Source organism: Priestia sp. LL-8 (assembly GCF_036227845.1).
Classification (GTDB): Bacteria; Bacillota; Bacilli; order Bacillales; family Bacillaceae_H; genus Priestia; species Priestia zanthoxyli.
In genome coordinates this window covers 2,494,769-2,550,860 of record NZ_JAZAQH010000001.1, presented here as the reverse complement: position 1 = coordinate 2,550,860, position 56,092 = coordinate 2,494,769, and the positions used below count along the sequence as shown (strand labels likewise).

Sequence of the window (56,092 nt, the reverse complement as noted above, 5' to 3'; positions counted from 1 at the left end):
AAATTTTATTTTTTTAATTAATTCGCTGAAATAGCAAAAATAGAAAAATACTTAGCAAAAAAATCTCAATATACAACAATTATTTGATATGATAAAACAGAACCGTGGCTTTTAAAAATTCGCATGTGCGGCCTTACATCCTTTTAGTAAAGAACTGTTTACATAAGGTGCTGTAAGGATGTATATTTATACACGGTTCGCGGAACCGCATATGCTCGATGGATGAAAGTCAACTGTGCGAAAGGAGCAAGAAAGTGAAAAGGTTAGGTCTAGCAACTCAGATTCTAATTGGACTGATTTTAGGCGTAGCTGTAGGTGCTATCTTTTACGGAAGCGATACAGCCATTTCTATTTTACAGCCGGTTGGAGACATATTTATTCATTTAATTAAGATGATTGTCGTACCGATCGTGATTTCAGCATTAATCGTAGCGGTCGCAGGAGTAGGCGATATCAAAAAATTAGGTAAGCTTGGCGGAAAAACAATTCTTTATTTTGAAATTGTTACAACCATTGCGATTGTAGTGGGGATTATTGCCGCGAACTTATTCCATCCTGGTGCAGGGGTTGATATGGGACATATTGAAAAAAGCGATATTTCTCAATATGAGGCAACGGCAAAAACGTCTGAAAGTACAGGGATTGCTCAGGAGCTTCTTCATATTGTTCCGACAAACGTCTTTCAGTCGGTAGCAGAAGGCGATCTTTTACCAATCATTTTATTTTCCGTACTGTTTGGTGTAGGCGTAGCTTCGATTGGAGAGAGAGGAAAACCTGTTTTAGCCTTTTTTGAAGGCGTCTTGGATGCAATGTTTTGGGTAACTAATTTGGTGATGAAATTTGCTCCAGTAGGTGTATTTGCACTTATTGGTGTTAATATTATAAAGTTTGGTGTCGGATCACTTATTCCATTAGGAAAATTAGTGTTCGCCGTTTACTTCACCATGATTTTCTTTGTGCTTGTGGTTCTTGGAATTATCGCTAAAATGGCTGGAACAAGCATGTTTACGCTGATAAAAGTGTTAAAAGACGAGCTGCTTCTTGCTTTTACAACGGCAAGTTCAGAAGCCGTTTTACCATCTCTTATCAAAAAGATGGAAGACTTCGGTTGTTCTAAATCGGTTACATCGTTTGTTATTCCAACAGGCTACACGTTTAACTTAGATGGTTCAACCATTTATCAGGCGCTGGCATCGCTGTTTATTGCTCAAATGTACGGCATTGACCTTTCCATTATGGATCAAATTCAGCTCCTTCTTGTGCTAATGTTAACCTCAAAAGGAATGGCTGGTGTACCAGGGGCATCGTTTGTAGTTGTACTTGCTACGCTTGAATCTATGGGCTTCCCTCTTGAAGGCATGGCATTTATTGCAGGAATTGACCGCATTCTTGATATGATGCGTACCACAGTTAACGTAGTAGGAAATGCTCTAGCTGCAATTGTAATGTCCAAGTCTGAAGGCGAGTTTGATAAGCAAAAATCATTAAATTATACAAATGAATTAAAGAAATCAAACATAGCTTAAAACAAAAAAGCCGGGCAGCTGCCCGGCTTTTTTGTTTGGAGCTGCGTGTTATCTTTTTTGAAACATATGGTAAAATAAAAGAAATGAGAGACAAAGGAAGTGTCATAATGACGGAAACTGTTCAGTTAATTAAAAAGCTTGTTTCGATTCCCAGTCCTTCTGGAAATACAGAAAAGGTGATTTCATTTGTCGAAGACTATGTAAAAGAGCTAAATATTCAAACGTATCGCAATCGAAAAGGAGGCTTAGTCGCTACTATTCCCGGTAAAGATACAGATCATCACCGCATGCTGACGGCTCATGTCGATACATTAGGTGCTATGGTAAAAGAAATCAAACCTAGTGGACGTCTGAAAATCGACCTGATTGGAGGGTTTCGCTACAATTCTATTGAAGGAGAATATTGTGAAATTGAAACTTCATCAGGAGAAGTATTTACAGGAACCATCCTTATGCATCAAACATCTGTTCATGTGTATAAAGATGCAGGGAAAGCTGAGCGAAATCAAGAAAATATAGAAATTCGATTGGATGAAAAAGTACATAGCGCAGAAGATATTCGCAGCCTTGGAATTGAAGTCGGCGACTTTGTTTCGTTTGATCCTCGTGTAGAAATAACCAAAAGCGGTTTTATTAAATCTCGTCATCTCGATGATAAAGCAAGCGTAGCTTTATTGCTTCAGCTCATGAAAACAATTCAAGAAGAACAGATCGAACTGCCATACACTACGCATTTTCTCATTTCAAATAATGAAGAAATTGGATACGGAGGGAATTCAAACATTACGCCTCAAACGGTAGAATACTTAGCGGTTGATATGGGTGCTATGGGAGATGGACAATCTACTGATGAATACACCGTGTCTATTTGTGTAAAAGATTCAAGCGGACCGTATCATTACGGTTTGAGAAAGCATTTGGTGGAGCTAGCTAAGCAGCATGATATTCAGTATAAATTAGATATTTATCCGTTTTACGGATCAGATGCTTCTGCTGCTATTCGTGCGGGGCATGACATCGTACACGGCTTAATTGGTCCAGGAATTGATTCTTCTCATGCGTTTGAGAGAACGCATCAAGATTCATTGAACCATACGTATAAGCTTCTTCACCACTATGTGCAGTCAAACATGGTTCTGCTTTAAGAAAGGAATATTTAATTAGTGTATTTTTTATGCAGAACAAAGAGCGGGACGGGACTGTGATGTCTGTACTTTCCTTTCCTAAAAAAGAAGCCGACTGTCCGGCTTCTTTTTTTAATAAATACTATATATTTTTTTACTGGTGAAGCAACAGTTGGTAAAAAAGCACCTTTTTTAAAGAGGTATAATACTACTTCAACCTTTTGTACATTTTGTTCATTTACAGAAGTTAAAATGTTTTTAAATTTTTAAAAGTTTCTTGTGACAAGTTTTGTAGAATGGGTTTTCAAAAGGAAATGCTTTCGTCATAATGTGGATATAGCGATCACTACAATAATCGGAGGCGAATCTTTTCATGTGGGTACTGACGGTGTATGCTGGAAAAGAAATGAAAATGTTTGAATTTGAAACTGAAACGCAGGCGAGAGAAGCTTTTGCAAAAACAAATGGCTGTAAAGTTCTTTCAGAAGTCGTGTATTATAATGATCCTCATTTAACATTAGTAGCTATATAATGAAAAACAAGAGCTGACTTTATGCTCTTGTTTTTTTATAGCTTCTTGTATCTTACGAAAAGAATAGAGTTGAAATAAAAAAAAATGTACGCTATGATATGGTAGTTACTTCTATTATTCTGATAGTTTAAAAGGTTCATATATATCAAACAGCAACAGTAAAGATGCCAAGAAGGCTTAATAGGGAAACTGGTGTAAGACCAGTACTGCCCCCGCAACTGTAAGTGTGGACGAACGAGTATAACCACTGTGAAAAAATCACGGGAAGGTTCTCAAGTAGAATGATACACAAGTCAGGAGACCTGTCTTTATTGTGAAGTTTCTATTTCTCCGGGGAGCGGGAAGGGAAACGTTGGCTTAAAGTGGCATTCGTGTACACTCTTATTCTGACGTTTTACCCGCTCGCATATTAGCGAAGCGGGTTTTTCTCATATCCTAAAACTACATATCGTGCAAAAAAGGTGCGCAATGACCACATTGCGTTAAATGGGAAGTCTGGTGTGAAGCCAGCGCGGTACCCGCCACTGTGAAGAGGAGCTGATTGCATATGCCACTGTATTCGGGAAGGCGCAATCAAGTAATGAATCGAAGTCAGGAAACCAGCCTTTTTCTAATGCGAAGCTTACCCTACGGGATATAGGTGGAAGTGCAAAAACTTAGTTTGAATTTTCTGCGCCTCTATCATTGATAGAGGCGTTTTTTTAGTAAAGGAGAGAATGAGTGTGACGACTTGGAACTTGAATGCAACAAAGCATCACGTATTGATTTGTAATGGAAGCAGCTGTATGAGAAAAGGTGGAGAAGAAGCCACGCAGGCTATTCGAAATAAAGTGACCGAACTGAATCTAGATGAAGCGGTTCATACAACCCGCACGCGCTGTAACGGAAGATGCAAAGATGCTCCTGTAGCTATCGTGTACCCTTCAGGAGATTGGTACAAGCAGGTCACTGAAAACGTAGCTCATCGAATTGTTGAAGAGCATTTAGCAGGGGGCTGCAGTATAAAGGAATCGCTTATTTATGAATATGATCAAAATGGTTTCGTTTCTCCAGAAAACAGTGACTCCATAGAAGGAATTGACAAAGTAAAAAGTAACGCATAAAGGAGGAGCTAGCATGAAAGGTAAACTACTAGTTATTGGATTCGGTCCAGGAAGCTTTGAGCATATCACACAGCGAGCAAGAGAAGCCATTCAAGAAAGTGATATGATCATTGGTTATAAAACCTATGTGGAATTAATTCAAGGACTGTTAACGAATCAACAAATTATTAGTACAGGAATGACCGAAGAAGTAAGCCGTGCACAAGAAGCTGTAAAGCAAGCTGAAGCGGGGAAAACAGTGGCGGTCATTTCAAGCGGAGATGCAGGAGTATACGGAATGGCCGGCCTTGTGTATGAAGTGTTGATCGAAAAAGGATGGAAAAAAGAAACGGGCGTAGAGCTGGAAGTAATTCCTGGCATTTCGGCTATTAATTCATGCGCATCTCTCCTTGGGGCGCCCGTGATGCATGATGCCTGTACGATTAGTTTGAGTGATCATCTTACACCTTGGGAGTTAATTGAAAAAAGAATTGAAGCAGCTGCACAAGCAGATTTTGTAGTAGCCTTTTATAATCCGAAAAGCGGAAGAAGAACAAGACAAATTGTGGAAGCGCAGAGGATTCTATTAAAGTACCGTTCTCCTGATACGCCTGTTGGCCTTGTGAAAAGCGCTTATCGTGACCGTGAAGAAGTCGTAATGACGAACTTAAAAGATATGTTAAACCATGAAATAGGTATGCTGACTACCGTTGTTGTTGGGAATTCATCTACGTTCTTTTATGACGATTTGATGATTACACCGCGAGGGTATCAGCGGAAATATACCCTCAATCAAACGGAACAGCCGCTAAGACCGCATCAGCGACTTCGAAAAGAAGCAGAACCATGGGCTCTTGATCAAGAGGAGACTGTACAGCAAACGGCTTCAGCTATTGAAGCTGTTCAGAATAAAAAAGAAGAAAAAACAGCTTCACGAGCTCTTGCAGAAGAAGCGCTTCAAGCAATTTTAGGTGAAACTACTTCTCCGGTCGTACATCAGCCAATAGAGTCTATTTTTGAAGTGGCGGTTAGTCCAGGGCTTGCGAATAAGAAGTTTACGCCCGTTCAAATGACAACACTAGCAGAAGTTGTTGGTGAAAAAGGTACGATGGAGTATACGCCTGATCATCAAATTAAATTGCAAATTCCAACGGCTCATCCAGATGTGATCATTGAAAAACTTCAAGCAGCTTCCTTTTTATTATCTCCGGTCGGAGACGTGTTTACAATTAAAGCGTGTGATTTTTGTGATGGAGAAAAAAGCGACGCCATCCCACATACGGAAGAATTACAAAAGCGCCTCGGCGGAATGGACATGCCAAAAGAGCTGAAGCTTGGTATTAATGGATGCGGTATGGCCTGTTACGGTGCTGTTCAAGAAGATATCGGCATTGTCTATAGAAAAGGTGCGTTTGACTTATTTTTAGGAGCTAAAACGGTTGGGCGCAACGCGCATTCAGGTCAAATTGTGGCGGAAGGCATAGCGCCTGATGACATTGTTGAAATAGTTGATAACATTGTCCGTGAATATAAAGAAAAAGGTCATCCTAATGAGCGGTTTCACAAATTCTTTAAGCGTGTGAAGAACGTTTATGGATTCGATTATCAGGATATAACACCAAAAATAAAAGTAGAACCAGCTCCTTGTGGAGATTAAGAAATGGGAGGGCATTATATGAAATCAGTTTTATTTGTAGGTCATGGAAGCAGAGATTCTGAAGGGAACGATCAAATTCGCGAGTTTATCTCTACGATGAAGCATGATTGGGACGCATCTATTTTAGTAGAAACGTGTTTTCTAGAATTTGAACGTCCGAATGTAAGTCAAGGAATTGACACGTGTGTGGCAAAAGGAGCACAAGATGTAGTTGTGATTCCAATTATGCTCTTGCCTGCTGGGCACTCTAAAATACATATTCCGGCGGCTATAGATGAAGCTAAGGAAAAATATCCACACGTAAACTTCGTATACGGACGTCCCATTGGCGTTCATGAAGAAGCTCTTGAAATTTTAAAAACGAGATTACAAGAATCAGGAGAAAATTTAGAAACTCCAGCTGAAGACACGGCTGTTATTGTCTTAGGACGAGGAGGAAGCGATCCTGATGCAAACAGTGATCTATATAAAATTACGCGCCTTCTTTGGGAAAAAACAAACTACAAAATCGTCGAAACTTCTTTTATGGGCGTGACCGCTCCATTGATTGATGAAGGGGTGGAACGATGTTTAAAACTGGGCGCTAAAAAAGTGGTTATTCTCCCGTATTTCTTATTTACAGGAGTATTAATTAAGCGTTTGGAAGAAATGGTGAAGCAGTATAAATTGCAGTATGAAGACATTGAGTTTAAGCTAGCCGGCTATTTCGGCTTTCATCCAAAACTACAGACAATTTTAAAAGAACGTGCTGAAGAAGGATTAGAAGGCGAAGTGAAAATGAACTGCGATACATGTCAATATCGCCTCGGCATTATGGAGCATATTGATCACCATCATCATCACGATCATGATCACGATCACGGGCACCATCACCACGATCACCATCATGGTCATCACCACCATGAAGATAAGGTCGGCGAGTTAAAATGATTTTATTGTTAGCGGGAACTAGCGATGCACGTGCATTAGCTGTTCAAGTGAAAAAAGAAGGTTACGACCTTACGGCGACGGTTGTAACCGACAATGCAGCAATCGAATTACAGCGTGCAGAAGTGAAAGTGAAAATTGGACGTCTCACACAAGAAGATATGATTGATTTTGTAAACGAACATCGTGTAAAAGCTATTGTGGATGCAAGTCACCCTTTTGCCGAAGAAGCATCTAAAAACGCTATCGGCGCAGCTGCTGAAACATCGATTCCTTACATACGCTATGAGCGGGCTTCACAGGCTTTCACCTACGACAATATGACGATGGTTTCCACGTACGAAGAAGCAGCTGAAGTAGCGGCTCAGAAAAAAGGAGTTATTATGCTGACAACAGGCAGCAAAACGCTGCAGGTTTTTACAGAAAAGCTCCTTCCTCTTTCAGATGTACGGCTTGTTGCTCGTATGCTTCCAAGGCTGGATAATATGGAAAAGTGTCAGCAGTTAGGATTTCCGCAAAAAAATATTATTGCTATTCAAGGTCCGTTTACAAAAGAGTTTGACCGAGCCCTGTATAAGCAATACGGCGTGACGGTCATGGTCACAAAAGAAAGCGGAAAAGTTGGATCTGTGGATGAAAAAGTAGAAGCAGCCAAAGAGTTAGGCTTAGATATTATTATGATTGGGCGACCAAAAATCGAGTATGGGACCGTGTATTCCACGTTTGAAGAAGTGGTTCATGCTTTAGCAAACCAAACTAGGAGTTGATTGAGATGGATTTTCGTACAGAATTTAAACCGTTAACTGTTCAGCCTCAGCAAATTGAAGGAAAAAGTTTTGAAATGATTACAGAAGAGCTTGGGCCTCACCCGTTTACAGATGAACAGTACCCAATTGTTCAGCGTGTGATTCATGCGTCTGCAGACTTTGAGCTTGGACGCAGCATGCTGTTTCATCCGGATGCGATTCAAGCAGGAATTAAAGCCATTCGCAGCGGCAAGCAAGTGGTTGCGGATGTACAAATGGTGCAAGTAGGAACAAACAAGCAGCGAATTGAAAAACACGGCGGTGAAATCAAAGTTTATATTTCAGATCCGGACGTAATGGAAGAAGCAAAGCGCTTAAATACAACGCGTGCAATTATTTCAATACGAAAAGCAATTAAAGAAGCAGACGGCGGAATTTTTGCAATTGGGAACGCACCGACAGCTTTACTTGAATTAATTCGTTTGATTAAAGAAGGAGAAGCGAAGCCTGGGCTTGTTATTGGTCTGCCGGTAGGATTTGTTTCAGCAGCTGAATCGAAAGAGGAACTTGCAAAACTTGACGTGCCGTTTATTACAAACATCGGGCGAAAAGGCGGCAGTACGGTAACGGTTGCTGCATTAAATGCAATTTCAATTCTTGCAGATCAGGTGTAACGCATGAAGGAAGTACCAAAAGAACCTAAGAAACTCAGAGAAGGCTACACGACGGGCGCTTGTGCAACGGCAGCTACGAGAGCAGCTCTGCTTACGCTAATTTCAGGAGAAGTGCAAGATGAGTCAACGATTTACTTACCTGTCGGCCGCTTTGCTACGTTTCATCTTGAAGAATGCGAGTATCGCACAAGCAGCGCTGTAGCTAGCATCATTAAAGATGCTGGAGATGATCCCGATGCCACGCACGGAGCGCTGATTATTTCTGAAGTTTCGTGGTGTAATGGTGCAGACATTATCATTGATGGAGGAGTGGGAGTAGGGCGTGTGACAAAGCCCGGCCTCCCAGTTCCTGTCGGTGAAGCAGCCATTAACCCTGTGCCAAGAAAGATGCTGAAAGAAACGGCTGAACAGCTTTTAGCTGAATACAACATACAAAAAGGCGTTAAGATTGTCATCTCGGTTCCTGAAGGAGAAGAAATGGCGAAAAAGACATTAAATGCGCGTCTAGGTATTTTAGGAGGCATTTCGATACTGGGGACGCGGGGGATTGTTGTTCCGTTCTCAACAGCTGCTTATAAAGCAAGCATCGTGCAGGCAATCAGCGTGGCTAAAGCGAGTAATTGTGAGCACGTTGTCATTACGACAGGGGGCCGAAGCGAAAAGTATGGAATGAAACAGTTCCCTGAACTTCCGGAAGAAGCGTTTATCGAAATGGGAGATTTTGTTGGATTTACTTTAAAACAATGTAAAAAGCAAGGAATGAAAAAAGTGTCGCTCGTAGGCATGATGGGAAAGTTTTCAAAAGTCGCGCAAGGCGTTATGATGGTTCATTCAAAAAGTGCACCTATTGATTTTAATTTTTTAGCAAAAGCAGCTTCTGAGTCAGGCGCTTCTGCTGAACTGGTAGAGGAAATAAAAGGTGCAAACACAGCTTCTCAAGTGGGAGATTTAATGACGCAAAGCGGTCATCATCAGTTTTTCGAAAAACTGTGCGAGTACTGCTGTTTATCAGCATTAAAGGAAGTAGGGGACGGAATCGATGTCGATACGTCTCTTTACACATTAAAAGGAGATTTTTTAGGACAGGCGGTGCAACATGGCAATTAAAATTATTGGAATAGGTGACGACGGAAAATTAAGTTTGCTTCCTATGTATGAACAGTGGATTTATGAAAGCAATGTGCTAATTGGAGGAAAGCGCCATCTTGACTTTTTTCAAGATTTTGAAGGAGAAAAAGTAGCCATTGAAGGAGGTCTTTCTTCCCTTGTTGAACGTTTAAAAAACGAAGAAGGAAATGCGGTTGTGTTAGCCTCAGGCGATCCGTTATTTTACGGAATCGGAAGCTATCTTTCTACGAGGCTAGACGTTGAAATATATCCTTATTTAAGTTCTATTCAACTTGCATTCTCACGTCTAAAAGAGCGATGGCAAGACGCTTATTTTACAAGCGTACACGGCAGAAGTATAAAAGGGCTGGCTCAGCGCATTGATGGCTATAAAACAGTGGCGATTTTAACCGATGAGCAAAATTCTCCTAGTGCTCTGGCAAACTACTTATTATCATTCGGCATGACAGAATACAAGATGTTTGTGGCAGAGAATCTAGGTGGAGAGGCGGAGCGCTGTCAGCTGCTTTCGCTAGAAGAGGCGGCGAATCAACTCTTTTCTCCGCTTAATGTCGTGATATTAAAGCAGGTAGAAAAAAGCCCAGTTTGGCCTCTTGGAATAGAGGACGATGAATTTATTCAACGCAAGCCGGACAAGGGACTTATTACTAAAAAAGAAGTTCGTACACTTAGTATTAGCGCCCTGCAGCTAAAGAGAGACAGCGTGGTGTGGGATATCGGAACATGTACGGGTTCAGTCGCGATTGAAGCAGCTAAAATTGCGCGTGAAGGACAAATTTTTGCTGTGGAAAAAAATGAAGCAGACTTGGAAAACTGCAGGGAAAATCTAGCGAAATTTCGAGTAGATGCCCATACTGTGCACGGAAAAGCACCGGAAGGGTTAGGTGAGTTTGCTGATCCTGATGCGGTGTTTATTGGAGGGACAGCAGGAGGCATGGAAACCATTTTAGACGTGTGCTGCAGCCGATTAAATTCAGGAGGGCGCATCGTATTAAATGCCGTAACGATTGAAAATTTAGCAGAAGCGATGAAAGCTTTTAAAGAGCGAGGGTTTGAGACTGCTGTTACCCTTGCACAAATTTCAAGAAGCAAGCCAATTTTACACTTAACACGATTTGACGCTTTAAACCCCATTTATATTATTACAGCCAAAAGAGGAGAATGAACATGATTGGAACATTGTACGGACTTGGAGTTGGACCAGGAGATCCAGAGCTGATTACAGTAAAAGCATTTCGTAAATTAAAAGAATCACCCGTTATTGCGTACCCGAAAAAACAAAAAGGAAGCAAAAGCTACGCCCAAAAAATTATTGATGTCTATTTTAGTGCAAATGAAAAAGACATGCTAGGCCTTGTGTTTCCAATGACAAAAGATCCTGCTATTTTGGAAAGAAAATGGACCGAAACGGTAGAGCGAGTATGGGAAAAGCTCAAGGAAGGAAAAGATGTAGCGTTTGTCACAGAGGGAGATCCTATGCTTTATAGTACGTTTATTCACATGATGCGCCTGATGCAGGAACGTCACCCTGAAGCTCCGATTCAAGTCATTCCTGGTATTTCATCCATTAATGGAGCTGCATCTCGTTTAGGTATTCCATTAGCAGACGGTGATGAACATGTGGCCATTGTTCCTGCTCGTGAAGATTATGAAACAATGAAAAAAGTATTGGTGGAAAACGACTGCGTTATTTTTATTAAAGTGGCTAAAGTCATCGATTTTATGGTCGGTCTTTTAAAAGAGCTTGATCTGCTTGAAAAAGCATCGGTGGTAACAAAAGTAACGTCAGATGAAGAAATTATTTGGAAAGCTTCAGAACTAGAAGGAGCCGATTTACAATACTTAACGCTAATGGTGGTGCGAAAATGAAGTTATACATAATCGGAGCTGGACCCGGAGATCCAGATTTAATTACCGTAAAAGGCTTAAAATTACTTCAGCAGGCAGATGTTGTTTTATACGCTGACTCACTAGTAAGTGAAGAGCTAGTTGCTAAGTCTAAACCAGGAGCTGAAGTGTTAAAGACAGCTGGTATGCATTTAGAAGAAATGGTCAGTACGATGCTTGATCGCATGCGTGAAGGAAAAATGGTTGTAAGAGTTCATACCGGAGATCCTGCTATGTACGGAGCCATTATGGAACAAATGGTGCTTTTAAAAAGAGAAGGCGTTGATATTGAAATCGTTCCGGGCGTCAGCTCCGTATTTGCTGCAGCTGCAGCGGCTGAAGCAGAATTAACCATTCCAGATTTGACTCAAACAGTTATTTTAACTCGTGCTGAAGGAAGAACGCCTGTACCTGAGTTTGAAAAATTAACTGATTTAGCAAAACATAAATGTACGATTGCGTTATTTTTAAGCGCGACGCTCACAAAAAAAGTAATGAAAGAATTTATAAACGCCGGTTGGAGTGAAGACACGCCGGTTGTAGTAGTCTATAAAGCAACGTGGCCAGATGAAAAAATTGTTCGCACGACGGTAAAAGACCTGGATGATGCTATGCGAACAAACGGCATTCGCAAGCAGGCGATGATTTTGGCGGGCTGGGCACTTGATTCTCACATTCATGACAAGGATTATCGTTCAAAACTTTACGATAAAACATTTACCCATGGCTTTCGAAGAGGAGTGAAGTCGGAATGATTCAACTCCAAGAAGGAAAAAAAGCTCCCATTACACAGCGCGGGGATTATGCCGTCGTGGCCATCACGAAGCACGGCGTAGAAATTGCAAGAAATCTCGGCCGCATCTTTCAGCAGTCTGACGTGTATTACATGAGCAAGTTTGAAAAAGGAGACGAACAAGAGCAGAACATTCAGCTGTTTTCAGGAAGCGTTCGGATGCTTTTGCCTTCTCTTTTTGAATCGTATAAAGGACTTATTATTATTATTTCACTGGGAGCAGTTGTGCGTATGATTGCCCCTATTTTAAAAGATAAGAAAACGGATCCCGCGGTTGTTGTGATTGATGATAAAGGCGAAAATGTCATCAGCGTGCTTTCAGGTCATATCGGAGGAGCAAATGAGCTTACGCGTGAAGTTGCGGCAGCTCTTGAGGCCCATCCTGTTATTACAACAGCATCTGATGTTCAAAAAACGATTCCCGTTGATTTATTTGGAAAGCGTTTTGGATGGGTATGGGAATCCGCAGAAAAGCTAACGCCTGTCAGCGCTTCTGTGGTAAATGAAGAAGAAATAGCAGTGGTTCAAGAATCAGGTGAAAAGAGCTGGTGGCATTATGATCATCCAGTTCCAGCTAATATTAAAACGTATTCATCAATTCACGCAGCTCTTGAAGCATCGCCACATGCAGCCTTGGTTGTAACGCATCGCAATTTAAAAAAAGAAGAAGAAGCGATCTTAGAAAACGGTGTTCTTTACCGACCAAAAGTATTAGCGATTGGGATGGGATGCAACCGCGGTACAAGTACAGCTGAAATTGAAACCGTTATTGAAAAAACGCTTGCTGAACTTCAGTTTTCAATGAAAAGTGTAAAAGCATTATGTACAATAGAGTTAAAGAAGGATGAAGAAGGGCTGCTAGAAGTGGCGTCTAAGTACGGCTGGGAGTTTGTCTATTATTCGCCCCAAGAGCTAAACAGCATAAGTATAGAACAGCCTTCCGATACAGTCTTTAAATATACAGGTGCATATGGCGTCAGTGAACCTGCTGCTATGCTATACAGCGGCGCTGATACGCTTGAACTTGTCAAGAAAAAGTCAGGGAATGTCACCATTTCTGTGGCACTTATTCCATATGACTAAGGGAGAGAACAACATGTCAAACAGAAGACTCGTCATTGCCGGTACCGGAAGTGGCGTAGGGAAAACAACCCTTACAATCGGGTTGATGGCAGCATTAAGACAAGCTGGTTACAGAGTTCAAGGGTTTAAATGCGGACCCGATTATATTGATCCAACGTATCATACGGCTGTTACAGAACGAACGTCTCGAAATATCGACAGCTGGATGCTTGAGCACGATATGGTTAGAGAAATTGTCGCTCGTGCTAGTGAAGATGCTGATATTTCTATCATGGAAGGAGTTATGGGATTTTTCGATGGGAAAAACCCGTTAACAAACGAAGGCTCAACAGCAGAAATCAGCTTAATCACCAATAGCCCTGTCCTTTTAGTTGTCAATTGTGCTAGTATGGCTAGAAGTGCAGCGGCAATTGTAAAAGGGTTTCAGCAATTTTTACCCGAAGCGAACATCGTCGGTGTGATTGCTAACCGAGTTGGAAGTGAAGGGCACTATAAGCTTGTTAAGGCAGCGATTGAACAGGAATGTCATATCCCTGTAGTAGGCTACTTGAAAAGAAACGATGAGCTCACGATTCCTGAACGTCACCTCGGGCTCATTCCGTCTATTGAACGAGGAGAATTAACACCGTTTTTTGAACAGTTAGGAAAGCTTGTTCATGATACAATTGATATCGAAAAAGTATATGAACTGGCTTTAGCTCCTAAAATAGAAATTAATGATCCTATCTTTACAAAGCCGTCCGTACCTCAAGTGAAAATTGCTGTGGCAAGAGATGCCGCTTTTAACTTTTATTATGAAGAAAATTTCGAATTGTTAAAAGCTTACGGAGCAGAGCTTGTAGAATTTTCGCCTTTAAAAGGAGAAACAGTTCCACAAGATGCTGACGGTCTTTATATAGGAGGCGGATTTCCAGAAGAATTTGCTGAAACGCTGGCTCAGCAAATCGACGTTAAAAACTCTGTTCGAGCAGCCATCCAAAAAGGGATTCCTACACTTGCGGAGTGCGGAGGCTTTATGTTTTTAACAGATGGTATTGTCACAACAGATGATACATGTCATGAAATGGTGGGGCTTATTCCCGGACAAGTAAGAATGCAGACAAAATTAGCTGCTTTAGGATACCGAGAAGTGACGGGAAAGCAGGGGAATTTTTTATTTAAAGACGATATACAAGCTAAAGGCCATGAATTTCATTATTCAACCTTTCATTCAGAGAAAGAGTTTTCGCCTGCCTATGATACAAAAGGGATGCGAGGAATGAAAGAAGAAGGCTATATGAACAATAATTTAATTGCCGGCTATACGCACTTTCATTTCGGCTCTTCTACGAAAATGGTAGAAAACTGGGTGGAACAGTGTAAAGCGGTGAAAAAAGAAAGAAGAGATGCCATGTGACAGTTGGAAAAGTATATTTAGTAGGAGCCGGACCAGGAGATCCGAAGCTAATAACCGTATATGGAATGGAATGTATTCAAGAAGCGGATGTCATTTTATATGACCGCTTAGCCAACGAACAGTTGTTAAACTATGCTAAAAAAGACGCGGAGCTTATTTTTTGCGGGAAATTACCTGGCAAGCACGGAGTCATCCAAGATCGTATTCACGAACTTCTTGTTGAAAAAGCACTTCAAGGAAAAGTAGTGACGCGCTTAAAAGGAGGCGATCCTTTTGTGTTCGGGCGCGGAGCAGAGGAAGCTGAAGTACTTGCTACTCGAGGAATTCCTTACGAAGTAGTGCCTGGTATCACGTCAGGAATTGCAGCTCCAGCCTATGCAGGAATTCCGGTTACCCACAGAGATCATGCCACTTCTTTTGCGATTGTAACGGGTCATGGAAGAGAAGAAAAAGGAAAAGATTATTTAAATTGGTCAGCGCTCGCTCAAGGAATAGATACGATTGCATTTTATATGGGCGTTGGAAATTTACCTCATATATGCAAACAGTTGATGGACCACGGACGAGATAAACATACGCCAGTGGCGCTTGTTCAGTGGGGAACGACAAAATATCAGCGCACCGTAACGGGAACGCTTGCCACAATCGAAGAAATAGCAAAAAAAGCAGAAATTGCTCATCCTGCCATCGTGCTTGTAGGTGAAGTGGTGACAATTAGAGAAAAAATAAAATGGTTCGAAGAAAGAGCGGAAAATATTCTGCTTTAACGTTAAAAGGAGGAGACAATATGACGATTATCTCACAGTTAAAAGAACGAAGAGCGGTACGAGATCATGAAGCACGTGAAGTGGAGCAAGAGAAAATCGAACAGCTGCTTGAAGCAGCGACGTGGGCTCCAAATGACCGAATGAGAGAGCCATGGAGCTTCTACGTAATTCAAGGAGAAGCAAAAAAGAAGTATGAAGAACTGGCTGAAGCATATTTAAAGGAGCGCTTTCCTACAAAGCCTCATTTAGTAGAAAGTTCGTTAAAAGCAGTAAAAAATACGCCCGTACATATCGTCGTAACAGCTGACATAGTTGAAGGAGACGAAGAAGCCACAGAAGATAACAAATATGCGGTTTCATGCGCGATTCATTCCATGTGGTTAGCGGCTAAAGAACTAGGACTTGGCTTTGTTTGGAGAACAAGAGGTGTTGGTCTTGTTCGAGACGAGAGATTGTATGAGTTTATTGGCAACCCTTCAGGTAAAGTCGTAGTAGGAAACGTTTTTTTAGGTTATCCAAATGAAGAGTCTCTTACAAAAATGAAAGAGCCTGCTAGAACATCGTTTACAGAAAAAACAACATGGCTGTAAACTGAAATTCGAAGAAAAAGAGGTTTTTAGATTGAAAGACAAACGGGGTCTTACGTTAATTTATACCGGAGACGGTAAAGGAAAAACAACCGCTGCTTTAGGTCTCGCTCTGCGCGCTACGGGACGCGGACAAAAAGTATTAATGATTCAATTTATTAAATCTCCTCAGCGTACATATGGCGAAAAGCTGATGTTTGACAGAATAGGAATTGAAATGATTCAAACAGGAGTCGGCTTTACGTGGACAAAAACACCGCCTGAACATCGTGAAGCTTTGCAAAAAGCCTGGGCGCTAACGAAGGAAAAAGTCTTCTCAAACGAATATGATGTGGTTATTTTAGACGAGTTAAATAACGCACTGGCTATCGAGAAATTTCCTATTGATGATGTGCTACCGCTACACGAAGTAATTGACCTTATTCAAAAGCGCCCGGAGCATATGCATTTGGTCATTACCGGGCGTTCTGCCAAAAAAGAAGTGATGGAAGCAGCAGATCTTGTGACGGAAATGAAGCCTCATAAACATTATTACGACGAAGGAATTCCTGCTGTAAAAGGAATTGAATTTTAAAAAGCCCTCAGTGAAGAGGGCTTTTTTTATTGAGCAGGGGCATCTACTTTTTCAGCTTGCCAGTAAAATTGGCTAATGACATCAGACAGTGCTTTTGTTGTGTTAGTTAGTTCATCAAAGTTATTGTCAACTCCGCCCACTTCAATTAAAATCGCATTTTTGGAAACATCTTGGTTATATACACCGTTACCGCTGGATTTGTTTTTGCCAATAACTCCGCGGCTTAAGCCGGGATATTTCTTTTCAAGTCCTTCATGAAGCGCTTTTGCCATCTTTAAGTTTTGTTCAAAGTTTTGATTCGCTTTCCCTAAAACAAACACAACTTTTGCATACGATTTATTGTTAATCTTAATAGTTGTATTATCTTTTCGAAGTGAATCTCGGTGCAAATCGATAAAGTAAGTTAAATCTCTATTTTCAGTCATCGCCGTTTCAATTACTGTACGAGACATGGCGTACGATTGATTGGTGTTCCAACCTTTTTCTTTTAATTTCTGTCCAATATTGGTTTGATCTACTTCTGCTCCAATTCCCTGAGCCTCTAAATCTTTTCCTAGCATATTTGCAACCATATTGATATTTGTTTTGCTATCCACCGCTTTATTAGCATCTGGATCACCTTCAAGTCCTAACAGAGGCAAATAAGATTCCCAGCTGTGCGTGTGATAAATATAAAATACCTTTTTTCCGCCAGTTGTATTATTATTCGGAGCGTTCGTACCATCGTTTTCTTTAGGCTGCTGAACTTTTGCAGTAGAATTTCTTTCTTTTAGCGTTTCATCTAACGGTGGTGCAGATTCTCTAGGGAAGTTTGTGAAATTTGTACCTTCACCGGCGATGATAATATTGGAGTCGTAAATACTGAATCCAGGAAGTTCTGAACCAAACAAGCTTCTCGCGTCTTCTGCTCGAATACTTGTTGATAACTCTAGCAGTGTAGAAGAAAGACCTGGAGGCGAGTAGTTTTTATCAAAAGCTGTTGAAAAGTGGTGGTTTTCTTGGCTCATCAGATAATAAAGGCTCTCCGCTTTATGCTTCGATAACGTTTGATAGACAATAGAAGAATTGAACTGTTCTTTAAATGCTGAGTAACTTACTAGAACAATAATAGATGATGTCATTAAAACAATGGATAAAATAACAAGAACCATCTTATATGTTAACACTACAAAATTGGCGCGATTACTAGATTTCAATGGCGAAATCTCCTCTCTATGTCAGCATCAGGCTAATAGGTATGAAGGACTTTGCTAATCTAGTAATCATTATATGAATGGAGATTTCTAATTATGATAGGCATTTAATAGAGAAAGTAGTCTTCAAAATCAAAAAAGAAGAATCACGCGAGATATAATCTCATATTCTCCGTGATTCTTCTTCAAATAGACGTCGGATGGCTTCGCCTTTTGGAGTGAGGCTGAATCCTTTTTTCTCTTTTTTAAGCAGCTGATAGTTTTGTAATTCTTGTAAATACGTAACAATGCGCTTGCGCTTTACCGAATTTAATAATCCAAATGCGGGTATTTTATCAAGCTCTTTTTGACGAATACTGTTAGTAGAAACGCCTTCTAAAATTTGCACGTAACTCTGCTGAGTTTCCGTGTTCTTTAAGGTATCTATAAGCGTTAATAACCGTAGCATTTGGTTTGAATCAAACGTTATTTGACCGATTTTTAGCGGAGTCGAAAGCAGATCCTGACGCTGCTTATGAAGTTCATTTTCTATCTTAGCGCTTATTTCTGTCAGTTTCTTTTCTATTTCGTTTGGATCCATATAACATGTAAATTTGTTTGTTTCCTGCAGCAGGGTGACATCTGGAAAATCCCATTGCGAAAACCATTGAATGGAACCAACTTCGAGATTTACATTCGGTATTTTTACTTGTAATACGTTTTGAATGAAGGAAAGAAAGGGATCGTTTTCCTGTAAAACTTGTCTTTGATTAAGTTGATAAGTGGTTAGGCTGCACAATTTGTCTTGGATCTCTTTAATGTGCACTTCATGATGCTTTAAAAGACTTTTCCACTTAAAAAAGACAAGAAGTTTTTGAATCACTTCTTTATTTTCATCCATAATCTCTTCGAACTGCCGCTGAGTTGTCGCTAAGCGCTTGGCTGCTAGTACTACATTATACTCATCATCAAGTGAAATGGCATCACCTGTGACATCATATGTTACGGCGAGACCTCTGTTTTCTGAAGTTAAGCGAATGATCTCGTTTTCCCCGTGAACAGTTAATACCGTATCTTCCGTATCTGAAAATCCTCTCTCAAAAGCGGTGGAAGAAAGAGATCGAAAAGGTCTCATAATGATTTCGATCCGATTGCGCCAAAAAGCAATTTGCTCAGGGTTTTTCATAATAAAAAGCAAAGGTGATTTTTTTGATTGTTCAATTGCTTCAATCACATTTGCATTTCGGTGATAAAGGGAAATGAGCGGATGTTTGAAGAAACACTTATTAATATGTTGAATCCATTCTTCTTTTGAAGAATCATGTATTCTAGCGCAAAACATGTAATCTTTCATAATGCTTCCGAGATAATTTTCCAACTCATTTTTAGTCAAAACCGTAAAATCTTGAGAATAAAACTCATCATGATGAATAGGAATGCCGCGATTCTTATTATATTCTTTCCATAGAAATGAAGTTGGTTTCCAAAAGTGAGGATAAACGTCTTCATTTTTGTCAATTGCGACGGGAAAACCGCCCCTATGATTTCCATATAAGAATGTTTGAAAAAGGATGATATCTTCTTTAGGTAACTCATTCATTGCTCGCTCAAAGTAGTCATTTAAACGTCCAAGCAGCCCTTTAGTATGTTTACTTCCTACGGATCGAATCGATTTATTCTTACGTCCGAGCGGAAGGAATGTTAAGTGGTTGTAAGCAGTAAAATCAACAGGCAAATTCTCTGGTAAAGTCATTTATCTAACTCCTTTCATTTATTGAGTATTTTACCCATTAAAGAAAAGAAGAAAAAGTTTTAATGTGTCTTGAACGCAAGAATCGTTTTTTAAAATTTTCTGTTAATTAATCTGCAGAAATAAAGAAAAGGGATTCAAAGTAATTTTGAATGGGTATAGTAATAAAAATTTTGACACATATTATCGAATATATATGAATGTTGTCAAAAAAACCAACAAAAGTGATGATTCATCCAAAGGAGGAAGCTTATGGAGAATAAAGGTCCGTTTAAAAAGACGATATCCCTATTAGATTTAACATTGATTGGATTAGGGGCTATTTTTGGCTCCGCTTGGCTGTTTGCCGTTAGTAATGTCGCTACGCAAGCAGGTCCTGCAGGAAGTTTTTCTTGGGTTATTGGTGGAGTTATTATTTTATTAATAGGCCTTGTATACGCTGAGCTAGGGGCTGCCTTGCCTCGTACAGGAGGAATTATTCGATATCCTGTTTATTCACACGGTCATCTTGTAGGCTATATGATTTCGTTTATTACGATCGTAGCTTACACTAGTTTAATCGCTATCGAAGTAACAGCAGTGAGACAGTATGTGGCCTACTGGTTTCCGGGTTTAACAAAATCTGGATCTGATTCACCGACGATATCTGGATGGATTCTACAATTTGTGTTGCTTTGCTTATTCTTTTTACTCAATTACTGGAGTGTAAAAGCATTTGCCAAATCGAATATTATTATTTCTATTTTTAAATATTTTGTACCGCTTACGGTAATCGTAACGCTGGCATTTTATTTTAAGTCAGGAAACTTTACGATGGGAGAGTTTGCTCCCGGGGGATTTGATGGTATACAGGCCGCCATTGCTACAGGCGGGGTTATGTTTGCTTACTTAGGCCTTCATCCGATTGTATCGGTAGCTGGAGAGGTGAAAAATCCTCAGCGTAATATCCCAATTGCTCTTGTGATTTGTATCATTCTAGCGGCACTTATTTATACCGCTCTACAAGTCTTATTTATCGGGGCCATTCCATCTGATATGATCACGGGCGGTTGGTCAGGCATTCAAGATAAATTTTCACTGCCGTTTAAAGACATCGCTGTTGTTCTTGGTCTTGGCTGGCTAGCAACACTTGTTATTTTAGACGCTATTTTATCACCGGGTGGTAACGGTAATATTTTTATGAATACAACCTCTAGACTTATCTATGCTTGGTCTCGTAACGGTACGTTATTTAAAACGTTTGCTCATGTGGATAAAAAAACAGGGATTCCACGATCATCTCTATGGCTTTCGTTAGGGCTTTCGATTTTTTGGACACTGCCATTTCCTTCGTGGAATGCACTCGTAAACGTATGCTCTGTTGCGCTTATTCTTTCTTACGCGATTGCACCAATTTCATCAGCGGCCTTTATGGTGAACGCAAAAGATTTGGAAAAGCCTTTTAAATTAAGAGGAATGAGTATAATTGGTCCATTATCCTTTATTTTTGCTTCCTTTATTGTGTACTGGTCAGGCTGGAAGACTATTTCATGGCTGTTAACTTCTCAATTGGTCATGTTTGTTATATATTTGATTTTTGCTAAATATGTGCCTAAAAACGAAGTAAGTCTTCGTCAGCAAATTAAGTCAACTTGGTGGTTAGTTGCTTATTATATCATCATGCTCTTCATTTCTTATATCGGTTCGTTCGGCGGAGGGAAAGGTTTGATCGATACGCCTGTAGACTTAATTATCATAGCCGTCGTATCTATTGGGATTTATTATTGGGCTAAATATACCGGTCTTCCAAAAGCGCTTATTGATTACGATCACCATCCTGAACAGGAAGAAAAAGCACCTGTATAACCTGTAAAGCAGCGATATTCGCTGCTTTTTTCTATGTTATTTGAACATGAATTTCTAAAGTTTGTCGTATAATTTAGTAGGAAAGAAGGAATTAGCACATTATTGTTTAATTAATGTAATGTAACCGTTTTAAATCCAACGCTTGGAGGAAGAGTATGATTGAAAAAATAATAAATTCACTTCGAAAGCGGCTGTGGGAAAACAATAATGTTATAGAAGTGTGTAAAAATGAAGGAGAAGTATACAGAACCACTTGTACTTTTTTTGATGGAGTAAGCAAGAACCAACTGAATGTTTTTGAAGAAGAAATGCATGTATCACTTCCTGAAGACTATAAGCAGTTTTTGCAGCTAACAAATGGGTGTAATTTGTTCATTGATGCTGACAAACAAATAACAGGGAATCTTTATAGCTTAGAAGATGTAAGAGAAACAACTTATAGAAGTCAGAGTCTCTATATGACAATTGGGTCTGTTGGAGAAGAAGAGATTATCATTGACTCCAAAAAATCAGCGCATCCTGCATATATAATAGTAAAAAAGCGGAACGCATCGTTTCAAGATGCACATGTATTACATATGAATTTTCAGAAATGGCTGGATTGTTTTATAGTGAGTCAAGGGAATTGTTTTTGGCACTGGAATGGGCTTTGTAATAAAGTTCATTCAACGGATAAAAAGACGACGGCTCAATAATATTATCTTCTAATAAATAAACGAGCACACTAGTGTGCTCGTTTATTTATTAGAAGGAAGACGTTCCCAACCGTATGCTTCGTCTTCAACTTTAGTTTCTCCAAATTGACTTGTGCGATTCAAGATTTTTTTGCCGCCTAATTTTTTATAAAACTGAACGGCTTTCTTATTTTTCTTCATAGCCCAAATAATCATAGACGTATAGTGCTGATCAGTAAATTCTTTTACTGAATGAAAAAACAGAAGATGACCAACTCCTTGGTTTTGCACTTCCTTGCAAACGTATAGCGCGTATATTTCAGCACCGGACAAATGAGGCTTACCTGCTGAAAAGCCGACAATCTTTTCTCGTTCATCGATAGCGAGCAAAATAAAATGAGAAGGCTCGGTAAGAAAAAAGGACCATTTTTCTGCACTTTGTTTATAAGACAAGCTGTTTAAATAAGCATCAGGTACTAACCCTTTGTATGTAATGCGCCAGCTGTCTACGTATAAACGGGCAACAGAAGGGATGTGAGAGGAAGTAGCTTTGATAATCTTCATTAAAAAGTCTCCTTTTTTAAAATATTAAGGCAGATAGTATAACTTTCAGCCTAAGAATATTATGAAAAATAGATCATAATTTTCCAGTAATTCATAAAATGGTAAAAAAGGTGGTGTTCATTCTCACTCTATCACGGTAAAGTGAGAATATACATTTGTTTTGTTGTTTTAATTTTTGCTATATGTATAATGTCTAACGATCTATTTGTTATTCACCTTTACTAGTCTATCAAATAGTTTTGTTAAAGCCAAAGGGGCATAGGGTAAGTCATGTCAATTCAGCTGCGTTTTGTTTTAACGTATATCAGTATTGTGTTTGTCTTTATTATTTTGCTTTTTTTATCGGGCTTTCTCATTTTCTTCTCTATTACTGGAGACGCCGATTTTGTAAGAAAACTGTACAGTCACTCCTATGAGTATAAATTGTTAACGCCAGAAGAAGAAAATGCATTCTTAGATTTAAAGTTATTGAGTGAAAAAAAACCAGAACAGCTGCTGTGGCCGGAGACGGTTAAAAAATATGAATTTGAAAATATTGATATTGTGATTCAAAAAAACACAGAGGTTGTATATGCTTCAGAATCCATTAAAGGAGAAAACCTTCGTAAATACTTGCCAAAGCATCAAAAAAGTAAAGGAAATCATTCGTATCAGCAGGACATGCTGCGCATAGGCAAGCAGTACTTTACATATATCAACCTTGATTTCCCTTTCTCAAATCAAGAAAAAGGAAGCATTTACGTTTTGCGAAAAATCAGCCCTTATGTAGGCATTATTAATCGAATTTTCCCTTTTTTAATCTTTCTACTATTAATTTTAGTGATTGTGATTATTGGATTTTTAAACTATCTTGTTTCAAGAAGCATTATTAAACCCATTCGTGAATTAAAAGAAGCGGCTGAAAAAATAAAACAAGGTGATCTTCACTTTGAGATCTCTGCTAATTCAAAGGATGAAATTGGCGAATTAACGCAAGCTTTTGAAGAAATGAGGCAAAAACTAAAATCTTCTGTTGAACTGCAAATTCAATATGAAGATAACAGAAAGCAGCTGCTTTCAAGTATTTCACACGATTTACGAACTCCTATTACTTCCATTGTAGGATATGTAGAAGGAATTCAAGATGGCGTAGCTAATACGCCAGATAAGTTTTCTAAATATTTGTTAACGATTTCAACGAAAGCAAAAGACATGAATGCGTTAATCGATGAGCTGTTTTTATTTTCTAAATTGGATTTGCATGAAATTCCATTTGTATTTAAAAAACTTAATCTTTCTGCTTTTATGAAAAGTTATGTGCAAGAGCTTCAGTTTGAAATGAGCGAACATGATATTGATGTTTTATTTTCCGATAATTCTCTAACCACACTGTATGCAAAAGCAGATGCTGAGCAGCTGCGAAGAGTTTTAATAAATTTAACAACCAACAGTATTAAATTTATGGATAAAGAAAGAAAAAGAATCGATATCGTTCTTTCCGCTACCGAAAGCGAACTCATTATTGAAGTGAAAGATAACGGCTCTGGTATTTCACCGGAAGCATTAGCGCATATTTTTGACCGGTTTTATCGGGCAGAACAGTCCCGCAATAGCAATACTGGAGGAAGTGGACTTGGACTAGCCATTGCAAAACAAATTGTTGAACGCCACGGGGGAGACATCTGGGCACTAAGTAAGCTTGGCGAAGGAACAAGTATTTTCTTTTCTTTGCAAAAAATGAATGAAAATGGTGATACACATGAAGAAGATATTGTTGATTGAAGATGAAGTAAGTATTGCTGAATTGCAAAGAGATTATTTAGAAATTAACGATTTTGAAATAGACGTTCAATATAGTGGTGATAAGGGATTAGAAAAAGCGTTAAATGAACATTTTGATTTGGTTATTTTGGATATTATGCTCCCTAAAGTGAGTGGATTTGAAGTGTGCAAGCAAATTCGAGCTGCAAAAGATATTCCAATCATTTTAGTTTCAGCTAAAAAAGAAGAAATCGATAAAATTAGAGGGCTCGGGCTAGGTGCAGATGACTATATTACCAAGCCATTCAGCCCTGGGGAGCTGGTCGCAAGAGTCAAAGCGCATTTAGCGAGATATGAAAGACTCTCTGATAAGCAGGAAAAGCGTATGATTCGTATTCATGGCTTAGCGATTGACACGCTGGCTAGAAGAGTATTTGTGAATGACAAAGAAGTGTTTTTTACAGCGAAGGAATTCGATTTGCTGAAGTTTATCGTTTCTCATCCAAATCAAGTATTAAGTAAAGAACATCTATTTGAAAAAATTTGGGGGTTTGATTCTTCAGGAGACATTTCAACCGTAACAGTTCACATTCGAAAACTAAGAGAAAAGTTAGAAGAAAACCCAGCAGATCCTCAGTACCTAGAAACGGTTTGGGGAGCGGGGTACCGGTTTAATATTTAAAAAAGAGATCCGAACGATTAATCGTTCGGATCTCTTTTTTATTACGTAGTAACGATTCTATGACGAGCTTTAATCTTACTGACGGGAGGTTCGGAGGAAAATATATTTTTTTCACCGATCTTATCGTATAGACCGGTTGACTTTAACATTTCTTTCGGCTGGTGCTGTAAGCCAGAAATAACGACTTGGCTATGCGAATCTTTCAACCGTTCGACCACCTTTGATAGTAAAGCTTCTCCAGATGTATCAATAAAGGATACTTGGCTCATTCGAAGCAATAAAACTTTCGGTTTCGCTTCGACGATGTTATCAAAAGAATCTTCCAGTACTTCAGCCGATCCAAAGAAAAGAGATCCTTGCATGGTATATTCCATCAACTCAGATTTGTTAGCGTTTTCAGATGTTTCCGCTAAAACCTTTGAAATCTTCAGTGATCCGCTCATTCGTTTCACGAACATGACAATAGCTAAAAGTAGACCCACGCCTACACCTGTTGTTAAATCGATTGAAACTGTTAATAAAAACGTAGCTACAAGTACAAATGAATCAGCTGACTTGGTTTTTAAAATATGCGCAAATTCTTTACGCTCACTCATATTCCAAGCCACAAACATTAAAATAGGTGCCATACTTGCCAGCGGAATGTTTGATGCATAAGGAGCCAGCATCACAAGGACCGATAAAACAACTAAGCCGTGTATGACTCCTGATAACGGAGAAGCCGCCCCGTTTTTAATATTGGTAGCTGTTCTGGCAATGGCACCAGTTGCTGGAATTCCGCCAAATAGAGAGGTAGCAATATTAGCAATTCCTTGACCGACAAGTTCTTTATTGCTATTATGCTTGGTTTTGGCCATATTATCAGCAACAACAGCCGATAGTAAAGATTCAATACCTCCAAGCATCGCGATTACGCAGGCAGCCGGAAATAGCATCACGATGTTATCCCATGTTAAATCTGGGAAGCTAAAAGATGGTAGTTTACTCGGAATGGCACCGTAAGTAGAGCCAATCGTTGCAACTTTTCCTGGGAACAGTGTAATGGCTACAAGTGTGGAGACAAGAAGACCTAGAAGGGCACCTGGAATTTTAGGTAAAAACTTTGGCGTTGTAATAACGATAGCTAAACAAATAGCGGCTATGATAACGCTGTAAATGTTAATCGTTGCAATTTTTCGTAGGATTTCAATCATATTTAAATGAAATTCCTCATGTTTTGCAATTCCTTTTAATCCTAAAAAATTAGCGATCTGACCTGAGAAAATAATAATCGCAATTCCTGCTGTAAATCCAATCGTCACAGGGCGCGGAATAAACTTTATAAATTTCCCTAGCTTAAATACTCCGAGAAGCGTAATCATAATTCCAGCCATAAAGCCGGCAATAATGAGGTTCTCATAACCATATTGCATGACAACTCCAAGCAGCACCGGAACAAATGCACCCGTTGGACCTGCAATTTGAAATTTCGATCCGCCTAATATTGAAACCATAATCCCTGCGATAATGGTTGTATAAATCCCATATTCAGGTCTTACACCAGAAGCGATGGCAAAGGCCATCGCTAAAGGAATAGCAACGACCCCAACAACCAAACCGGCGATAATGTCTTTTTGTAAATGCCCTGCTGAATAGCCTTGAAATCGGTTATCTTTTAGCATTCAATAGGATCCTCCTTCATGAGCTTACGGTTTCAGCTCGGTCTTGGGAATAGCCGTTTACAACGACGTCAAGTTTTCCTGTTGAAGGATGAATAACCATTCCAGAAACAAGCACGTCTTTTGGTAATAGAGGGTGATTTCGAATCATATCCACACTGTTTTCGACACTATCCTCTACACATTCAAACCCAGTCAGCCATGATTCTAAATCAATACCAGCATATTTTAGATTACGAATCTGTTCCGTGCTAATCCCTCTTTGTTCAGCAGAGGCTAAAATAGCTTCAGCTTTCATGCCCGTCATTCCACATTCATGATGACCGATGACACATACTTCATCAGCTTGCAAAGCGTAGACGGCAACTAATATACTTCTCATGACGCTGCCAAAGGGGTGGGATATAACAGCTCCGGCATTTTTCACTATTTTTGCATCTCCATTTTTTAGCCCCATGGCTTTAGGAAGTAATTCTAACAAACGTGTATCCATACAAGTTAAGATTACTATTTTTTTGTTAGGAAATTTAGATGTTTGAAAAGCCTCAAATTGATTATTTGTTACAAATTTTTCATTAAACTTTAAAACTTCAGATAGACAAGTCATTGTTTTCCTCCTGCGTTATTTATTTTTAACTTATTTTTTTAGTCTAAAGATAAAGTTTAAAAACGAACTAAATAAAATATTAAAATTTTCTTAAAATATTCAGAAAAAACTTATAAATAAATAGAAATTATATGCGTGAAATTATGTAAGCGCATTCTTTGTTTGTTTCCACGAAAAATAGGAATTATATGTTAAAATGGTACAAAGTTGGAATTTTTTAAAAGAATGGTAGAGAGGAGGAAGGCAAAAGTGAAGGCTCTTATAGCAATAGGCATTATTTTCTGTTGTTTAGTAGGGTGCAGTTCTAATGCCCAAGTCACCAACGACAAAGAAATGGGGGAAAATATTCAGGAATCATTTGCAAAAAAAGGTGTAAGCTCAGTGGATGTATCCAAGTTAAGTGATTTTAAATGGGAAAAAGGATATTTATTCACAAACAAAAGCAAGAAAGCCGACGTAGAAAGACTTGTAAACGCACCGATTAGTGAAGAGGTGATGAAAAAAATATCTTCTGCTAATCAAATGCTTGTGTTTGTACACGAAGGAGAAGTTGTCCGCTATGTAGAACTACCCCAAGATTTCATAGCACATGATAAAAACCAACTTGAATTTTCATTTTCTCATTCGGAACTAAAATTTAATAAAAACAGGGAGGGCAAGCCTATAAAAGTAGGAGATAAAACGTTAAGTTCAGAAGATTCCTTAACTGTAGAATCAATTATGAAACAAATTCAATGGAAAAAAGCTGATTACAGCGTCGCTCTTGACCCAGATGTACAGCTTACTTATGAGGGCGTCGTATACAATGTACGATTCACCTCCGAGAGTGCGGAACTTACTTCTAAAAAAAGAGGAGTGTACGGTAAAGTAACAGGAGAAACAGCACAGCAGCTATATGACATATTGATGTAACCTATTGATTTTTCAATAGGTTTTTTCGTGCACATATTTTTAAGATTTACATAAAATACCTTAATATTATTGACATTAACGTTAACGTTAATCTATAATGAGTGTATAAGTAATTGACGTTAACGTTAATGTTAATGAAAGGTGAGGTGAAACATATGTATTTAATCGATGATGTGACGAAAATGACCGGTTTGACCAAGCGAGCTCTTCGGTATTATGAAGAGATTGGACTCATTTTACCCCCGCAGCGCACAAAAGGAAATGCAAGGATTTATTCCGAAGAAGAGGTAAAAGAACTAAAAAAAGTAGCAGAAGCAAAGGAAGTTCTCGGTTTTTCTTTACAGGAGCTACAGCAGTTTATGTCGCTCAAAAGAATGATTGAAGAAAGAAGTGAGCAGCAAGGGTTATCAGCGAAAGAGATAACGCAAATAGAAAATTTACTGGAAAATCAAATCAAGATGATTGAATTTAAAGTGGTTAAAATGCAGGCATTTAAAACAGAATTAAAAGAAATGCGAGAATCTGCTATGGAAATACATGAAAAAACAAAAACAAAAGGAGAGATGAAAGAGTGGAAGGACAGCATTCAAATAACCGATTAGGTCAAATTATTACGGTAGTAGCTACTTTTTTAGCATTTATGGGAATCGGGGTAGTAGATCCGATTTTACCGGAGATTGCTAAGCAAATTGGAGCTTCTCATTGGCAAGTTGAAATGTTATTTACTTCATATTTATTAATGATGGCTATCATGATGATTCCAGCAGGCATCTTAGCATCACGTGTAGGAGACAAGCGCTTGATGGTAACAGGCCTTATCATTGTGACAATTTTTGCAGCGCTATGCGGATTTTCTAACAATATTCCTCAGCTTTCTATTTTCCGAGCGGGATGGGGACTTGGTAATTCGTTTTTCTTTGCAACAGCTATGACGCTGCTTATTGCATTATCAGGTGAAGTGAAAAAAGCAGTAGGATTATATGAAGCTGCAATTGGTTTGGGAATGGCCGGAGGACCGCTTGTAGGAGGCGTGTTAGGAAACGCTTCTTGGAGATTGCCGTTTTTCGGTACAAGTGCTTTAATTTTTATCGCCTTTATTTTAGTATTAACGATTGTTAAACAGCCTACAAGCACTAAGCCTCGTAAAGCAGCGGGTTTTAAAGACATGGTAAAACTTTATAAATTAAAACCTTTTACTCAAGGCGCTGTATCAGGCATGCTTTATTACTATGGATTTTTTACAGTGTTAGCTTATACGCCGCTTATTCTATCGATCGGAGCTCTTCAAATTGGCTTTGTTTTCTTTGGATGGGGATTATGTCTAGCGTATGGCTCAGCGGTTTTAGCACATCAGTTAGAAAAAAGATATCAGCCAAAACAAGTGTTACATGTTAGCTTAATTGTTTTTTCACTTATTTTAATTTGTTTATTTGCCTTTGATGCAACATGGTTGCGCATTGTTTTAATTATGGCAGCAGGTCTTGTATCAGGACTTAATAATGCATTATTTACGAGTCATGTAATGGAAGTATCTCCTTATGAACGAGGAATTACATCTGGAGGATATAATTTCTTAAGATGGTTAGGCGCAGCGTTTGCTCCTTTATTATCAGGAGTTATAGGCAATGCCGTAGCGCCTCAAGCTCCTTTTCTTGTAGCAGCGATTCTTGGATTGCTAGCTTTTGTTATTATGGTTATAAAAGTAAAAACAACTTCTCAAACGAATGAAGCTGTATCTAAATAAACGTTGAAATAAAAGGCTTTTTCCTGTAAAAAGCCTTTTATTTTGTTTTATGTTATAATAGTAAAAACGTTTTTAATCATAAAAATGAAACTCTTTACCAACTTGTACGTATACTTTATATGTACATAAATTCTTTTTAGGAGCGTGATGCCCATGGCCACCTGTCAAAATTGTAATCATAAATGGAACTGGAGGACAACCTTTAAACAACTGTTAACATTTAGAAACGTTTTAGAATGCCCACACTGTGACAAACAACAGTATATCTCTGCAAAATCCCAAAAGCGATTATCAATCTACTCATTTGCACCCCTTATTATTTGGCTTATTCTCTCACTACTTGACTTTTCCTTTCCATCCATTGTTGTCGCGGAGCTTATTTTCTTCATAGCAGCGGTTATTATGATGCCACTTTCTTATGAAGTAAGCAGCGAAGAAGAACCCTTGTGGTAATAAAAAAACCTTCCGTTAAAACGGAAGGTTTTTTTATGCGGCTTTACCGTCTAGCTGTTGTCCGTGATGGCGCTGATAATATACCCACCCAGCATTCAACAGTAGAAGAACACTCGTTGTTAAGAATACGTAAGGAATTCCTTTAGCTCCGGCAATTTGTCCGCCAATGACTGGACCGGCTAAATTCCCAAAGTATTGCGCTGTTTGATTATAGCCAAACATTTTACCTGTAATCGAGTCCGGCACAATTTTCTTTAAATAAGAATTAATAGAAGGTAATAATCCTCCCATTGCAAAACCGAGTAAAAAACGCAGTAAGAATAGCTGCCAAGTACTATGCACAAAGGCCTGCAAGCCGCAAATAACCGCTACGATAAGCAAGCATATTTGAAGCACATTTTGAGGACCCACGCGATCGCTGACTTTGCCAAGTCTGGATGCAGCTAAAATATTTGAAATTCCTGTTGCCGCTACGACAAAGCCTGAAATAAGGGCAAGATGGTCGGTATGAGTAGACAGTTGTTTTACATACAGTGTAACAATTGGCTGAATAGCCATAACCGCAAGCTGCAGTAAAAAAGTTGTAACAAATACACCAATCACGGCCTTTGAATTCTTAAGAGAAAGTAACCCAATGTTAGACTCTTTCGTCGTTTTCGCCGTCTCTTTTTTGTCTTCTTGAATTAAATTTACAATTAAAAAAGACAAAAACATAAATGCGCCTGTTACGAAAAAGACGTGACGCAATCCAATTGTATCTCCTAAGTAGCCGCCTACTAGCGGTCCTAATAAAGATCCTGATACAGCCCCTGTAGACAACGTCCCTAATGCTTTACCGCTGTGCTCTTTAGGTGTTTGAGTCGCTACTAACGTAATGGCTGCAGAGATGAAGCCGGAAACGGCCCCCATTAAAAAGCGCAGCCCGACAAGCTGATAGACATTTTGCACAAAACCAATAGAAGTCATAACAATTGCCATACCCAAGCTTGCGCGAAGGAGCATAAGCTTTCGCCCGTATTTATCGGCCAAACTCCCCCATAAAGGAGAAACAATAGCCGCCATTAAAAAGGTAGCTCCAAACGCAATACCAGCCCATCTGCTGATGGAGCTTGTATCGTGAACTCCCAGCTTTTCAATATAAAGCGGTAAAAACGGAATAACTAAACTCATCCCGGCTGTGGTGCAAAAAGAACCGAACCAGCAAATGTACAAGTTTCGTTTCCATAATTCCATTCTATTTCCTTCTTTCGTTGTGCCACATAGCGTAAAAACAACAAAAGAGCGAAACCATATGGCCTGCTCTTTTAGCATACATGCAGCATCTTTTTATCGGTTTAAATTATACCATATATCAGAAATATTTAAAAATAAAATGATTCACTTAGTGAACTATTAACGTGAAATGAAAATAGAAGGATGTCTGTGTTTACGCTCCGCTTAGAACATAAAGTGACCCTTAGTTCACTCATTACCTTATGCTGTAACATTAGGGAATATGTAAAGAACTTATGCTTCACTGAAAAATGCGTCAGATAATCTGTCCAAAATATACGTTATATCCACACAGTATTATATTGCGGAAACGAACTTAGCTTACGTAATGAAAGGCAAACAAAATAAAATAGTATCGATGGTCCTTAAGGCAGCTCTTTTAGCCACTACTTTGTACGGATCTATCCGAACAGCTGAAACTGCATGGGCATTAGCAGACATCGGAGTTGGAATAATGGTATGGCTCAATTTAATTGCAATTTTGATTTTAGCTAAGCCTGCTTTCATAACCTTAAAAGATTATCGCGAGCAGAGAAAACAAGGGATAGATCCTGTCTTTTCTCCTGGGAAATTAGGAATTCAAAACGCTGATTATTGGGACGAGGAATATCAGCATAATCAAGATAAAGAAAATGTTTCATAAACTAAAAAAAGCCAACTGGGGTTGGCTTTTTTTAGTTTGTGAAGAAGCTCTTTCGACCGCTTGAAAATGGTAATGATTCGTTCTTTTCGGGTATAATGTGGCGTGAAGCGTCCTCAGTTTATTTTCGTTTGAGCATTTATTTATAATAGAAGACATATAAAAGGACGGTGGTATGTGCATGACTAAAAAAGAAAATGAATCCATTTATATTCAACAGCATTTAGCAAACGAACGAACGTATTTAGCGTGGATTCGAACGTCTATTGCTACACTTGGCATTGGTTTTGTTGCAGGTGGTTTGCATTTTAATTCGGGGGAAAATTTAAGTGAAGCAGCCGATACTCTTATTATTGCTGTTATCATCTTTTCTTTAGCTGCAAGTGCAGGGTTGCTTCTTTTCTCAACCTATCATTATTTTTCAACCCGCAAAAAAATTAACAGCCAAACGTATCAATCATCTCACGCTTTGGTTATTTTTGTTTCAATGATTATGCTGATGCTGATCGGCGCTCTTATGTTTTACTTTTTTAACATAGCGTAAAAAAGTTTAAGATATAAGAAAAAAGGGAAATCAGTCCCAAAGAATTTACGGTTTTATAAAAGAAAAAGAAGATCTATTAATATGGTGGTAATGGCAGAGGTAATGATAATAATATCTTCTTTTACAAACCGGCTGTGTGATTTTACAGGTTAAATTCTTTGTTAACCGCGGATAATGGAAAAGGACAGCTTTATAAGCCGAAAATTATCCAATACATGTTGAACATAAAAATTGAATATGAATTTCACTACACGGTGAAGCGAAAGTAAAGGAGAACGCTGTATGATTCAAACATCTAAGACCGTTGCCGCTCGTTTTTTTACGGAGCGTTTCTTTGATCAGGCTGCTCAAACAGCCTACTATTTTTTGTTATCTTTTGTACCGTTTATTATTTTTCTTTTTTCACTGCTGAGTTTCTTTCCAATTGACACAAACAATTTGCTCGTCTTTATTGAACCATTTACCCCTAAAAGCGCCTACGACGTAATTGAAAGATCAATTGAAACAGTTAACAATAGCGGGAAAAAAGTTTTGTCTTTTAGTTTATTAGCAACTTTTTGGCTCGCATCTATGGCTATACAATCTTTGGTTCGCTCGTTAAATGATGCGTATCATATACAAAGAAAACAAACATTTTTGCGCGGTTTAATCAATGATTTAATTTTGACCTTTGGCTTTATGGTTGTGGTAGCTATTTCATTGTTTGTGCCAATTATTGAAGAAGTCATTCGACATTTGGTGTTAACAAAAGTTCATGTTCCTGATATCTGGTTTCAAAGCTGGACGACGATTAGATGGGGAATCGGGACATTGTTTTTACTGGGCTTTTTTATTCTTTTTTACAAACTGATGCCAAGTGCAAGAGTAACGTGGAAAGATGTACTTCCAGGAGCTGTTTTCTCCACGCTAGGATGGCAAGTTGTATCTACCGGATTTGGATACTATGTCCAGTTTGGAAGCTACTCGCAAATCTATGGTCAGCTTGGAAGTATTATTATTCTAATGGTTTGGTTTTATTTAACGGCCGCTATTTTATTAATTGGCGGTTTAATAAACGGTAATAAGTTCATCAAAGCTCACAAGACAACGTATAGAGACGCGGAAAATGACTAGGGAAACCTAGTCGTTTTTTTTATATTCAGTTTTACAGTTAAAAGGTTTATTAAAAAAATATCGCGGGTAAGTATTGAATATCTCGTTGCCTTTCCTGTACACATAACCAAAAAGCAGTAGGAGTTCACGTTGAGATGAGGTGGAAACTTGAATAATTTTAATCGGTTTTTAATCGCAGTTATTGGAATTGCAGGACTGATTTGTTCCGGTATGTTAGCACTGATGGTTTATAAGGTTCCTCACCTTTCGAACTGGGTAGAAAAGTGGCAGCATCAGGAGTGGTTTTACTACACAATATTGTCAATAAGTGCATTTTTAGCTGTTATTTTTATTATTTTTCTTTTAACAGGCATATTTAGCAGGCCTCCTAAAAAGAATTTAGCAATTGTAACAGGCGAAGGCAAAATAACCATTTCTAAAGCCACGATTGAATCTACAGCTTTGCGAGCAATTAGAAGCTTTCAGGGAATACGCTCTCCTGAAGTCCAAGCATCTATTCATTCTCGTAAAGAAAGAGTTAGTCTATATATTAACTGTTCGCTGTTTGGACGAGATGGACTACCAACACTAGGAAAAGAGATGCAGCTTGAAACAAAACGTGCCGTAGAGGCTTTACTTGAGCTTCCCGTTCACTCCGTCCGCATCGATTTAACAGATACACAAACGCGAAAGAAAGAGCGTGTTGTGTGATGAAGGAGGGACATAATGGGTACTCCAGATAAATTGATTCCATACCGTGGCCGAGTACTTGGTATTCTGGCAGGTTTAGTGTTGGCAATTTTACTATTAACAATTGGTTTTGGCCCCACGCTATTAATCGTAGCTTTTATGGGAATTGGTTATGTGATTGGGAAGTGGCGAGACGGTCATTTAGACATAAACGCTTGGGTAGGATTCTTTACTAGAGGAAGATAGAAAATCACTTTAAGGGAGATGTTCATTATGGCAGTTAATGAAACAAATACAGCAGTAAAATCTCAGGAAAATACACATCAAAATACCTTAACATTTGAAGATCAAGTTATTAAAAAGATTGCTGGAATGGCAGCTAATGAAATTAAAGGGATTTTATCTATGAGCGGCGGATTTATGAGCGGGTTAACAGATCGCTTCCGCAGCACGGAAGATATCACAAAAGGGATTAACGCTGAAGTTGGAGAAAAACAAGTGGCCCTTGATTTAAAAGTAATTGTAGAATACGGAAAAAACGTTCCAGTTATTTTCTCTGAAACTGTTCATAACGTGAAAAAATCCGTTCATGATATGACAGGCTTAGAAGTAGTAGAAGTAAATATGCACGTAGAGGACGTAATGACTCGCTCTGAATTTGAAGCGAAAACGGATCGAGACAAAGAGCAAGAGGCAAAGCGTGATCTCGAATAGAATATAAAAGGTAAACACTTCCATTCATCATATATTCTTTGTATGATGAATGAGAAGTGTTTTTTTATGGGAGGGATAATTCTGTGATTTTGGTTAGTTCCTGTTTAGCAGGTCAAGCTTGCAGATATAACGGAAGCAGTGCCTTAGTTAAGGAAATTGAAGCGCTCATTGAAAGTAAAGAAGCGGTGATGATGTGCCCGGAACTGTTAGGTGGATTTCACACGCCTAGAGAACCGGCAGAAATTATAAAAGGAACGGGAATAGACGTAATAAACGGAAATGCGCGAGTTATTGAACGATCGGGAAAAGACGTGACAGACATATACATAGACGGGGCCTATAAGGCACTGAACATCGCAAAAGAGATAAAAGCTACTGTTATTGTACTAAAAGAAAGCAGTCCTTCCTGCGGAAGTGAACATATTTATAACGGAGCATTTTCAGGTGTTAAAATAGCCGGTGAAGGGGTAACGGCTGCGTTGTTAAGGAAGCATGGCTTTACCGTTATGTCCGAATCTCAATTTGTAGCTAAAATGTATTAAGAACAATCATAATGAAAAGAGGATGGGACAGAACGAAATGAATCCAATCCAAAGACAAACAATTTGGATGCATGATCTGGACTGCTTGCTCGACCGCTGTTGATTTCCGTGCAAGGCTTCGCTTTCCGCGGACGGCCGATGAGCCTCCTCGTCGCTTCGCTCCTGCGGGGTCTCATCTGTTCCGCTGTTCCCGCAGGAGTCTTCACCTTGCCCTCCAATCAACAGCTATAAGTACCTGCGTTCACCGTGATTATAAAAAAACACGAACTATTTATCCATTTTTGATAGATAGTTCGTGTTTCACTTTTATGAAATTATTTTTATCCAATCTCTTTTTGTAAAAGCTTATTTACTGTGAAGCGTATCTGCTGTGCTTTCTGTTCGTGTTACCGCATAAAGAGAGCAGAAAAGACCAAGTAAAACAAAAATAGACCCGACCCAGCCGTTATAAATAACAGAGTATTGATTAACGACAATTCCTCCAACATAGGAGCCAATCGCAATTCCTACGTGTGAAATCGCTGCATTAGTGCTGATTAAAATGTCCGAAGTGTCGCGTGCACTATGAATAATTAAATTGCTTTGAGCGGGTGAGACCGCCCAGCTGAGCGCACTCCAAATAATCATAAGAAGCAAGAACACAACGAGTGGCAAATGAACGCCAAAAGGCATAGCAATCATGCTAACAAAAAAGAGAGCAATCATGGTGATAACAGATGAAGAAGGGTTCCATTTGTCCGAAACGGCTCCTCCAAGTCCTCCTCCTGCCACGGCAGCAAGACCGAAAATACCATAAATAATGGTCACCATCGTTGTATTTAATCCTAGCGTTTCTTGTAAAAATGGTGTGAAGTACGCATAAAGCGTTAAATGGCCTGCAAGTACAAGTAATGTTGCTAGGTGAATAGCGAGCATTTTTTTATTGCGTAAAGCTTTTACCTGAGTTTTTAACGGTACAATTGGAGCAGGAGCTAGACGCTCCATTGTGAACCAAACGGTAATCATAATAATGGCAGTTAAGATCGCAATCATAACAAATACTTGACGCCAGCCAAGCGCATTTCCAATCAAAATACCAAGAGGAATACCCAAAACAAGTGAGCCGCTGATTCCCATAAACACAACGCCAATTGCTCTGCCTTGATATTCAGGCTTTACCATTCTAGAAGCCATTGTGGTAGATAGGACAATAATAAAAGAGCCGCTCGCAGCAGCGAGGATACGCCCGATTAATAGCATATAATAACCTGAACTGTAGGCTGAAAATACATTGCTCAATAAGAAAATAAATAATGTCCACATGTAAACTTTTTTACGCTCTATCTTAGCCGTCACATTTAGTAAAATCGGCGCAGACAAAGCATAAACAAACGAATAAATAGAGATTAAATAACCTGCTTTTGCTAGTGATACATGAAATGCATCGGCAATTAAGTCTAAGATGCCTCCTAGAATTAATTCGACCGTTCCAACAACAAAGGAAGCAATCGCAAGTATGTAAACTTTTTTATTCATCAAAAAACCCCCTTTTTTAAAAAGTTACAACTAGAATAGTAACCTTTTTTAGAGGGGATTTCAATAGGTAATATTAAAAAGGTTACTAATGAATTAGTAACCTTTTTAATATCGCAGGCGAGTAAGCAGCTCCATGATCTCAGAATCTTGAAGAAGCTGCTCTTGATATTTCTTTGTAATATGGGTAAGTGCAACGTCATGGTAAAAGAAATCAGCAAAAACTTTTACAAGCGGCTGCGACATGGTTTTTATTGCTTTCCATGTCTCATGTTCAATGCCGGCAAATAAAAGGTAAGCATCGTCAACAATAATCAACTGCGACGGCTCAAGGTTTTTATGATCATCTATTGGATTTAATGTATGTAAATGTTTGAGGGCAGTCTGCAAGTTTCCTATGGTTAAGACCTCGACGTTTACGCCTTGTTTCTCTTTTTCTTCTAGCAATGAGCGGTAATGTTCTAACTCATCATTCCAAGCGGATAAAATAATAGAAGATTCCGCTTCGTGAATCAATTGTTCGATGTGAGCAGAAATAGAGGATTTATCTTTTAAACTCCAAACATAATCATCCGTAAACGTTTTTTTAATTTTATATGTTTTTAATTCATTAATGTCATTTTCAAAATCAGCAGTAAGTTTTTGAATGACGGTTTGAAGGGCTACTGCTGAATAAAGTTTCTTTTTGCCGGACAATGTATTTACTACAATGCCTTTATCAATTAAACGATTAAGTACTTCATAAATCTTTGCTTTTGGAACGTGCGAATACGTGACAATCGAACTAGCATCCAGCGGACCTTCATTCGCAAGCAACGCTTCATATACTTGACTTTCATACTGTGAAAAACCAAATTTTTGCAGCATAATTCTCTATTCATCATCCTTTCTTTTTTTTAGTATATCACGGTTTGTAAAAGTATTACTAATTGTAATTATATCTTATTAAACTATGTTCTAAATAATTAACAAAAATAAAAAATAGGCTATTAAAGAGTCTTTACTACGATAAAACTATTTTTAATCATATGCTTTCCATACTAAAACACTCATCATCGGGTAAAGAAAAGAAAGAGGTGAAAAAAATGAAGAAAAATGAAAAACTACTGTTGAAAAAAATGAACATAAAACAGCAAAGAGAAGTTGCTGCTCAGCTTGAAGACGTACTGGATTCCTTACTGTCTCTTGAAGAAAAATTATGCTCAGCACCTGATAATAGCGAGTGGCTTTCTTTACAAGCTCAGCTTGAAAAAAGAGAACATGAACTGAAATTCAAGCATAAAATGCTGTGCGAAGAATGGACAGCGCTATAAAAGACAGGCATTTTGTCTGTCTTTTATGGCATCTAAATTTTCATGACCCGGATAGGACTCACCATCAAAATGGCTAAAATAATCATAAGATAAGGATTCACATAATAAAACATGCCAAGCAGTGCGATAATTAGAGCTGGAAAAGGAATAGGCAGACCTATAAAGTAACCTACGGTTGGATTTGCACTAAATTTAGCTAACCTTAATGCGCCCATGCTTGGATAAATCATAAAAGCGAGTACGGTTAGCCAAGAGTGGGGAGAAAGAGTATGAAATAGCATTGCAGGCGCTACGCCAAAGCTTATAATATCAGCCAAAGAATCTAGCTCTACACCAAACTCACTGTTAACTTTTAGCTTTCTCGCAATTTTGCCGTCAAATAAATCGAAAAAAGCGGCTAGAAAAATAAAAAGAGCAGCTAAGCGTTCGTAGCTGTTCATATTAAAAGCTATGGAAAATACGCCGCTTAGCAAATTTCCAATCGTAAAGAGATTCGGAACCCATTTTAACAGTCGAAGCATCAATGTCATACAACCGCCTTTCACAGTGTGTACGATTAGTGTAACTGTTAAATCGCATTATTATGTGAGATACAAGATAAAAAGAAGGTAGTATTGAAAAATTGCTTTCGTTTCTGTAATATATATATATCGTATAATACGATAATAACTAAAAATACGATATAAAGGAGCAGGATCATGAAAGTAGAGGAGTTAAACAGCTATTGGACGTCTATTTATTATCGTTTGCACTATACGCATCAAGAGAAAATTACGCACCAAACCATACGTCTTTTACAGCATATCGACAAATCATCTTCGGTTGGAATAAGAGAAATCGCAGATTATTTAACTATTTCACATAATACGGCATCTGAACATGTAAAGAGAAGCATCGAGAAAGGATATGTGTATAAAAATAGAGATATACAGGATGAAAGAAAAGTAATTCTGCATTTAACAGAAGCAGGAAAAGACATCTTAAAACGGAATTCAAGCTTGGATGAAGAAAAACTATCAGCTATTTTACGCGAAATGACAGCATCTGAAAAACAGCTGATTCAACAGGCTTTTCAGTTATTGAGCGAGCGTGCAGAACATGTATAGTATCATCAAAATTTTAATGTCGGCTCTTATTATTGCAGGGGTAACAGAAATGGCCAAAAGATTTCCGACATACGGTGGAATTGTGGCTGCCCTTCCAATTGTGAGCTTACTAAGTATTATATGGTTATCAGTGCAAGGAGAAAAAAAGGAAGTGGTCAGTCAGTTTACACTAGGCGTTCTGTATGGACTGCCAGGCACTATTTTACTACTTGCTATCGTCTATATTTGCTTAAAAAACTCTCTTCATTTGTTTATGAGTTTATCGATAGGCGTTATGTGTTGGGGCCTGTTTTTAGGCCTTCAAAAAATAGTGATTAAACTAATTAATACATAAACTATTGGAATTTAATTCAATTTTCTGTAAAATGAAAGTCTAAGTAAAAGATAGGAGCTGAGTAGAGTTGAGTGTAGCGGAGAAAAAGTTAGGAATTGACCGAGTTGTTTTTATCGGCAGAACGTTTGAAGAGTATAGAGCTATGTTTAATTTGAATGAAAAGTATTTAAAAGGAAAAAAAGTGTTAGATTGTGCTAGCGGGGCCTGTTCTTTTACTGCTCATGCCTTGCAGCAAGGTACGGAGGCTACTAGCTGTGATATTGCCTATAAATTTACGGCAGAAGAGCTTGAAAAGAAAGGAAGCCTGGATTTAATTCATACGATGAATCAAATGCAGCACGTACAGGAACAGTATGTGTGGAAGTATTTTTCGTCTATTGATGATTTAACTGAACATCGAAAAAGAGCATTAAAAGATTGTATTGCTCATATGAAAAAGAACCCCGAAGCCTATCAGTACGGAGCGCTTCCTAATTTGCCGTTTCAAAAGAACGAGTTTGATTTAACGCTTTGTGCAAACTTTTTATTTATGTACAGTGACAGGTTAGATTATACGTTTCATTTAGAGACTTTAAAAGAACTGATACGCGTTACAAAAGAGGAAGTACGTTTGTTTCCTTTAACGAATTTAAGCGGCAAGATTTCTACCTATTTGCCGCAGCTGTTAGAAGAGATTGCGCCTCTAGTAAAAGGAACAGAAATAGCAGACGTCCCGTATGAATTTCAAAAAGGTGCCAATCAAATGCTGAAAATATATGTATAACAAATGTAATGAAGAGGCTGGGACAAAAGTATTTTAGCCGAAGTGAAAAACGAACCCTTGATCAAACATGTTGATCAAGGGTTCGTTTTTTTCTTTTGTTAGGGTGAACGTATGTTTCATCTGTGTCATTCCTTTTAGCAGTTGATTGGAGGGCAAGGCGAAGACTCCTGCGGGAACAGCGGAATAAGTGAGACCCCGCAGGAGCGGAAGCGACGAGGAGGCTCAACGTCCGCCCGCGGAAAGCGAAGCCTTGCATGGAAATCAACTGTGGCGTCACAAGTGGTTCAGCTCATGTATCCCATTTGTTCGTCTTTAGATTGAGTTCATTTCGTCATGTCTCAACCTCTTTTGACGGTCAAACGTTTTTTGGCAGTTTGAGTATGCTTCGTTATGGTTTCAGATCCAAGGGCTTTAGCTAAACCGAACGAAGGCATATTCACATATACTGATTCATAATTTCCTGCAGGAATGACATACGTTTCATGATAAATGCCCACTGCATTCGTTTTTGAAGCCTGTTTATAAAAAGAATTCCAAGCTTTTAAGTGCTGAGGGCCTTTGGCATAGGAGGTCAATTGATCAACTGACTCCCAATATTGAATCAGGGTGATGGTTCGTAAATTAAAAGATCCTTGCAAAGATAAAAATCCAAGGTTTTTGTTTGCATACAATTCGCGAATCATAGGAGGCATTGCTTTAAATACAGGGAACCATTTGTGTACGGCTGTCCATTTGTTAATGCGCATTCCTATAACAAAGACGACCAAATCCTGACCGGGCTTAGCCATCATACGATTGGAATGAATCATAAATTATGCGCCTCCTCATCATATAATTTATTAATCGTATCTTTGCACCATTCTATCGAAGCACACGTTGTTCGTTTACCGTAGTCTAGGGTAATAAGCCAATACGTTCTGTCGGGAGAAGGGCTGTTAGAAATGCTGTCTTCAATTCCGCAATACATGTGATAGCGTTCAGTTAGTTTCTGCTGAGCGTTTTTTAACTGGGAAATTGTGAGCTGCTTTTCTTGCTGACTACTAAAAAAGAGTTTTAACAAAATTTCATTTCTTTCTGAAGGGAGCTGTTTAATAGGTTCACGCAGCCAATTTTGCAGAACTTCTTTTCCTTTAGTTGTTATGACATACTCTTTTTTATCCGGTTTATCACTTTGAGCAACGGAATTGACCGTTGCTAGTTCATCATTCACAAGCTTTTGTAAAGTGGGGTAAATTTGGCCATAACTAATTTTCCAAAAATGATTTAAACTTCGATCCATTAACTGCTTAATTTCATAACCAGTTCTGCATTCCGTGGTAAGCAGTCCTAAAATTGCATATGTTGTTTGATTTTCCTTCATTTATTTTCCTCACTTATATCTTTTTGATATATATATATTACCATAAACAGGATAATATTCAATAAAAAAACGCGAGAGTTATGCACTCTCGCGTCTAAAAAAAGGTTTGTATTGCTGAACCATCATTTGCGAAGCAGCAATAAATAAAAAGATAAAGCCTCCACACATTAGCAACATGACAGCACCTATTCTCCATAAAAGCTTTGGCATCAGCATATCTCCTTTTTTGAAGTTATTACCTATAGTGTAAAGAATAGCTTGCAAAAATTCTAGTCATAACTAGATATAATTTTATAACTTTTTTAGACTGACTCTTCCTTTGGATCATCTTCATCAAAAATAGGAACTTCTGTATACGCTTCTTCTTTTTCGAAAGCGGAAGAAGAATTCTCTTTATCCTCTTGTGCAGGCTTCGTTTTGTCTGAAGAAATATCTGATTTAGCGTTTTTTAACTCTTCCATATCTTTTTGGATTTGGTCCGTGAAATCCTTTGGTATAGCTCCACTTCCGTATGTAGCTCCGATGTTTAAAGCACCGCCGAGCTCCTTAATGCCAACTTGGCCAATATTGTTGTTTTGTTCGTATTTATCAAGAAAAAATTTATCAATATGAATAGGCGGGGGAGCATTTTCTAAAAGTGCCGCTTTTTGATGAATCAATTTTACTTCTTCTTGAAGGGAAGACGTTCGTTTTAGCATGTCCACCTGTACTTCAGTTAAAAGCGACATACTTCGCTCTAATGCTGAAACTCTTTCATCTAGTTCGGTCATTTTTTCGAGATAAGGAGCCATTTTTTTCTCTACAGATTGTTCTACTAAGCTAGCTATATCCAGATAAGGCACAGCTTCTTTCTTTTTATCGCGAGGGTTTTGCGTGGAGATGATTTGTTCCAATTGCGCTACTTTTTCTTTTAAAAAATGAAGCTGCCGAGCAGTCTCTTGCATGTCTTTTGTATATGGTTGTTCAGTATTTTTGTGAGCACTTCTTTGTGAAGATGAAGAATCGTTGGAAAGCGCTGGCTGAGACTCCAGCTTTTTTTTGAGCATTATGAGAGAACCCATTTGCGGTTCGAGTTTTAAAAAACGGTTCATGTGAACTTCAAGCGTGTTAATACGCTTGATTTGATGTTTGAAGTCCGCTAGCTCAGTTTGAAGATGTTGGTTAGTCTGTTTGGGGTTAAAAAATCCTTTCATAGACATTTCGCTTCTCCTCATCTTGGGCTTATTTCCTCTGTAATCACAGTTAGATAAATACATATTGATTCAGTTTGGGAGTTAATATTAAATTTTTTGCATTTATAAATGCTTATGTGCAGCATTACGTTTCATTCGTAAAACTACTAAACCTTATTCAATATGAATACGCTCTTCTTGAAAAAACTGCCTGTGATAAGAAAGAATAAGCAGTCCATTTTCAAATTTTGCACGTAGATGATGCGCATCTGTAGGCTCAGGCAATTCGATAATTCGGTTAAAATCTCCAGAAGGTCGTTCTTGTACAACAGGTTGCCCTGTAATGAAAGGGTGGGGCGAGCCTTTTAATAGAAGCCGGCTGCCTGAAACAGAAACGTGCAAGTTTTCTTTTAGATAACCAGGCAGGTCAGCGATAACAATGATTTCGTGAGGAGTAACATAAATATCGACAGGCGGAAAATTACTTTTAGGAGCTTGAGGAGCTTGAGGAGCCTGATAAGAATCCGGAGCGTTCATATCCATATTTTCTTTCATAAAGTCGTTAAAAGCAGTCTGATCAAAGACACCGTTCCAAAAGTCATTTGTTTGATATTTTTTAGCAAATTCCATCCACTGCATAAGTTTATCAAAGTCCATATGGTTTCCTCCTTACCACACATCATAAAAAGATGGAATTTGAATATAGTTTGAAAAGGGGGTGGTTTAAATGGCAGGTGCATCTATAAATATTAATATTTTAATGCTAAAGATAAATTCCTTTGAAAATGCGTCTGCGGTAAATATCGGACAGAATTTACTAGCAGACTGGAATAATTCAGATAAAAAAACACAGGGGTTTGGGCAAAATTTCGGTGATGATAGCGGCTTTATAGGAACGAGAAGCTGTGTTGATGATCGAGATCAAATTGATAGCCCATCGTCCTTTCAAAAAGTGCCCATTTTATAGAAAAAGCCTAATAAATATAGCCAGTTCAGACGCAGGTTATATTTATTAGGCTTCAGATTGAATACTGATAGACGAATAGATGAAGGTATGCTGCTAGTCATGCTCGTTAGAGGCGGTGTAGAAGCTTAAATTACGCTGTTTTTAACTGAGTTTGAATCGTTTACATCTGAATCTATAATCCAGGAGAACGGAGTTACGTTTGGAGAAAAATCTCCGTTTGATTCTCCTAGTCCTTGATTACGTTTATAAGATACGAACACGTCAAGCTGCTGATTAGGTCCTATACTTAAAACGGACGAATTGTCCATAACGTTCACTTTGAAAGCTTGTAAGTTAATGACCATAGGTGAAAAAATCATATGGTTTCCTCCTTATTTATCATTTTTTGTTGCAAATGCATCCACATAATCATTATCTGCGGTTTTTTGAGCAGATCCTGCTGAAAAACATTGATCAGCGAGCTGTTGTCCGAAGGCCTGATTTTTCTTTGCTGTTACATATCTTGTAACTTTTAACGTATTTCCAATAGAAATACTGCTCGCTTCATCTACATTGTGAACGTTCAATTTTCCTAGGTTGATTTTTGTTGAGTCAAATAACATACTATTCTCCTTTCAAACGATAGTTCTTCTAAGTCTTTAAAAGCTTATTGTAGCTTCGTTGAAAATATGAATAATACATGGTTTATCTAAAGAGTAGAAGCGGTCTACTGTAGCGTATTGTAGGTCGGCGTAAAACGTGAAAAAATTTTAAAGACTTTGAAGGAACAGGAGGGGATCCTGAAAATGTACTGATAACTTTTATTTTTTTCTTTACTCAGCCAAAAGCATCAGACGTTAAATAATCATGTAGGATAATGGGTGTTTTATCCCTGGGCACACAAGCTGCTTATTCTTCTGTTCATATCATTGCCTCTTCATTCATTAAGCCCCTAACGCTTTTCTTTTCTGTCATGTTTCATTAAAATGAACATAAACATATATGTAGAGAAAAGAATAATGTAGTGTTTCCTAACGTTATAAAATAGCTTACTATACGAAGAAAGCGTCTATAATAAAAGAGATGAACCTTTTGCGTGGTCAGCTGACGATGCTTTTTATTTTTACAAACTGCAGTGAAGGCAGAAAGGAGAGAATTCGATGAGTTTGCGCGAGCGGCTACTGTACGTAGCGGAACATTATAAACAAATGGGTGGAGACGTACTTGTAAAACATGAAATAGAAAATATGCTTACACGCAGGCTTCCGATTTCTCTTTATCGATTGGAGCATATAAATCGAGAAGAAATGCGTATATCAGGCCACCACGCTGAAACATTTCCTTACGTGACCCTTGCCAATAAGAATATAGAGAGTGATGTGATAGTAGCATATTTATTCAGCGAAGACGGTCAGCGCATTTACTTAGTCATGATGAGAGGAGACTTAGAAGAAGGAACTGATCTGAAAGACATTCGATTTTTCACTCCTGAACATGCCCGCGTATTGAAAGATAATCATCTTGTTATTGGTACAAGCATGGAAGCGAAAAGCTTTGAGGATAGAGTAGCTCTTTACCTTCCTTACAATATAGCAGACTTACCTAGCAATGATCAGCTTCAAGATGACTTGCATTTACTGCTGAGTATGCATGAACAGTATATAAAAACATACGGAATGAGCAAAGAGATGATTGGCGACAAAGACGCCATCGTCCATATTCATGAGTATATTAAAAAATCTGGATTTACATATGAACGACAAGATATAGCCAACGCCTACTTTGCTTTAAAGACCAAGCCTTTTATTGTTTTATCAGGAATGAGCGGGACAGGGAAAACAAAGCTTGCGCAGCTCTTAGCAGATAGTATCGGTGCTACGATTGAAAATGGAAGACAAGTTCTCATTCCAGTTCGCCCCGACTGGCACGATAGTTCAGATTTATTAGGATATATTGATTTAAGAGGAGATTTTCGCAGAGGATCATTTCTGTCGATTATGCAGCAAGCCATTCAGCATCCAGCTTACACATATGTCGCTATATTGGATGAAATGAACTTAGCTCGAGTTGAACATTATTTTAGCGATATTTTAAGCGTGATGGAAAGCAGGAGCTGGTCAAAAGGGAAAATTAAAACGGCTCCGTTATTTCCTGGACATAAGATGTTCCGAGATATTTATTTGCCATCTAATCTTCTTATTATCGGTACCGTTAATATGGATGAAACGACTCATGGGTTTAGTCAAAAGTTGTTAGATCGGACCAACACCATTGAGTTAAATAAGATTCAGCTCGACGCTTTTGATTTTTTAAATGATAAAGAGCCATCGCAGCACAGCATTCAAAATGTACAAATTCAAAGTCAATACGTGCACTTAAAAGATGCGTATGTTGAACATGCTGAGCTCATTCACGAAGTAACAAATGAACTGCTAACTGTTAATGAGATGCTTCAAGAAGTCGATTTGCAAATAGGTTACCGCGTACGCGACGAAATATGCTTTTATTTAATTTACGCAGTGAAAAGCGGGATGTTTACCTTTGATCAAGCGTTTGATTTTCAGATTTTACAAAAAGTTTTACCTCGTATTTCAGGAAGCGATGCTTACACATTTGACTTATTAAAAAACCTTTATTATTACTGTACAAATACGCTGTTAGATGATGAATTTGAGACAGCTATTGTCAACGTAGACGGGATGAGGTTTCCTAAAAGCGCACGCAAAATAATGGAGATGATGAGACGTTTTGAAGTATACGGATACACGTCATTTTGGATTAATACCGTACGTTGAAATTGAAACCGACACATGTACGGTGGTTATAAAAGGGAAAAATAAGAAGAGAATAAAACCTGCAGAAGAAGTGATGTTTTTTTCTTGTACGGGAAAAGGAATTACACATGTAAAAGTATTAAATCAAACAAAAGGCATGATGACTTCAAAACCGCCGCTTGAGCCTTTATTTTTTGAAAATGAAACCTATCAAATCACAGTTGTTTCTAAAAATGAAACAAGTCTGTTTGTTAACCACGATTCAAAAGCAGTTGAACAAAGTTTTCAAACCGTAGGATTTCCCTACATTTTAACAGGAAATATAAGCTTTCAAAATGAGGTAGGGTATTCTACGTTTCATGTCTACAGTGAAAGAGAAAAAGAGCTGTCTTTTACTCTTGAAATTTTCCCATCAAAGATGAGCTACAAGACAGATTATATACGCATGGTTGATGAAGTGAACGGATACATTCATGATTTGGCATACGATATGCTTCGTAAAACATATGTGGAAGCAAAATCAGTTTGGTCGAAACAAGCAACATGGACGGAATTTTATCACGTGCTCTCTCACTATATGAAACCCTTTCTTCATTCTGTTCGTCAGATTGAAAATCAGCCGTTTCAATCGGTGAAAGTTGAACATGAGCTCATGAGAGGAGATCAAATAAAAAAACAAGATAGCCGTGCTATATCATTTGTCCGAACACACCCTACCTATCTTGCATCTTCAAGCAGAGGAATTAAAATTAATCGAAATATAAAAGTAGTACCCACAAAAGCCATTGGCACAAGACATGTAGCTACCTATGATAATTTGGAAAATCAAAGTGTGAAATGGATGATGACGCAGCTGTACCACAAGCTAACTACACTAATTGACAAATTGATAGAAGATAGATATGTAAAAAAAGAAGCGGTATCGGCTCTAGAAACCAACCATACCGAATTAAAAAGGCTGCTAAACAATGTGTTTTGGAAAAGAGTGAAGACCATACAAGTTTCAACTCTTCCTTCTCCACTGCGTACGGCCCCCCGCTACCGGGAAGCAGGCAGGTACTTTATGTTATTGACGCGAGGATTGGCTCTTAATGGAGAGTTTTACCACCTTTCATTAAAAGATATCGCAACTCTCTACGAATACTGGACGTATGTTAGTCTTTTAAAGAAGTTGAAAACTTACGGCAAACGGATAGAACAAAACATTATGACAACGACAGAACAAGGGTTGAACGTCAGGATGCAGGCCTCTTACCATCGTTTTCAGCTAGGAAAAGCAGAAGTAACGCTATGGTATCAGAAAGCATACCATCATACTCATACCGTTATTCAAAAGCCGGACTTACTGCTTGAAGTAAAGCAAGGTGAGAAAAAAAGTGTATATCTTTTTGACGCTAAGTATCGTATCAAACCAAATCATGATACGCCCTCTCCTAGAGAAGAAGATATTAATACCATGCACCGTTACCGAGACGCTATTGTAGAAGAAAATGGAATAAAACCGGTACAAACAGCGATTGTGCTATTTCCAGGGAAAGCAAAGGGCTATAAGCAGCATCATTTTTATAAAAGTATTGAACGCGTTGGAGTGGGTGCGCTGCCTTTTTTGCCGGGAGAGGAAGGGCTAGTAGAAGAATTTATTGAAGCTATTTGTACGGTAGAACCACATTTTTTCAGCGCTGATTAGGTAAATAGGTAGAACGTGAACAAGTCTTTTTTATGCGTTGACACAGTGTTAAGTTTTTTATGTTTTGATGACATTTCGAGATTTTAGTTGTATTTTCCTGTTGAATTTTCTAGAATAGTAGAGAATAAAACCGTATCGAAAAGAAGTCGTATCATGTGCAGAGAACGTATCAGGAGGACAACGAAGTGAAAAAGATTCTACTATTCACGTTAGTAGCGCTATTGGCAACTTTTTTTATTGACAGGGTATACAGCGAACGCAACCAAGCGCAACTTCAGCAAACCGTAATTAATGAAATTAAAAAAACAAATCAAAGTAAAGAAGAAGCTTCCATCCTTGATTTTAATGAATTATGTGATTTTAGATGGGATAAAGTATATGTTTTTGGACCGGAAACGACCCGCAGTGAGGTAAATGAAAAGCTGGGCTTCAATTGGTCTGAAGCAAAAGCAAAAGGTATTGGAAAAGATAAAAAAGATAACTTTATTGTTTTTGTGGAAAATGATCAAGTAACGCAATATTTAAAAATACCGGCGTCATATGGAGCTATTGTTCCTAAGACTTCTGTTGCAAATGAAAGCTAACGAACTTCTTCGTTAGCTTTTTTTATGCTTTCTTTTTTAAGGATGACGTTTTTTTCTCTGCTGTTGATTTTGTCGGCTGTAAAGTAGAAGGATCTATGCTCACCTTTAACATTTCCATTAAGTGTCGAATATCTCGTTCTTCGCTTCCGCTTACTTTTGTAACTTCGCCTTGATTTATTTTTTGTTGAATGACGCTTTGTAAGGCATCTCGGTAGTTGTTTTTGTAAATAGATGGATTAAAAGAAGTAGATAGCTTTTCAATTAGTTCCACCGTCACTTGTGTATCACTTTCATTAACAGAAGAAGTACTAGATAAGTTAGGCACATCTGTGACTGAACGAAGTTCTTCTTCAAAATGCATCGTGTGAAGAACGAGAGAGCCGCCCACGGAACGAATAATTGCGATTTGCTGTTTGGAATATAAAAATACATTGGCAATACCGACTTTGTTCGTTAGTTCAAGTGCATTTAATAACGTATAATAAGCTTTTAGGCTCGTTTCTCTAGGAGAAATATAGTAGGGCTTATCAAAAAACAGGGGATCAATGTCATCTAACGAAACAAAGTGTAACAATTCAACGGCTTTGTTCGCTGAAAAAGGCTCTTTGATACTGTCAATTTCCTGTTGCGAAAGCACAACAAACTGACCGGTCGCGGTTTCGTATCCTTTAACCAGTTCATCGGATTCTACTTCTCGTCCACACGTTTGGCAATGTTTTTCTTGATGAATAGGTGTATGGCAAACGGAGTGCAGTGTGCGCAGCTTTATATCTTTTTCTTCAATTGCTCCGTGCAGTTTAATAGGGATATCAATTAATCCAAAGCTGATTTTACCTTTCCAAGCAGTATGAAGCATAAACGTTCTCCTTTTACTCTTTTTTAGTAGTGTGCCGTAAAAAAGATGAGATATCCCATTGTTTTGAAAAGGAAAACTTTCTAAAAAAACTATGTGCTAAATAAACAATTAAATAGTTCCAATAAAGCTGCAGATGTTGTCTCTGCAGCTTTATTGGAACTCAATAGGAACTATTAGCTGATTAGATTCATTTGTCTCATGTTTAGAAATTGTAATTTCAAGGATTTCGTTACTGAATGTAGCGGTAATCTTTTTATTCATCAATGGAAATGGAAAGTCAATTGTACGTTCAACGCTTTCTTCCATTTTTTCTCGTGCAAGCGTTCCTTGCTTTTCATCATGAAATTCTCTAATGCAATATTTCTTGGCTGTTAGCTGTAAGTGGTCAGCTTGTATCTGAACGATAATATCCTTAGGTTGATACCCTAATAATTCAGCTTCAACAATAAATGATTGTTCTGTTTCAAATAAATCGATACGAACAGAATCATAATCCAAATAACTCATAAAGGGATTTGAAAGCATGACTTCTAACAATTCTTGAAAGCCTTTTACAAACATTTGGTCTGCTGGCAGACGCTTGTTTTTCATTTCTGCGTTCCTCCATTATTTAAACTGTTTCACTTTACTATCATATGCGCGTTTATGTACTTAGTGAACTCCTGCGCAAAGAATAAGCTTGAAGTACTAGCTGTCTTTTCTACGCATAAAAAAGCAAGCTCTGTATAGAGCTTGCCGCTGTTTTACATATCATGTCCGCTATTGTGTTTTTGGCGAGAATGCTTACGGTTTTTTACTTTATGAGATCCGCTTAGCGGTTCGGGCTGTCCAGAATTGCTTTTTGGCGCATTTCTTCTGATGTCTTTGCTGCTGTTTTTGTTCATAGTTAAACCCTCCCTTTCATTTATTAGGGTAGGATAGTGACAGGGAATTTATCCGATGAAAAATTCCCCTTTCTAAAAATAGGTTTAACAAAAACAGGAAATGGGAACAGAAAAAAAGCGTCATATATAATGACGCCTTCTCGTTAGATTTCATGGAGTTAAACGATTTTGCATTTCTAACTAGTGATTAGTATATCCAATAAGAGAGTGTTTTATTGATTTTTTTTGCGTTTTTTATTATTTTGTTTCTGTTGTTCCGTTAATGGTTCATTTGAAAATTCTTCATTATAACCCGCTCCTTTTCCTTGAGCGCTAGCCGCGTTAGCTCCAGGAATGACGTGGTTTGACTTGCGTTTAGCCATGTTGAATCACCTCCGTTTCTAGCATGCGTAAAAATCAATGAAATATGAATTATTAGAAAAATAAAAGGGAGATGGAAGAAGGTTATAAGTGAAACTTATGTTAATTAATAACATTCTTTTTATTTACTTATGTATAATATTATATTAAGATAGATGGTGAAGGGAATAGAGGATGGGGTAAGTAAATCCTTTATACATAGAATTTTAAGGGGGTAAAAGCAATGACTAAAAAAGACGTTTTTAACGCTCGTTCGTCATTCGATCTTAATGGCAGCACATATAATTATTACCGCTTACAAGCTTTAGAGGAAGCAGGTTTAGGTAACGTATCTAAGCTGCCGTATTCAATTAAAGTATTATTAGAATCTGTTCTTCGTCAGGTAGATGGCCGTGTTATTACAAAAGAACACGTCGAAAACCTTGCAAAATGGGGAACAAAAGATATTAAAGATATCGATGTTCCTTTCAAACCATCTCGCGTTATTCTTCAAGATTTCACTGGAGTTCCAGCGGTTGTAGACTTAGCGTCACTTCGTAAAGCAATGGCTGATTTAGGAGGAGATCCTGACAAAATCAATCCAGAAATTCCAGTAGACCTCGTTGTCGACCACTCCGTACAAGTTGATAAAGCAGGTACAGCTGACTCATTACGAATTAATATGGACCTTGAGTTTCAACGTAATACAGAGCGCTATAATTTCTTAAGCTGGGCTCAAAAATCATTTAATAACTATCGTGCAGTTCCACCAGCTACTGGTATCGTGCACCAAGTAAATTTAGAATATTTAGCAAACGTTGTTCATGCTGTTGAAGAAGATGGTGAATTCGTAGCTTTCCCTGATTCTCTAGTAGGTACTGACTCTCATACAACAATGATTAATGGTATCGGTGTTTTAGGATGGGGTGTTGGCGGTATTGAAGCGGAAGCAGGTATGCTTGGTCAACCTTCTTATTTCCCAGTTCCTGAAGTAATCGGTGTTAAACTTGTTGGTGAATTACCAAACGGCACTACAGCTACAGACTTAGCGTTAAAAGTTACGCAAGTGCTTCGTCAAAAAGGAGTAGTCGGAAAATTCGTGGAATTCTTCGGTCCTGGCGTAGCAGAACTTCCATTAGCTGACCGTGCGACAATCGCTAATATGGCTCCTGAATACGGTGCAACATGTGGATTCTTCCCGGTTGACGCAGAAGCATTAGCATACATGCGTTTAACAGGAAGAGATGAAAAAGACATTCAGGTTGTCGAACAATATACAAAAGCAAATGGTTTATTCTTCACACCAGAAAATGAAGATCCAATTTTCACTGACGTTGTTGAGATTAACCTTGCAGAAATTGAAGCGAATCTTTCTGGTCCAAAGCGTCCGCAAGATTTAATTCCACTTTCTCAAATGCAAACAGAATTCAAGAAGGCTTTAACAGCTCCTGTTAGCAACCAAAGCTTCGGACTTGATGCTAAAGACGTAGATAAAGAAATTACGTTTAAGCTTGCAGACGGTTCAGAAACAACAATGAAAACAGGTGCCATTGCCATTGCGGCTATCACAAGCTGTACGAACACATCAAATCCTTACGTATTAGTAGCAGCTGGTTTAGTTGCCAAAAAAGCGGTAGAAAAAGGATTGGATGTTCCAGCTTACGTGAAAACGTCATTAGCACCAGGTTCAAAAGTAGTAACGGCTTACCTGCAAAATTCAGGATTGCTTCCATACTTAGATAAAATCGGCTTTAACATCGTAGGTTACGGCTGTACGACTTGTATCGGTAACTCTGGTCCATTAGAAGCTGAAATTGAAGAAGCGATTGCAGACAACGATTTGCTTGTAACGTCTGTTCTTTCAGGAAACCGTAACTTTGAAGGACGTATTCATCAATTAGTAAAAGGTAACTATCTTGCTTCTCCGCCGCTTGTTGTAGCATATGCACTGGCTGGAACAGTAGATGTGGATTTACAAAAAGATCCAATCGGTATTGATACAGACGGAAACGAAGTATTCTTTAGTGACATTTGGCCTTCACAAGATGAAATTAAAGAAGTTGTTAGCCGTACGGTAACGCCTGAATTATTCCGTAACGAGTATGAGCGCGTATTCGATGATAACGAGCGCTGGAATGAAATTAAAACAAGCGAAGATGCTCTTTATACGTGGGAGAATGATTCAACGTACATTCAAAACCCACCTTTCTTTGAAGGGTTATCAGAAGAGCCAGGTGAAGTAGAAGCGTTAAATGATCTTCGCGTAGTAGCGAAATTTGGTGACTCAGTGACAACGGATCACATTTCACCAGCGGGTTCAATTGCAAAAACATCACCTGCAGGTCTTTACCTTCAAGAAAACGGTGTAGAACCAAAAGACTTTAACTCATACGGTTCTCGTCGTGGTAACCATGAAGTGATGATGCGCGGTACGTTTGCAAACATCCGCATTAAAAACCAAGTAGCTCCTGGTACAGAAGGTGGCTGGACAACGTACTGGCCAACAAATGACGTAATGAGCATTTATGATGCTTGTATGAAATACAAAGAGCAAGGTACAGGTCTTGTTGTACTTGCAGGTAAAGATTACGGCATGGGAAGTTCTCGTGACTGGGCAGCAAAAGGCACAAATCTTTTAGGTATTAAAACAGTAATCGCTGAAAGCTTTGAGCGTATTCACCGTTCAAACCTAGTATTAATGGGTGTTTTACCTCTTCAATTTAAAGATGGTGAAAGCGCGGATACATTAGGTTTAACTGGAAAAGAAACAATTGCAGTAGCAGTTGATGAAACAGTAAAACCACGTGATCTTGTAAAAGTAACAGCAACTGATGAAGCTGGAAACAAAAAAGAATTTGAAGTACTGGTTCGTTTCGATAGTGAAGTTGAAATTGATTACTATCGTCACGGTGGTATCCTTCAAATGGTGCTTCGTGATAAATTACAGTCTAAAACACATGCGTAAGGTATAAAGAAAAAGAGCGGTTCTCGTGAGCCGCTCTTTTTTTATGCAAACGCACCGTTTTCGACAAAAAGTGAGAGGGAAATATGCTATATTATAAAAGAAAATGCCCGATAAAAGGATTATTTTAGTAGATATTGCACATATCTATTAGTACATAGATTATCACTTTTTAGAAGAAATAAAGGAGCCGATCATATGGTTAAAAAAATAATTGCGGTCTTGCTTCTAGTAGGCTTTCTTAGCTACGCACTTTGGCAAGGGCTTTCTCCAAATGAAGCATCCGATAATTCTAACTTAAGCGAATACAAGGATTTAAATATTAAAAAAGGCGATAGTGCTCGTCAGGCTTCGGGTCAAGCTTATGGGTTAGAACCAAAAGATACAGCACCTCCGTTTACACTTTCAGATACGAACGGAAAAACTGTTCAATTATCGGACTTTAAAGGAAAAAAAGTTATTTTAAACTTTTGGGCCACATGGTGTCCGCCGTGTCAAAAAGAAATGCCCGATATGCAAGCGTTTTATAAGAAATATGGAAACGACGTACAGCTGCTTGCGGTTAATTTAACTTCATCAGAAGGCAGTAAACAGGCAGTATCTAAGTTTCTGAAAGAAAAACAGTTTACGTTTCATGTATTATTGGACGACCAAGATACTGTAGGGAGTAAAAAATATCGGGTGTCCACCATTCCGACATCTTACTTTATAGATGAAGAAGGGAAAATTGTTCAGCGAGTGAATGGTCCAATGACGCTTAAACAAATGGAAAACTTTGCTCAACAAGCAGCGAATTAACTTCGCTGCTTGTTTTATTAAAAATGAAACTTATTTACTTTACCATCGTATATATAGATAAGTCAGTAAACATGTCAAACTTTCTTACAACTTTTCAAAAAGTATGTTTACTTATCTGACAAATTGGTTACAATATAGATAGTTATATGATATCAGTTTCTTTTGATTTTTCAGATTTTTCATAAAAATTACATAAAGTAGGTGTTGGAATTATGAGGAAATTACGCAAACGTTCATTTGAAGAGTTAGTGCAAGAAAATAAAACGCAGCTGTTAAAAGATCAGTCAGAAATTGAACGCATTGAATTGGAAATTGAAAAGCGGTTAGAAGATCGTATGCTTGAAAGAGCTGAATAACTTTAAAGTAAGTTGGTTAGAGTAACGGTGAGGAGGGGATAAGCATGGGAAATCCTAAAAAACAAAGCAAAAGTTTTGTTCCGAATCACATCGGCACTCAACCGAGAGAAGCTGGTGGAAATAACGGAAAACAAATGCAAGATACATCCGGCAAGCATCCTCAAGTTATTCAAACCAAAGGTGAATGAATAAAAAGTCGCTGAATTCAGCGACTTTTTATTATTTGAATTCTACTGTGAATAAATAAACGTAAGGGTTGCTCGAAATAAGCTCTTTAACAGCCTCTTCATCATCGGTTGAAAGCGGAGCAACTCGTATGCCACTGCCATCGTCACCAAATAAAGCAGCAACTGGATATGGTTTATTCATTTTTACTTTTTGTTTTTTCTCTAATCCAGTAAAGGAATAGCCGTTCATTTTTTTGGGCTTTTCCGCTTCTATCCCTAAGTTTGTATCGTTGCTTCCTACATTAAACATAACTTTGTGAGTATCATCATCGATTTTATATGTAATAGCAAACATGTCAAATTCTTTTGAAACAGTCAACCCTCCTGAAAATAAAGATTGT

The 56,092-nt window shown here is 38.3% G+C and carries 67 protein-coding genes and 2 riboswitches (1 of these 69 only partly in view); of the genes, 45 read left to right on the top strand and 22 right to left on the bottom strand.

Annotation, left to right across the window (positions count from 1 at the left end):
- Positions 1–254: 254 nt before the first annotated feature.
- The 17 genes from U9R83_RS12965 to cobO all read left to right on the top strand — a co-directional run bounded on the left by U9R83_RS12965 (position 255) and on the right by cobO (position 16,483).
- Positions 255–1,526, top strand: a complete 1,272-nt coding sequence (locus tag U9R83_RS12965; protein ID WP_014459829.1) for a cation:dicarboxylate symporter family transporter — start codon at positions 255–257, stop codon at positions 1,524–1,526.
- 107 nt (positions 1,527–1,633) lie between these two features.
- On the top strand, positions 1,634–2,671 hold the full coding sequence (locus tag U9R83_RS12960) for a M42 family metallopeptidase (protein ID WP_042992095.1): 1,038 nt from the start codon (positions 1,634–1,636) through the stop codon (positions 2,669–2,671).
- 352 nt (positions 2,672–3,023) lie between these two features.
- The gene (locus U9R83_RS12955) at positions 3,024–3,182 is read left to right on the top strand and encodes a hypothetical protein (protein ID WP_014459832.1); all 159 of its coding nucleotides are present in this window, start codon (positions 3,024–3,026) and stop codon (positions 3,180–3,182) included.
- Between the two features lie 145 nt (positions 3,183–3,327).
- Positions 3,328–3,506: riboswitch (cobalamin riboswitch) on the top strand.
- A gap of 118 nt (positions 3,507–3,624) precedes the next feature.
- Positions 3,625–3,804: riboswitch (cobalamin riboswitch) on the top strand.
- Between the two features lie 100 nt (positions 3,805–3,904).
- Positions 3,905–4,285: a (2Fe-2S) ferredoxin domain-containing protein gene (locus U9R83_RS12950; protein WP_028413115.1), complete on the top strand. Its 381-nt coding sequence runs from the start codon at positions 3,905–3,907 to the stop codon at positions 4,283–4,285.
- 13 nt (positions 4,286–4,298) lie between these two features.
- Positions 4,299–5,921: a precorrin-3B C(17)-methyltransferase gene (gene cobJ, locus U9R83_RS12945; RefSeq protein ID WP_042992096.1), complete on the top strand. Its 1,623-nt coding sequence runs from the start codon at positions 4,299–4,301 to the stop codon at positions 5,919–5,921.
- Positions 5,922–5,939: 18 nt separating this feature from the next.
- Positions 5,940–6,851, top strand: a complete 912-nt coding sequence (locus U9R83_RS12940) for a sirohydrochlorin chelatase (protein ID WP_140450946.1) — start codon at positions 5,940–5,942, stop codon at positions 6,849–6,851.
- Positions 6,848–7,615, top strand: a complete 768-nt coding sequence (cobK, locus tag U9R83_RS12935; protein ID WP_116740519.1) for a precorrin-6A reductase — start codon at positions 6,848–6,850, stop codon at positions 7,613–7,615. Before U9R83_RS12940 ends, cobK begins: the two co-directional genes overlap by 4 nt.
- A gap of 5 nt (positions 7,616–7,620) precedes the next feature.
- Positions 7,621–8,268, top strand: a complete 648-nt coding sequence (locus U9R83_RS12930; RefSeq protein WP_116740521.1) for a precorrin-8X methylmutase — start codon at positions 7,621–7,623, stop codon at positions 8,266–8,268.
- 3 nt (positions 8,269–8,271) lie between these two features.
- Positions 8,272–9,375, top strand: a complete 1,104-nt coding sequence (locus U9R83_RS12925) for a cobalt-precorrin-5B (C(1))-methyltransferase (RefSeq protein ID WP_028413119.1) — start codon at positions 8,272–8,274, stop codon at positions 9,373–9,375.
- On the top strand, positions 9,365–10,561 hold the full coding sequence (gene cbiE / locus U9R83_RS12920) for a precorrin-6y C5,15-methyltransferase (decarboxylating) subunit CbiE (protein ID WP_140450945.1): 1,197 nt from the start codon (positions 9,365–9,367) through the stop codon (positions 10,559–10,561). The genes U9R83_RS12925 and cbiE overlap by 11 nt, the downstream gene beginning before the upstream one ends.
- Positions 10,562–10,563: 2 nt before the next feature.
- Positions 10,564–11,265: a precorrin-2 C(20)-methyltransferase gene (cobI, locus tag U9R83_RS12915; protein WP_116740525.1), complete on the top strand. Its 702-nt coding sequence runs from the start codon at positions 10,564–10,566 to the stop codon at positions 11,263–11,265.
- Positions 11,262–12,038 (top strand): precorrin-4 C(11)-methyltransferase, encoded by a 777-nt coding sequence (cobM, locus tag U9R83_RS12910; RefSeq protein WP_116740528.1) that lies wholly within the window; start codon positions 11,262–11,264, stop codon positions 12,036–12,038. Before cobI ends, cobM begins: the two co-directional genes overlap by 4 nt.
- Positions 12,035–13,159, top strand: a complete 1,125-nt coding sequence (locus U9R83_RS12905) for a cobalt-precorrin 5A hydrolase (protein WP_116740530.1) — start codon at positions 12,035–12,037, stop codon at positions 13,157–13,159. Before cobM ends, U9R83_RS12905 begins: the two co-directional genes overlap by 4 nt.
- A 13-nt stretch (positions 13,160–13,172) precedes the next feature.
- Entirely contained in the window at positions 13,173–14,555 is a 1,383-nt protein-coding gene (locus U9R83_RS12900) for a cobyrinate a,c-diamide synthase (RefSeq protein WP_115654089.1), read from the top strand.
- Positions 14,552–15,322, top strand: a complete 771-nt coding sequence (cobA, locus tag U9R83_RS12895) for a uroporphyrinogen-III C-methyltransferase (protein ID WP_014459835.1) — start codon at positions 14,552–14,554, stop codon at positions 15,320–15,322. Before U9R83_RS12900 ends, cobA begins: the two co-directional genes overlap by 4 nt.
- A 20-nt stretch (positions 15,323–15,342) precedes the next feature.
- The gene (locus U9R83_RS12890) at positions 15,343–15,912 is read left to right on the top strand and encodes a nitroreductase family protein (protein ID WP_014459836.1); all 570 of its coding nucleotides are present in this window, start codon (positions 15,343–15,345) and stop codon (positions 15,910–15,912) included.
- A gap of 31 nt (positions 15,913–15,943) precedes the next feature.
- Positions 15,944–16,483, top strand: a complete 540-nt coding sequence (gene cobO, locus U9R83_RS12885) for a cob(I)yrinic acid a,c-diamide adenosyltransferase (RefSeq protein WP_014459837.1) — start codon at positions 15,944–15,946, stop codon at positions 16,481–16,483.
- A 26-nt stretch (positions 16,484–16,509) separates the two neighbouring features.
- Here cobO and spoIIP read toward each other — a convergent pair whose 3' ends face one another.
- A complete protein-coding gene (gene spoIIP, locus U9R83_RS12880; RefSeq protein ID WP_108674752.1) occupies positions 16,510–17,679 on the bottom strand; it encodes a stage II sporulation protein P in 1,170 nt (389 codons plus the stop codon).
- Between the two features lie 160 nt (positions 17,680–17,839).
- Complete coding sequence (locus U9R83_RS12875; protein ID WP_108674751.1) at positions 17,840–19,408, bottom strand: RQC-minor-2 family DNA-binding protein; 1,569 nt, start codon at positions 19,406–19,408, stop codon at positions 17,840–17,842.
- Between the two features lie 249 nt (positions 19,409–19,657).
- Between U9R83_RS12875 and U9R83_RS12870 the strand changes: the two genes are divergently transcribed.
- Positions 19,658–21,250, top strand: a complete 1,593-nt coding sequence (locus tag U9R83_RS12870) for an APC family permease (RefSeq protein ID WP_014459840.1) — start codon at positions 19,658–19,660, stop codon at positions 21,248–21,250.
- A 155-nt stretch (positions 21,251–21,405) separates the two neighbouring features.
- Positions 21,406–21,945, top strand: a complete 540-nt coding sequence (locus U9R83_RS12865) for an SMI1/KNR4 family protein (RefSeq protein ID WP_014459841.1) — start codon at positions 21,406–21,408, stop codon at positions 21,943–21,945.
- Between the two features lie 42 nt (positions 21,946–21,987).
- Here the strand turns inward: U9R83_RS12865 and U9R83_RS12860 are convergent, their stop codons facing one another.
- A complete protein-coding gene (locus U9R83_RS12860) occupies positions 21,988–22,488 on the bottom strand; it encodes a GNAT family N-acetyltransferase (protein ID WP_014459842.1) in 501 nt (166 codons plus the stop codon).
- 270 nt (positions 22,489–22,758) lie between these two features.
- Between U9R83_RS12860 and U9R83_RS12855 the strand changes: the two genes are divergently transcribed.
- Positions 22,759–24,249 carry a sensor histidine kinase gene (locus U9R83_RS12855; RefSeq protein WP_140452031.1) on the top strand — a complete coding sequence of 497 codons (1,491 nt, stop codon included), beginning with the start codon at positions 22,759–22,761 and terminating at the stop codon, positions 24,247–24,249.
- Entirely contained in the window at positions 24,227–24,910 is a 684-nt protein-coding gene (locus U9R83_RS12850) for a response regulator transcription factor (protein ID WP_013057296.1), read from the top strand. Before U9R83_RS12855 ends, U9R83_RS12850 begins: the two co-directional genes overlap by 23 nt.
- Before the next feature lie 41 nt (positions 24,911–24,951).
- On the opposite strand, the gene U9R83_RS12845 is transcribed toward U9R83_RS12850, so the two are convergent.
- A complete protein-coding gene (locus tag U9R83_RS12845; protein ID WP_108674749.1) occupies positions 24,952–26,571 on the bottom strand; it encodes a SulP family inorganic anion transporter in 1,620 nt (539 codons plus the stop codon).
- Between the two features lie 16 nt (positions 26,572–26,587).
- On the bottom strand, positions 26,588–27,175 hold the full coding sequence (locus U9R83_RS12840) for a beta-class carbonic anhydrase (RefSeq protein WP_013057294.1): 588 nt from the start codon (positions 27,173–27,175) through the stop codon (positions 26,588–26,590).
- A 249-nt stretch (positions 27,176–27,424) separates the two neighbouring features.
- Between U9R83_RS12840 and U9R83_RS12835 the strand changes: the two genes are divergently transcribed.
- The 4 genes from U9R83_RS12835 (at position 27,425) to U9R83_RS12820 (ending at position 30,284) form a co-directional block, all read left to right on the top strand.
- The gene (locus tag U9R83_RS12835; protein ID WP_115654087.1) at positions 27,425–28,087 is read left to right on the top strand and encodes a hypothetical protein; all 663 of its coding nucleotides are present in this window, start codon (positions 27,425–27,427) and stop codon (positions 28,085–28,087) included.
- 155 nt (positions 28,088–28,242) lie between these two features.
- A complete protein-coding gene (locus U9R83_RS12830; protein ID WP_042992102.1) occupies positions 28,243–28,689 on the top strand; it encodes a MerR family transcriptional regulator in 447 nt (148 codons plus the stop codon).
- Positions 28,659–29,831 (top strand): MFS transporter, encoded by a 1,173-nt coding sequence (locus U9R83_RS12825; RefSeq protein ID WP_014459848.1) that lies wholly within the window; start codon positions 28,659–28,661, stop codon positions 29,829–29,831. Before U9R83_RS12830 ends, U9R83_RS12825 begins: the two co-directional genes overlap by 31 nt.
- Positions 29,832–29,978: 147 nt before the next feature.
- On the top strand, positions 29,979–30,284 hold the full coding sequence (locus U9R83_RS12820; protein ID WP_309545610.1) for a TIGR04104 family putative zinc finger protein: 306 nt from the start codon (positions 29,979–29,981) through the stop codon (positions 30,282–30,284).
- Between the two features lie 33 nt (positions 30,285–30,317).
- On the opposite strand, the gene U9R83_RS12815 is transcribed toward U9R83_RS12820, so the two are convergent.
- Complete coding sequence (locus tag U9R83_RS12815; protein ID WP_025751713.1) at positions 30,318–31,517, bottom strand: multidrug efflux MFS transporter; 1,200 nt, start codon at positions 31,515–31,517, stop codon at positions 30,318–30,320.
- Positions 31,518–31,800: 283 nt separating this feature from the next.
- On the opposite strand from U9R83_RS12815, the gene U9R83_RS12810 reads away from it, so the two are divergent.
- The 7 genes from U9R83_RS12810 to U9R83_RS12780 all read left to right on the top strand — a co-directional run bounded on the left by U9R83_RS12810 (position 31,801) and on the right by U9R83_RS12780 (position 35,778).
- The gene (locus U9R83_RS12810) at positions 31,801–32,199 is read left to right on the top strand and encodes an alanine:cation symporter family protein (protein WP_308014961.1); all 399 of its coding nucleotides are present in this window, start codon (positions 31,801–31,803) and stop codon (positions 32,197–32,199) included.
- Positions 32,200–32,377: 178 nt separating this feature from the next.
- A complete protein-coding gene (locus U9R83_RS12805; RefSeq protein ID WP_014459852.1) occupies positions 32,378–32,740 on the top strand; it encodes a YidH family protein in 363 nt (120 codons plus the stop codon).
- A 282-nt stretch (positions 32,741–33,022) separates the two neighbouring features.
- Entirely contained in the window at positions 33,023–33,853 is an 831-nt protein-coding gene (locus U9R83_RS12800) for a YihY/virulence factor BrkB family protein (RefSeq protein WP_014459853.1), read from the top strand.
- Positions 33,854–34,000: 147 nt separating this feature from the next.
- Positions 34,001–34,543: an alkaline shock response membrane anchor protein AmaP gene (amaP, locus tag U9R83_RS12795; RefSeq protein WP_014459854.1), complete on the top strand. Its 543-nt coding sequence runs from the start codon at positions 34,001–34,003 to the stop codon at positions 34,541–34,543.
- 15 nt (positions 34,544–34,558) lie between these two features.
- A complete protein-coding gene (locus tag U9R83_RS12790; protein WP_028413136.1) occupies positions 34,559–34,768 on the top strand; it encodes a DUF2273 domain-containing protein in 210 nt (69 codons plus the stop codon).
- Between the two features lie 27 nt (positions 34,769–34,795).
- Positions 34,796–35,236, top strand: coding sequence for an Asp23/Gls24 family envelope stress response protein (locus U9R83_RS12785; RefSeq protein WP_014459856.1), 441 nt, complete (start codon positions 34,796–34,798; stop codon positions 35,234–35,236).
- An 83-nt stretch (positions 35,237–35,319) separates the two neighbouring features.
- Entirely contained in the window at positions 35,320–35,778 is a 459-nt protein-coding gene (locus U9R83_RS12780; RefSeq protein ID WP_042992103.1) for a DUF523 domain-containing protein, read from the top strand.
- Between the two features lie 6 nt (positions 35,779–35,784).
- Here U9R83_RS12780 and U9R83_RS12775 read toward each other — a convergent pair whose 3' ends face one another.
- The 3 genes from U9R83_RS12775 to U9R83_RS12765 form a co-directional block, all read right to left on the bottom strand.
- Positions 35,785–36,000, bottom strand: a complete 216-nt coding sequence (locus U9R83_RS12775) for a hypothetical protein (RefSeq protein WP_226701284.1) — start codon at positions 35,998–36,000, stop codon at positions 35,785–35,787.
- 123 nt (positions 36,001–36,123) lie between these two features.
- Positions 36,124–37,293 carry an MFS transporter gene (locus U9R83_RS12770; protein ID WP_243549409.1) on the bottom strand — a complete coding sequence of 390 codons (1,170 nt, stop codon included), beginning with the start codon at positions 37,291–37,293 and terminating at the stop codon, positions 36,124–36,126.
- 105 nt (positions 37,294–37,398) lie between these two features.
- Positions 37,399–38,157, bottom strand: coding sequence for a TrmB family transcriptional regulator (locus U9R83_RS12765; protein ID WP_014459859.1), 759 nt, complete (start codon positions 38,155–38,157; stop codon positions 37,399–37,401).
- Between the two features lie 218 nt (positions 38,158–38,375).
- Between U9R83_RS12765 and U9R83_RS12760 the strand changes: the two genes are divergently transcribed.
- The gene (locus U9R83_RS12760; RefSeq protein WP_016764339.1) at positions 38,376–38,603 is read left to right on the top strand and encodes a hypothetical protein; all 228 of its coding nucleotides are present in this window, start codon (positions 38,376–38,378) and stop codon (positions 38,601–38,603) included.
- A 32-nt stretch (positions 38,604–38,635) separates the two neighbouring features.
- On the opposite strand, the gene pssA is transcribed toward U9R83_RS12760, so the two are convergent.
- Positions 38,636–39,127: a CDP-diacylglycerol--serine O-phosphatidyltransferase gene (gene pssA, locus U9R83_RS12755; protein ID WP_181903765.1), complete on the bottom strand. Its 492-nt coding sequence runs from the start codon at positions 39,125–39,127 to the stop codon at positions 38,636–38,638.
- Between the two features lie 174 nt (positions 39,128–39,301).
- Between pssA and U9R83_RS12750 the strand changes: the two genes are divergently transcribed.
- The 4 genes from U9R83_RS12750 (at position 39,302) to U9R83_RS12735 (ending at position 41,127) form a co-directional block, all read left to right on the top strand.
- Positions 39,302–39,709 carry a MarR family winged helix-turn-helix transcriptional regulator gene (locus tag U9R83_RS12750; protein WP_014459862.1) on the top strand — a complete coding sequence of 136 codons (408 nt, stop codon included), beginning with the start codon at positions 39,302–39,304 and terminating at the stop codon, positions 39,707–39,709.
- Positions 39,702–40,043 (top strand): DUF3147 family protein, encoded by a 342-nt coding sequence (locus U9R83_RS12745; RefSeq protein ID WP_028413142.1) that lies wholly within the window; start codon positions 39,702–39,704, stop codon positions 40,041–40,043. Before U9R83_RS12750 ends, U9R83_RS12745 begins: the two co-directional genes overlap by 8 nt.
- A 67-nt stretch (positions 40,044–40,110) precedes the next feature.
- Positions 40,111–40,806, top strand: coding sequence for a hypothetical protein (locus U9R83_RS12740; protein ID WP_042992104.1), 696 nt, complete (start codon positions 40,111–40,113; stop codon positions 40,804–40,806).
- Between the two features lie 141 nt (positions 40,807–40,947).
- Positions 40,948–41,127: a hypothetical protein gene (locus U9R83_RS12735; RefSeq protein ID WP_014459866.1), complete on the top strand. Its 180-nt coding sequence runs from the start codon at positions 40,948–40,950 to the stop codon at positions 41,125–41,127.
- 17 nt (positions 41,128–41,144) lie between these two features.
- Here U9R83_RS12735 and U9R83_RS12730 read toward each other — a convergent pair whose 3' ends face one another.
- From U9R83_RS12730 to U9R83_RS12710, 5 genes are all read right to left on the bottom strand, one after another.
- Positions 41,145–41,615: a DUF4188 domain-containing protein gene (locus tag U9R83_RS12730; RefSeq protein WP_014459867.1), complete on the bottom strand. Its 471-nt coding sequence runs from the start codon at positions 41,613–41,615 to the stop codon at positions 41,145–41,147.
- Positions 41,612–42,166 carry a PadR family transcriptional regulator gene (locus U9R83_RS12725; RefSeq protein WP_014459868.1) on the bottom strand — a complete coding sequence of 185 codons (555 nt, stop codon included), beginning with the start codon at positions 42,164–42,166 and terminating at the stop codon, positions 41,612–41,614. Before U9R83_RS12725 ends, U9R83_RS12730 begins: the two co-directional genes overlap by 4 nt.
- Positions 42,167–42,244: 78 nt before the next feature.
- Positions 42,245–42,376 (bottom strand): hypothetical protein, encoded by a 132-nt coding sequence (locus tag U9R83_RS12720; RefSeq protein WP_013057274.1) that lies wholly within the window; start codon positions 42,374–42,376, stop codon positions 42,245–42,247.
- Between the two features lie 92 nt (positions 42,377–42,468).
- On the bottom strand, positions 42,469–43,365 hold the full coding sequence (locus U9R83_RS12715) for a hypothetical protein (protein ID WP_014459870.1): 897 nt from the start codon (positions 43,363–43,365) through the stop codon (positions 42,469–42,471).
- A 147-nt stretch (positions 43,366–43,512) separates the two neighbouring features.
- The gene (locus U9R83_RS12710; protein ID WP_014459871.1) at positions 43,513–43,995 is read right to left on the bottom strand and encodes an Hsp20/alpha crystallin family protein; all 483 of its coding nucleotides are present in this window, start codon (positions 43,993–43,995) and stop codon (positions 43,513–43,515) included.
- A 70-nt stretch (positions 43,996–44,065) separates the two neighbouring features.
- Here U9R83_RS12710 and U9R83_RS12705 point away from each other — a divergent pair, with 70 nt between their 5' ends.
- Positions 44,066–44,305, top strand: coding sequence for a hypothetical protein (locus U9R83_RS12705; RefSeq protein ID WP_014459872.1), 240 nt, complete (start codon positions 44,066–44,068; stop codon positions 44,303–44,305).
- Positions 44,306–44,430: 125 nt separating this feature from the next.
- Here U9R83_RS12705 and U9R83_RS12700 read toward each other — a convergent pair whose 3' ends face one another.
- A complete protein-coding gene (locus U9R83_RS12700; RefSeq protein WP_014459873.1) occupies positions 44,431–44,664 on the bottom strand; it encodes a hypothetical protein in 234 nt (77 codons plus the stop codon).
- 12 nt (positions 44,665–44,676) lie between these two features.
- Complete coding sequence (locus tag U9R83_RS12695) at positions 44,677–44,907, bottom strand: hypothetical protein (protein WP_014459874.1); 231 nt, start codon at positions 44,905–44,907, stop codon at positions 44,677–44,679.
- Between the two features lie 537 nt (positions 44,908–45,444).
- On the opposite strand from U9R83_RS12695, the gene U9R83_RS12690 reads away from it, so the two are divergent.
- From U9R83_RS12690 to U9R83_RS12680, 3 genes are all read left to right on the top strand, one after another.
- Positions 45,445–47,079, top strand: a complete 1,635-nt coding sequence (locus U9R83_RS12690) for an MrcB family domain-containing protein (RefSeq protein WP_209369311.1) — start codon at positions 45,445–45,447, stop codon at positions 47,077–47,079.
- Positions 47,033–48,745 (top strand): DUF2357 domain-containing protein, encoded by a 1,713-nt coding sequence (locus U9R83_RS12685; protein ID WP_243549406.1) that lies wholly within the window; start codon positions 47,033–47,035, stop codon positions 48,743–48,745. The genes U9R83_RS12690 and U9R83_RS12685 overlap by 47 nt, the downstream gene beginning before the upstream one ends.
- 185 nt (positions 48,746–48,930) lie before the next feature.
- On the top strand, positions 48,931–49,329 hold the full coding sequence (locus U9R83_RS12680; protein WP_014459877.1) for a hypothetical protein: 399 nt from the start codon (positions 48,931–48,933) through the stop codon (positions 49,327–49,329).
- Positions 49,330–49,351: 22 nt separating this feature from the next.
- Here U9R83_RS12680 and ku read toward each other — a convergent pair whose 3' ends face one another.
- From ku to sspO, 4 genes are all read right to left on the bottom strand, one after another.
- A complete protein-coding gene (gene ku, locus U9R83_RS12675) occupies positions 49,352–50,185 on the bottom strand; it encodes a non-homologous end joining protein Ku (RefSeq protein ID WP_243549404.1) in 834 nt (277 codons plus the stop codon).
- Between the two features lie 150 nt (positions 50,186–50,335).
- On the bottom strand, positions 50,336–50,776 hold the full coding sequence (locus U9R83_RS12670) for an Hsp20/alpha crystallin family protein (RefSeq protein ID WP_115654067.1): 441 nt from the start codon (positions 50,774–50,776) through the stop codon (positions 50,336–50,338).
- Positions 50,777–50,928: 152 nt separating this feature from the next.
- Positions 50,929–51,069, bottom strand: coding sequence for a small acid-soluble spore protein P (locus U9R83_RS12665; protein ID WP_013057256.1), 141 nt, complete (start codon positions 51,067–51,069; stop codon positions 50,929–50,931).
- A gap of 212 nt (positions 51,070–51,281) precedes the next feature.
- Positions 51,282–51,431 carry a small acid-soluble spore protein O gene (gene sspO / locus U9R83_RS12660; RefSeq protein ID WP_013083371.1) on the bottom strand — a complete coding sequence of 50 codons (150 nt, stop codon included), beginning with the start codon at positions 51,429–51,431 and terminating at the stop codon, positions 51,282–51,284.
- Between the two features lie 221 nt (positions 51,432–51,652).
- Between sspO and acnA the strand changes: the two genes are divergently transcribed.
- From acnA to U9R83_RS12640, 4 genes are all read left to right on the top strand, one after another.
- Positions 51,653–54,373, top strand: coding sequence for an aconitate hydratase AcnA (gene acnA, locus U9R83_RS12655; protein ID WP_115654066.1), 2,721 nt, complete (start codon positions 51,653–51,655; stop codon positions 54,371–54,373).
- A gap of 195 nt (positions 54,374–54,568) precedes the next feature.
- Entirely contained in the window at positions 54,569–55,168 is a 600-nt protein-coding gene (locus U9R83_RS12650; RefSeq protein WP_014459883.1) for a TlpA disulfide reductase family protein, read from the top strand.
- Between the two features lie 212 nt (positions 55,169–55,380).
- A complete protein-coding gene (locus U9R83_RS12645; protein WP_014459884.1) occupies positions 55,381–55,524 on the top strand; it encodes an FbpB family small basic protein in 144 nt (47 codons plus the stop codon).
- A gap of 44 nt (positions 55,525–55,568) precedes the next feature.
- Positions 55,569–55,712 (top strand): acid-soluble spore protein N, encoded by a 144-nt coding sequence (locus tag U9R83_RS12640; RefSeq protein WP_014459885.1) that lies wholly within the window; start codon positions 55,569–55,571, stop codon positions 55,710–55,712.
- Between the two features lie 31 nt (positions 55,713–55,743).
- Here the strand turns inward: U9R83_RS12640 and U9R83_RS12635 are convergent, their stop codons facing one another.
- Positions 55,744–56,092, bottom strand: partial view of a hypothetical protein gene (locus U9R83_RS12635; protein WP_014459886.1) — the 3' portion only. The gene runs 263 nt beyond the window's last position; 349 of the gene's 612 nt are visible here — the last part of the coding sequence; its start codon lies beyond the right edge, outside the window; it ends in the stop codon at positions 55,744–55,746.

Coding starts and splice junctions, on each gene's coding strand:
- U9R83_RS12960 (WP_042992095.1), top strand. CDS start 1,634: ATGACGGAAACTGTTCAGTTAATTAAAAAGCTTGTTTCGATTCCCAGT.
- U9R83_RS12955 (WP_014459832.1), top strand. CDS start 3,024: ATGTGGGTACTGACGGTGTATGCTGGAAAAGAAATGAAAATGTTTGAA.
- cobJ (WP_042992096.1), top strand. CDS start 4,299: ATGAAAGGTAAACTACTAGTTATTGGATTCGGTCCAGGAAGCTTTGAG.
- U9R83_RS12940 (WP_140450946.1), top strand. CDS start 5,940: ATGAAATCAGTTTTATTTGTAGGTCATGGAAGCAGAGATTCTGAAGGG.
- cobK (WP_116740519.1), top strand. CDS start 6,848: ATGATTTTATTGTTAGCGGGAACTAGCGATGCACGTGCATTAGCTGTT.
- U9R83_RS12930 (WP_116740521.1), top strand. CDS start 7,621: ATGGATTTTCGTACAGAATTTAAACCGTTAACTGTTCAGCCTCAGCAA.
- U9R83_RS12925 (WP_028413119.1), top strand. CDS start 8,272: ATGAAGGAAGTACCAAAAGAACCTAAGAAACTCAGAGAAGGCTACACG.
- cbiE (WP_140450945.1), top strand. CDS start 9,365: ATGGCAATTAAAATTATTGGAATAGGTGACGACGGAAAATTAAGTTTG.
- cobI (WP_116740525.1), top strand. CDS start 10,564: ATGATTGGAACATTGTACGGACTTGGAGTTGGACCAGGAGATCCAGAG.
- cobM (WP_116740528.1), top strand. CDS start 11,262: ATGAAGTTATACATAATCGGAGCTGGACCCGGAGATCCAGATTTAATT.
- U9R83_RS12905 (WP_116740530.1), top strand. CDS start 12,035: ATGATTCAACTCCAAGAAGGAAAAAAAGCTCCCATTACACAGCGCGGG.
- U9R83_RS12900 (WP_115654089.1), top strand. CDS start 13,173: ATGTCAAACAGAAGACTCGTCATTGCCGGTACCGGAAGTGGCGTAGGG.
- U9R83_RS12890 (WP_014459836.1), top strand. CDS start 15,343: ATGACGATTATCTCACAGTTAAAAGAACGAAGAGCGGTACGAGATCAT.
- U9R83_RS12875 (WP_108674751.1), bottom strand. CDS start 19,408: ATGACTTTACCAGAGAATTTGCCTGTTGATTTTACTGCTTACAACCAC.
- U9R83_RS12870 (WP_014459840.1), top strand. CDS start 19,658: ATGGAGAATAAAGGTCCGTTTAAAAAGACGATATCCCTATTAGATTTA.
- U9R83_RS12865 (WP_014459841.1), top strand. CDS start 21,406: ATGATTGAAAAAATAATAAATTCACTTCGAAAGCGGCTGTGGGAAAAC.
- U9R83_RS12860 (WP_014459842.1), bottom strand. CDS start 22,488: ATGAAGATTATCAAAGCTACTTCCTCTCACATCCCTTCTGTTGCCCGT.
- U9R83_RS12855 (WP_140452031.1), top strand. CDS start 22,759: ATGTCAATTCAGCTGCGTTTTGTTTTAACGTATATCAGTATTGTGTTT.
- U9R83_RS12850 (WP_013057296.1), top strand. CDS start 24,227: ATGAAGAAGATATTGTTGATTGAAGATGAAGTAAGTATTGCTGAATTG.
- U9R83_RS12845 (WP_108674749.1), bottom strand. CDS start 26,571: ATGCTAAAAGATAACCGATTTCAAGGCTATTCAGCAGGGCATTTACAA.
- U9R83_RS12840 (WP_013057294.1), bottom strand. CDS start 27,175: ATGACTTGTCTATCTGAAGTTTTAAAGTTTAATGAAAAATTTGTAACA.
- U9R83_RS12830 (WP_042992102.1), top strand. CDS start 28,243: ATGTATTTAATCGATGATGTGACGAAAATGACCGGTTTGACCAAGCGA.
- U9R83_RS12820 (WP_309545610.1), top strand. CDS start 29,979: ATGCCCATGGCCACCTGTCAAAATTGTAATCATAAATGGAACTGGAGG.
- U9R83_RS12815 (WP_025751713.1), bottom strand. CDS start 31,517: ATGGAATTATGGAAACGAAACTTGTACATTTGCTGGTTCGGTTCTTTT.
- U9R83_RS12805 (WP_014459852.1), top strand. CDS start 32,378: ATGACTAAAAAAGAAAATGAATCCATTTATATTCAACAGCATTTAGCA.
- U9R83_RS12800 (WP_014459853.1), top strand. CDS start 33,023: ATGATTCAAACATCTAAGACCGTTGCCGCTCGTTTTTTTACGGAGCGT.
- U9R83_RS12790 (WP_028413136.1), top strand. CDS start 34,559: ATGGGTACTCCAGATAAATTGATTCCATACCGTGGCCGAGTACTTGGT.
- U9R83_RS12785 (WP_014459856.1), top strand. CDS start 34,796: ATGGCAGTTAATGAAACAAATACAGCAGTAAAATCTCAGGAAAATACA.
- U9R83_RS12770 (WP_243549409.1), bottom strand. CDS start 37,293: ATGAATAAAAAAGTTTACATACTTGCGATTGCTTCCTTTGTTGTTGGA.
- U9R83_RS12765 (WP_014459859.1), bottom strand. CDS start 38,157: ATGCTGCAAAAATTTGGTTTTTCACAGTATGAAAGTCAAGTATATGAA.
- U9R83_RS12760 (WP_016764339.1), top strand. CDS start 38,376: ATGAAGAAAAATGAAAAACTACTGTTGAAAAAAATGAACATAAAACAG.
- U9R83_RS12750 (WP_014459862.1), top strand. CDS start 39,302: ATGAAAGTAGAGGAGTTAAACAGCTATTGGACGTCTATTTATTATCGT.
- U9R83_RS12745 (WP_028413142.1), top strand. CDS start 39,702: ATGTATAGTATCATCAAAATTTTAATGTCGGCTCTTATTATTGCAGGG.
- U9R83_RS12730 (WP_014459867.1), bottom strand. CDS start 41,615: ATGATTCATTCCAATCGTATGATGGCTAAGCCCGGTCAGGATTTGGTC.
- U9R83_RS12725 (WP_014459868.1), bottom strand. CDS start 42,166: ATGAAGGAAAATCAAACAACATATGCAATTTTAGGACTGCTTACCACG.
- U9R83_RS12720 (WP_013057274.1), bottom strand. CDS start 42,376: ATGCCAAAGCTTTTATGGAGAATAGGTGCTGTCATGTTGCTAATGTGT.
- U9R83_RS12715 (WP_014459870.1), bottom strand. CDS start 43,365: ATGTCTATGAAAGGATTTTTTAACCCCAAACAGACTAACCAACATCTT.
- U9R83_RS12710 (WP_014459871.1), bottom strand. CDS start 43,995: ATGGACTTTGATAAACTTATGCAGTGGATGGAATTTGCTAAAAAATAT.
- U9R83_RS12705 (WP_014459872.1), top strand. CDS start 44,066: ATGGCAGGTGCATCTATAAATATTAATATTTTAATGCTAAAGATAAAT.
- U9R83_RS12700 (WP_014459873.1), bottom strand. CDS start 44,664: ATGATTTTTTCACCTATGGTCATTAACTTACAAGCTTTCAAAGTGAAC.
- U9R83_RS12695 (WP_014459874.1), bottom strand. CDS start 44,907: ATGTTATTTGACTCAACAAAAATCAACCTAGGAAAATTGAACGTTCAC.
- U9R83_RS12690 (WP_209369311.1), top strand. CDS start 45,445: ATGAGTTTGCGCGAGCGGCTACTGTACGTAGCGGAACATTATAAACAA.
- ku (WP_243549404.1), bottom strand. CDS start 50,185: ATGCTTCATACTGCTTGGAAAGGTAAAATCAGCTTTGGATTAATTGAT.
- U9R83_RS12670 (WP_115654067.1), bottom strand. CDS start 50,776: ATGAAAAACAAGCGTCTGCCAGCAGACCAAATGTTTGTAAAAGGCTTT.
- U9R83_RS12665 (WP_013057256.1), bottom strand. CDS start 51,069: ATGAACAAAAACAGCAGCAAAGACATCAGAAGAAATGCGCCAAAAAGC.
- sspO (WP_013083371.1), bottom strand. CDS start 51,431: ATGGCTAAACGCAAGTCAAACCACGTCATTCCTGGAGCTAACGCGGCT.
- acnA (WP_115654066.1), top strand. CDS start 51,653: ATGACTAAAAAAGACGTTTTTAACGCTCGTTCGTCATTCGATCTTAAT.
- U9R83_RS12650 (WP_014459883.1), top strand. CDS start 54,569: ATGGTTAAAAAAATAATTGCGGTCTTGCTTCTAGTAGGCTTTCTTAGC.
- U9R83_RS12645 (WP_014459884.1), top strand. CDS start 55,381: ATGAGGAAATTACGCAAACGTTCATTTGAAGAGTTAGTGCAAGAAAAT.
- U9R83_RS12640 (WP_014459885.1), top strand. CDS start 55,569: ATGGGAAATCCTAAAAAACAAAGCAAAAGTTTTGTTCCGAATCACATC.